The following is a 56,670-nucleotide window of genomic DNA, read 5'->3' as shown; positions in this document are numbered from 1 at the left end:
GCAATCGCTTTTGCAGAAACCACCCCTGCATCTGGTTTGCTGAAATCAATGTCTTTCATCGCATCATCCATTAATCCAGCCGTCCGGTAGACCATACTTTCAAGGAGATACGTTTTAACATTCATCTCTGCTAACTTTTTTCCTACAAGTGGAAAGGAGGAGATTGGACGTCCAAACTGAGTCCGCTCGTTGGCATAGTTAGCTGATAACTCAATAGTCTCCTTTGCCGCCCCTACACTACCAGCAGCCAATTTGAATCGACCAATATTTAAGATGTTAAACGCAATTAAATGACCTTTACCCACCTCCCATAATAAGTTTTCAGCTGGTACTTTGACTTCTTCTAGAATCAACGGGCATGTGGAAGAGCCCTTAATTCCCATTTTCTTTTCTTCAGGTCCGATGCTCACACCGTCCATCGTTCGTTCTACAATAAACGTACTGAAATGCTCTCCATCTACTTTTGCATAAACGATAAACACATCTGCAAATGCTGCATTCGTAATAAACTGCTTCGTACCTGACAGTGTGTAATAGGATTTGTCTTCAGAAAGAACCGCATTTGCTTTTGCTCCTTGAGCATCAGAACCGGAAGATGGCTCCGTTAAACAATATGCTGCAATTTTTTGACCTGAGGCAAGCTCGGGAAGATAGCGTTTCTTCTGCTCCTCCGTACCAAAATACACAATCGGTAACGTACCAATTCCAACATGCGCTCCGACAGATAAGGCGAAAGAGGACGCTTTTGATAACCGTTCGTTAATTAACGTCGAACTGACTTTATCAAGCTCCAGACCCCCGTACATTTCCGGAACATCCGCTCCGAGTAATCCAAGGTCGCCTGCCTTACGAATTAAATCAACGGTCAGATCATAATCTAATGTCTCAAGTTGCTCATCATGAGGCGTGACTTCACCCTCAACAAAATCTCGTGTGGTATCAGCAATCATCCGTTGCTCATCCGTTAGCTGATCCGGCGTTACGACCGTTGGATAATCCACATCCTCAATAATAAAGCTCCCACCAGTTACTGATTTTAACATTCTAAACAGCCTCCTAACGTTTAGTAGCCTTCATTAAGCATGAACTTCAAGTACACCTGCAGCTCCCATTCCACCACCGATACACATTGACACAACCCCATAACCGCCTCCGCGTCGCTTCAACTCGTGAATAAGGGTTGCGGTAAGTTTTGCCCCCGTACACCCAAGCGGATGGCCAAGCGCGATTCCTCCTCCGTTCACATTCACTTTGTCCTCATCAATCTCCAATTCACGAATAATCTGCAGACACTGAGAAGCAAACGCCTCATTGATTTCAAATAAATCTACGTCCTTTTGACTAATACCTGCCATCTTTAAGGCTTTAGGAATTGCTTTGATTGGCCCAACTCCCATTATTTCCGGCTCAACACCCGCTACAGCAAAAGACTTGAATGTAGCAAGGGGTTCTAGTCCTAATTCTTCCGCTTTCTCTCTACTCATCACCACACAAGCAGACGCCCCATCACTCATTTGTGATGAATTTCCTGCTGTAACCGATCCATCTCGTTTAAATGCTGGCTTTAATCCTGCTAAAATTTCACTCGTTGTATCCCCTCGAATTCCCTCATCCTCATCAAATACATAGGACTCTTCCCATCGTTTTCCCTCTTCTGTCACACCACTTTTTGACGTATGAACGGGGACAATTTCCTCTTTAAAATATCCTTTTTTTGCAGCTTCATAGGCTTTACGATGACTTTTTGCTGCGAAGGCATCCTGGTCTTCACGTGACACATCAAACCGGCTTGCTACCTCTTCAGCAGTAAAGCCCATACCCATATAGGCTTCGGGCATCTCTTCTGCAATTTTTGAATGCGGAGAGAACTTAAACCCTGTCATCGGCACATGACTCATACTCTCTACACCACCTGCTATCACAACATCGGCGTGACCAAGCATCACTCGTTCAGCCGCAAAGGCAATGGACTGAAGTCCCGATGAACAGAATCGATTGATGGTTAACGCGGGAGTTGTTACAGGAAAACCAGCATATAACGAAATGATCCGAGCAACATTTAACCCTTGTTCTCCTTCAGGCATTGCGCAGCCTAGAATGACATCCTCCACGTCTTCCTTCTTTAGACCTGGCGCACGTTCCATTACTGCTTCAAGAACAGCTCTACCTAGATCCTCCACTCTCGTTTCGGCCAAACTCCCTTTTTTCGCTCTACCTGCCGCGGTCCTTGCGGTTGAAACAATTACTGCTTCTTTCATGTGGTTTCACCTCTCCTCTTAATTACGTAGTGGCTTTCCTTTACTGAGCATATGCTGCATGCGCTGCTGGGTTTTTAATTCACCGCACAAGCTGAGAAATGCTTCCCGTTCCAAATCAAGCAAGTACTGTTCACTAACTAAGGTTCCTTGAGGTACATCTCCACCTGCTAATACGTGAGCCAGCTTACCGGCTATTAAGACATCATGGTCACTTGCATACCCAGCCATCTGCATCTGCCTGGCACCAAGCTTCATCATTGCTTTTCCTTCTCTGCCTGTAACGCGAATTCTCTCAGCAGCTTTGGGTGCATAATGTTGTGCATGTTTTAATGCTGCTTGTTTTGCCTCATAAATTAAATGCCCTTCGTTCATGACCAGTCGATCGGATTCACTCATATAGCCTAGCTTCTTCGCATGGGCAGCACTTGTTGAAACCTTTGCTGTAGCAATCGTTTCAAATACACGGTTAATTTCAGACTGCACATCACGATCTGCTGGAGTCGATTCTGGACTGACACGCAGCATGTATTCCTTACATCCACCACCTGCGGGAATTAAACCAACACCAACCTCTACTAATCCATAATACGTTTCTGCTGAAGCCACCACTTGATCTGCCGGAAGACATACTTCTACTCCTCCGCCAAGTGCCATTCGGTGTGGTGCAGCAATGACCGGTTTCTCAAAATGCTTGAGATCATACATGGTGTTTTGAAACATCCGAATGATTTGATCAACCTCATCCCACTCCTCGTCCTGTGCCTCCATAAGAAGAATCATGATATTGGCTCCGACACAGAAGTTTCGACCTTGGTTGGCGATAACAAGCCCTTCAAAGTTTTGCCTCACTTCCTCTGTTGACTGCTGAATCATCGTGAGGATATCTGAACCAATTGCATTATTGGGCGAGTGAAATTCTAGACAGGCGATGCCATCGCCAAGATCAATGAGGCTCGCTCCGCTGTTAGAGAGTACAACTTTGTTTTGCTCTTTTAATGATGACAAGTGAATTTCTTCCGGTGCATATTCCAGTTCATTTAACGATCCATTCGCATAATAAAAAGTTGTACCTGCTTTTTGACTATAAAAGGTTTGATTGCCCTCTTCTATCCAAGCCTTCACCCAGCTAGGTACTGTGAGTCCTTCTGATTCCATGCGCTTGACCGATCGTTCCAGTCCAATCGCATCCCACGTTTCAAATGGACCAAGCTCCCAGTTAAAGCCCCACTTCATCGCTTCATCAATCTCCACAATTGAATCCGCAATCTCACCTACTTTTTCAGCTGAATAAATCAACATATGCTTTAATACATTCCAGGCTAATTCAGAGTATTTGTCGCCACCTCCAAGTAGCGCTTTTAGCTTTTTCTGTGTACCCTTCGCAAGCTTTGCCGCTTCAAGTGATGCTCCCTTTGGTCTTGTGGATGGCGCGTATTCATACGTAGTGAGATTTAATGAAAGAATTTGTTTCCCTTTATCTGTTTTTACCTTTTTATAAAATCCTTGGCCTGCTTTCTCGCCTATCCAACCTTTCGAAACGATGTCCTCAAGCAGCTGTGGCACCTTAAATATTTCCTTTTCTGATGTGTTGGTGAGTTTTTCATGTACATTATTGGAGACAAAATAAAAGGTATCAATTCCGACCAGATCTAATGTGCGAAATGTTGCACTTTTTGGCCTGCCCATCGCCGGACCAGTGACCGCATCTACTTCTTCAATCGTAAAATCACCCTCAATCATCTCGTTTAATGTCACGAGCATGCCTTGAGTTCCAATTCGATTGGCAATAAAGTTTGGCGTATCTTTGGCGCGAACTACTTTTTTTCCTAACTCTCGTTCGCAGAACTGTTTCATTTCATTGATGATTTCTTGCTTTGTATATTGACCGGGGATAATCTCAAGAAGCTTCATATATCTTGGTGGATTGAAAAAGTGAGTGCCTAAAAAGTGTTCTTGAAACTCCTGACTACAATGAGCAGCCATTTCATTTATCGAGATCCCAGATGTATTGGAGCTGACAATGATGCCTTTCTCCCATACCTGCTCTAACTTTTTATAGAGTTCTTGTTTAATAGAAAGATTCTCAACAACTACTTCAATGACCCAATCAACTTCTTTTATTCGGCTTAGATCATCTTCTATATTTCCCGGTGTAATGAGAGAAGCCGCCTGTGGATTAAAAAAAGGAGCCGGATTCACCTTCTGTAGCTTTTTAATGGCAGAAGCAGCTAATTGATTTCGATAAGAAGCAGTATTGATATCAACTCCCGTTTGTTCGTTTGGTACGATATCTAAAAGTAACGTCGGAATTCCTGCATTAGCAAGGTGTGCGGCTATACTTACCCCCATCACACCTGATCCGATGACCGCTGCTTGCTTAATGGTTTTTCCCATACAACGTAACCTCCTATGAATGAATAGCCGAGTCTTCTTTTGCTTCACCAAACACTGCAAGATCTAGAATCTCGGCAATATCCTTGGTTTTTACTTCTTCCACTTCTGTTGATTTTGTGCCATCTGCAAGCATCGTAAGACAGAATGGACACGCGCTGCTGATAACAGTCGGATTCACTGCCAGCGCCTGCTCTGTGCGAGCTATGTTGACTCTCTTGCCTGCGGTTTCTTCCATCCACATCATTCCACCTCCAGCTCCACAGCACATTCCGTTCTCTCGATTACGATTCATTTCAATCACATCAACACCTTGAATAGCTCGGAGAATATCACGAGGCTGATCATAGATATTGTTGTATCTTCCGAGGTAGCAGGAATCATGATAGGTAATACGTTCATTTAGCTCGTATTTAGGTACTAACCGTTTTTCTTTAATTAATTGATCAAGTAACTCTGTGTGATGCAAAACTTCCACATCAACCAAACCAAAGTCTGGATACTCATTTTTGAATGTGTTGTAGGTATGTGGACAAGCTGTGACTATCTTTTTCACGTTATACTTTTCAAAGATTGAGATATTCTCCGCGCAAAGCTCTTGAAAAAGCAGCTCATTGCCCATCCGCCTTGGCGTATCACCAGAGTTCTTTTCTTCATTTCCAAGGATCGCAAAATTAACTTGAGCTTTATTCATCAGCTTGGTAAGTGATTGCGATACCTTAATACTGCGATTGTCAAAGGACCCCATGGAGCCAACAAAATAGAGAATCTCAAAGGTTGGATTTTCTTTCACAGTTGGAACATCGTTTAGATCTGTTTCCTCTGTCCAATCCGCTCGACTATTTCGATTAATACCCCACGGATTACTTTGGCGTTCGATATTCTGCATCGCACGCTGTCCATCAGTCGGGACACTGCCTTCCATTAATACTAGGTGACGTCTAAGGTCAATAATTTTATCCACATGTTCATTTCCAACTGGACACTGATCCTCACAGTTTCGACAGGTCGTGCAAGCCCAAATTTCGTCCTCTGTCATAACATCACCAATGAGATTCAGCTCCCGGACATCCTTACCTTCTTGCGTCCACATTTGCTTTTGCATCTGAAGCGTCGGTTCAATATTCGTATTTGCACCCTGACTCCAATCATAGGTTGTTGCATGTGAATCTGATAATTGCACACTATGAGTGGCTGGCTGTGGAAAAGCAAAAGCAGGTGTCCATGGTGTTTTTGACGTAACGGCTCCTTTTTCAGTTAGATGATCGCGAAGCTTGACGATTAGATGCATAGGAGACAGGAGCTTTCCGGTACTCGAAGCCGGACAAACATCCGTGCAACGTCCGCACTCTACACAGGCATAATAATCAAGCATTTGTTTCTTAGTAAAATCCTCAATCTTACCGACTCCAAACGATTCAGCTTCCTCATCCTCAAGATCAAGCTTCTGTAGTCTTCCTACTGGATCTGTTCTTCCAAGCATGATATTGATTGGTGCAGTAATGAGATGAAAATGTTTTGACTGCGGTACATAGATCAAGAAGGTCAAGAGAATCACTAGATGAACCCACCAAAAGAAGTAGAACAATATTGCCCCGACTGTTGTTCCTGCCTCACTAAATGGGGCCGCTATCATGGATGAAAGTGGTGCGTACCAGGACGCCTCCATTCCGTGGTACACTCGTTCAAATCCGAGTGTTCCTAAAACTGACAACATAAGAGAAAGAATCAGAAATACGACGATACTTGGCTTCCAGCCTTTTTTAAGTCTAGGTAGCTTTTCTCCGTAACGACGATAAGCTGCGTAACCAACGGCAAGAAAAATCAAAAATACGGTCACTTCCTGCGTAAGAACAAACACGTCATACCCTGGGATCGGCAGCCCCTCACTTCCAAATCCTTTGACGATGATGTCTAATGCACCAAATTGAAGAATGATGAATCCATAAAAAACAATAAGATGCATCAAGCCACTTTTTGGATCTTTCATTAGCTTGGTTTGACCAAACACTTGAACTGCAAAAACTTTTAAGCGTTTGCCAACATTCTTTTCTACCTTCACCGATTTCCCCAACTTCACATTGAGGTAGCGGCTATACATCACCACAGCAAACAAATACAAACTGAAAACGCTTACAAATAGAAATGCAAATAACTGAGTCCATTGCCAAACCATAAGAATCAGTCCTTTCATGGAGGAATAGACAGCTCCATCCAAGATTTCACGATTTTCACCTTATCATCAGGATATTACCTCCTATTCGCAAAAAGACTACAAAAATCGCGTTTCGCTTTCATTGACATACTCTTGAATTTCGAATAAGATAGTAAAAAATGAATGACTATTCATTCATTGATTAGTTGAATCTTACCATCGAGGTGTAACCATGACAAGTAGAAAAAAAGAAAAATATCACCAAATCCTTGACGCAGCTGTAAAAGTTTTTGCAGAGAATGGCTATCACAAATCTCAAGTTTCAAAGATTGCTAAGGTTGCCGGTGTGGCAGATGGGACCATTTATCTTTACTTTAAAAACAAAGACGACATTCTCATTTCCTTGTTTCAAGAGAAGCTTGGCGAACTCGTGGAGAAATTTCATACTAGCCTAGAGCATATATCTAATGCAGAAGAAGCGATTCGAACCATCTGCCATATTCATTACACGGAACTTGAAGGCAACATCGACTTTGCGTATGTGACTCAGATTGAGCTTCGCCAAAGCAATATGGAAATGCGTGTGGCCATTGGGCAAGCTGTAAAACCTTATATTCAACTTCTCGAGAGCGTTGTTAATCAAGGCATTAAATCAGGACAGTTCCGAGCTGATCTAGACGTAAAGCTGACTCGCTTACTTTTATTTGGTGCAATGGATGAAGTGGTTACAACATGGTTAATCTCAGGTCAAAAGTATTCTCTATCTGAACAAGTGGATAAGTCCGTTGAATTCTTTCTAAAAGGCTTAAAAGCAACCTAGTACATGTAGATTCTGAAAGGAGACTGACAGATGAATATCATTGTGTTGTTAAAGCAGACGTTTGATACCGAAGAAAAAATTACAATTGAGGATGGCGCCATCTCAGAGGATGGTGTCCAGTTTGTCATAAATCCCTATGATGAATATGCCGTTGAAGAAGCCATCCAGCTTAAGGATCAAACAAATGGAAGCGTTTACGTGGTTTCGATAGGGCCAGATCGTTGTGCAGAAGCCTTGCTAACAGCTTTAGCCATGGGAGCAGATGAGGCGATCTTAATTAACGATGATCGCATTGAAACAGATGAAACTGGCCTTTCTAAAGTATTAGCTGCCTATCTGAAAACACAATCCTACGATGTCATTTTAGGAGGATATTTCTCAGTTGATAATGGCGCTGGTCAGGTCAGTATTCGTTTAGCCCATCTCTTAGACATTCCTCATGTAGGCTCGATCACCGAGCTAAGTATTGAGTCAGATAAGGCATTCGTTAAGCGTGATGCAGAGGGTGATACAGAAGAAGTTGAAGTCTCTCTTCCCGCCTTATTCACGGCCCAACAAGGACTTAATGAGCCTCGTTATCCAAGTCTACCAGGTATTATGAAGGCTAAGAAAAAGCCATTTACAACCCTTACGCTTGACGATCTTAACCTCTCAGAGGATGAGCTTACTCCCAAAACAACACGATTTGATCTAGCACTGCCAGAGAAACGGCAGGCAGGACAGCAACTAAAAGGTGACCCGTCCGAACAAGTTAAACAGCTGGTTGAACAACTGAAAAGCAAATCAACAATCTTTTAATCGCCACTATTAAAAGGAGGTCTTTCATATGACATCAAGTATTCTTGTTGTTGCCGAACACCAGAACGGAAGCGTAAAGCAAGTGACGTATGAAGCCATCTATGCAGCCAACCAATCGACAACCGAAGAACATACGATTCATCTCGCTATAATTGGCTATGAGGTTGGTTCTTTAATAGACGAACTAAAGAATAGCGGCGTAGAAACCATTTATTCAATCGATCATGAAGAATGCCAGCATTACAATCCTGAAGTCTATAGCCGAGCCCTTATGCAAATCATTGAACAATCTCAATGTGAAGGTGTGATTTTTGGGCATACAACCATCGGACGGGACCTCTCTCCAATCATCTCAGCCAATCTTGACGCTGGCCAAATATCTGATGTCACAGCGATTCATCAAACGGGAGATCAAATTCTCTTTACCCGTCCCATCTATGCTGGAAAAGCATTCGAACAAAAAGCATTCACACGTACACCATGGGTTCTCACCATCAGACCAAATAATATCCAAGCAGTAGAGGATACCGAAACAACTGCTGAGAACCAGGTAATTGAGTACAACCGACCTGACTCTCTCCGAACAGTGATTAAAAATGTTGTTCAGAAATCAACCGGAAAAATTGACCTCGCTGAAGCAAAAGTCGTCATAGCCGGTGGGCGAGGTGTGAAAAGCACAGACGGATTCAAACCTCTTGAAGACTTAGCGCATGTACTCGGTGGAGCAGTTGGAGCCTCCCGCGGAGCATGCGATGCCGATTACTGTGATTATGCCCTGCAGATTGGTCAAACCGGCAAAGTAGTCACACCCGAAGTCTACATTGCCTGTGGAATTAGTGGCGCCATTCAACACGTAGCTGGCATGAGCCAATCCCGGTTAATCATCGCCATTAATAAAGATCCCGAAGCACCAATCTTTAAGCTTGCTGACTATGGTATTATTGGTGACTTATTTGAAGTCGTACCCCTCTTAACAGAGGAATTTAGAAACGCCTTATCTAGTAAGGTTTAACGCTGAAAAGCCCCCTTTGGAAAGATGGGGGCTTTTTTCGATTCTTTATTTTTTGGGGTCGGTTATTCTCGATGTATTTTCTTCTGTTACCGATGTATCTGGGGGCTTCCTGATGTATTTCTTCTCTTTTACGGTGTATCGGAGGTCTTCACGATGTATTTTCCCCTTTTCCCGATGTATCTGGGGGGCACCTGATGTATTTCTTCTCTTTCACGATGTATCGGGGATTTTCCTGATGTATTTTCTCCGTTTCCCGATGTATCTGAGGGCTTCCTGATGTATTTCTTCTCTTTTACGATGTATCGGAGGTCTTCACGATGTATTTTCCCCTTTTCCCGATGTATCTGAGGGCTTCCTGATGTATTTCTTCTCTTTCACGATGTATCGGGGGGCTTCCTGATGTATTTCTTCTCTTTCACGATGTATCGGGGGGCTTCCTGATGTATTTCTTCTCTTTCACGATGTATCGGGGGGCTTCCTGATGTATTTTCTCCGTTTCACGATGTATCTAGGTTCTACTCGAAGTATTTTCCTCTGTTCTCGATGTATCCGGGCTCGCCTCAATGCGCCCGCTCTTTTCCCATAGATTTCATTCCAACAAATAAAAGATGCTTGTTTTATATTTTTAAAAATAGGGGATGCAATTTATACGTTTAATTCAAATGAAGGAGCAGTTAGTATGTATAAGATCACGGTCTATTCCCCTCTTAAACCGTTACTTTTCAAACAAAAAGTAACAACAAATACAGACCTCAAAGGATATTTCAAGGCGAATCTACTTCACCAACTTAGCGGAAAAAAATCTTATAAAGCATCTATAGAAAGCTCTACATTAGAACTTCATGAACAAAAAACAGAAAAGAAAAAAAGAACGTGGCACTTATTCACTTCTAAGCAAAGTCAAAGTAAGCTACTAGGTACATTAATCATGGACTCTACTGCAAAAGATACACTAAACGAAGGTCACACATCCTTCACCTTCACTTTCGAAAATGAAGTATTTACGATAAAAAAAGAATTAATGGACTATAAAAGCAAATGCAGTTTAGTAAACTCGAGTAATCAAGTGGTTGCTTCGCACTATCCCTCTGGCCTTTCTCAAAGAAAAATAGAGCTGAATCAAAAAATGACACATCAACAAAGCTGTGCCATTCTTCTTGTACTATCTCTTATTGTATTTGTTGCATAACGTTGCTAGGACATTTCTTTCAGCCATTCATCTATCGATTTCACATCAGCAAATTCACCATGTAACGTCGCCAAAGAAATGGAATGAATGGTCTCAGCATCGTATGTGATCCCTTTATGATCCGTTAATTCAAAGGCAGCTGTCGCATCAGCTATCACCGTCGTTTTAAAGCCTAGATTTGCACTCATTCTTATCGTTGTGGAAACACAGTGCGGGGTTGTTAGACCTACTATGACTACGTCACGAATCTGTTTCTCATGTAGAATCTTTTCTAAATCAGTTCCTATAAAAGCACTGTTCACCTGTTTTTGAATGACTATTTCATCGCCTAAAGGTTGAACAATCTCTTTAAAATGAGCTGTATCATGTTCAAAGAAGAATAGAGATTTTGGGTTTGTTGAAATGTGTTGAATATGAATAATCGTTTCATTCCATTTCCGCCAATAATCTATTAGTCGTTTTATATGTTCTTCAGCGTTTTGGTTATTTCTTTTCCCCCAAGACGGATGCTCAAATGCCTTCTGAACATCAATAACAATGAGTGCTTTGCTCATATTTGTATCATCCCTTTATAATGAATTCATTGAACAGTATCCTATAGGCTTCTTTGGTCTTGGGACCAACTCTCCTCCGCAATTTGGACAATTTCTATTCATCTGATTTGCACATTGCTGACAAAAAGTACACTCGTGAATACAAATAAAGGCTAGGTCATGTTGGTTTAACTTTTGATTACACTTTTCACAACTAGTTTTTAAAATCAATGCCATTCGCTTACCTCCATAAATTATTTATTCTAGATAACATTAGTATAAATAGGTCTGTGTCTAAAATTAATATAGAAATAAATATAAAAAAGGCTAAATACCTAAGAATTCATGTTAATATCGCACTATTACATTCATATTTTAGGAGGCTGAAGCAATGGATGAAATCGACAAAACCATCCTTACCTTTTTACAAGAGGATGGACGTCTTTCAATAACAGAATTAGCAAAAAAAATTGGCCTATCCAGTCCGGCCACAAATGAACGAGTTAAAAAGTTGGAGGATAAGCAGATCATTATTGGGTATAGAGCTGTGGTCAACCCAGAAAAAATAGGAAGACCTATTACTGCTCACATTCTTTATAACACAACAAGGTGCAAGCCTTTTGTTCATTTTTGCAAAGAACAACCGGATATTGTTGAGTGTACACGTCTAGCTGGACAGTATGATTATTTGATAAAGGTTGTGACGACTTCAGTTCACTCCTTGGAAACAATCATCGATGCTTCGATGGAGTATGGGAAGCCGTCATCCCTCATCAACCTATCTACACCTATTTCTCACAAATCACTCTTCTAAAATGAACAAATGGCCATTCTTCGCCTAAAGCATTTTGGTAGGTATCCTCACTAATGCCGATCTTTTCAAAACCATTTTTCTCCAATACTTTCTGCGATGAGAGGTGATTGGTTGTCGTTTTGGCTTCAATGATTCGGATATGAGGGTGACCTTTTACCTCTTGCAACAGCAGTCTAATTGCCTGAGTAGCAACGCCTTGGCCAATAAACCTTTTGCCTACTCGATAGCCAATTGATCCAACGCCTTGTTCGTTAAGGTCAACTACATTTATTCGTCCAACTATTTCAGCGAGGTCATTTTTAATAAGATAAAAGTAAGACTTGTTTTCTTCCTGTTCGTTTAATAACGCGAGATGATTCTTCTTAAACTGATTAAGATCGTAATAATCATCTCCTCGTCCAGGAATCATTTCTTCAAAATAAGCTCGGTTTTCCTTTTCAAAGTGATAAAGCAGTTCTTCATCTTCTGCTTTTAGCATTTTTATGGATAGATTCATACTTACCCTTCTTTCAATTCAAATGATGCAATCACTTCGTTGAGGAATGTATCAAGAATTTCGTTAGGAGCATCTTCTGCAATGTTAAAGTTAACGGAAAAAGTATATCCATCTACTTCAGTTATAAACCAATACACGTCATATCCTTCAAATAATACTTTCTTTGCGGTTGTAAAAATACCTGTATCAACGGTTTCATCCTGAATTAAATCAATGACTTCATATGCAAATTTGTTATCATGACCCATGTATTCTTCTGGCTGTTGATGCTGGATTTGTTCTTCACTAAACGTTTCATCCTCTACTCTTGCAGCTCGAATTTCTAATTCCTTGGTTGGCATTTCAACATTTGTCTCATATGTGCCATAGAAGGTAAAACGATATCCTGCAAATCCACCAAAGTTACTAAACAAGAAATAATCATCCGTTATTGGCGCATCAAAGGAATATCCAATCTCCGGATAATACTCATCATGGTTTTTTGGTGGTTCATATGTATAGGTAGTTGGTTTCGTAATCTCTGTAAATTCGCTTTTAAATTGATCTTGATGATTGGTTACTGATTGAACACTTTCTAGCATTTGATCGTAGAGCTCATCTTTTCGACCTTCTGGAATCGTCATATCTGCACTGATGTAATCGTCTTGACTCCTTCCAATTAAACGGAATTCATGATATCCCTCTTCAGCGATAGACTCCACCATAAATGTAAACATTCCCAAATCTTCTTCCTCATTTGTTATGATCACAGGTTCTGAGGTAGCTGCCTCTACATATTCCTCTTTAAATTCTTCTAATCCATAATTCTCATTTTCTTCTACTTCTTCTCTAATCTTCTGTTCAATCTCTTCCTGTTCCTCTTCCGTGCGCTCATTCTCTAAATCGTAAAACTCCGTAGAGCTCATAAGTCCATTTTCAATAGCGTTAAATCTTAAAAACGAAAGAGTAGCCACTTCTTTATTAAGCTCACCTCTAGCTGAATCCAATTCGAATCTATAATTCTCTAAATCTGGTCCGTATAGAAACTCCATATTATTTTCGGTTGCGTGTTCATGGTCACTAAATACTTCAAAGTCTTGATCGACTATGACTTGAAATGGTAGAGAAGTATTCTGATGATCAATGGGTTCATATTGGTAGACTATGCCTGTTCCGTTATCGCTTTCTTCCTGTATCTCTACCTCTTGTTCCTCTACTTCTGGTTCTTCCACCTCTTCTTCATCAGAGGCTGCCGATGAGCAACCACCTAATACAACCAATAAGAGGACTCCCCATGTTAAAGTCATTTTCACTTAAACCACACATCCAATACTAAGTATATTTGTCGCAGTCTTACTTCTTAGTTGCCAAAATGATCAAAAACATCGGCCGTCGGAGTTCATCTCGCATCTCCGCTGATTGCTCGAGAGCTTCATCTGTTGGTTTCGGTTCTTTAATAGTTTGAACGGAAAATCCAGCATCAACCAATTCATTTAGATACGTTGAAATGGTTCGATGATATTTCACGACATCCGCCGTTAGAAAGCTGGTCTCTCTTATTCCTTCATCTTGATATTGATCGACGGGCCAATGTAGCTTCTCTTCTTTTTCGTTTACATACCAGTCTTGCTCAGAGCGTGACGTAAAGATTGGATGCTCAACAGAAAATAAGAACGATCCGCCTGGACTTAATTGATGATATACATGTTTAACAACGTCACGGTAGTCTTTCACATAGTGAAGAGCTAATGAACTTATAACAAAATCAAACGATTGCTCCGGAAAATCAATGTCCTCTATGGCTCTATTTATATAAGAGACCGTATCAAAAGCATTGACTTCCTCAGCTTTTTCTAGCATTTTTTTTGATATATCGACGCCGATAACAGAATCCGCCCCATTAGTGGCTGCGTATTCGCAGTGCCAGCCATATCCGCAGCCCAAATCTAATACGCGTTTTTTATTCAAATTGGGGATTAGTTTCTTTAAAACATGCCATTCTCCCGCTGCTTTCAGTCCATGAGTAGACCGAGGCATCTTTTCATATGCATCAAAAAAACCTTGGTCATCATACTTATTTTGCTTCATGCAGTTCACTCCTTCTTTAAGAAAAACATTTAACTAACTCAATTTCGTCATGCAACGGAATTTCATAATTACCTACTAATGGAATTTCAGGTTTTAGCTTCCTTGCATCCGTTACAGCATCTTTTATAATCCGAGAAAGGCGATACTCTCGCTTTTGATAAAAACTCAACGCCTTTATATTATCATTTGTTGTGACTAATTTAATCAAAGTACACCCTTTCATCTGAGACATTTCCTCTACAGCTGAAAGAAGCCCTGTCCCTATCCCTTTTCCCTCCTTTAAGCTATCTAAAGAGATAATTTCGCACTCTTCCTGCCTGAGAACATATGTAATTAGACCAACAATATCTCCTGAAGAATCTCTACTAACAAACCCTTTTAATTCACTGCAGTTATAAATCCCACTTGAAAGAACCATTTGATTAGTTCCCCAGTTACTCTCAAAAAATTGACTAACTTGCTCTCTTATTTGATTACTTATTTTAATGATATCCATCTATCCATTCTAACTTAATATGGGTATATATGGTATAATGAAAGAAAAATAGGATAGGAGAACGACTTCATGTTTGAGCTAGATACTTTTTGGATTGCAGTTGGAATGATTGGAACAGCTTATTTTATTGGAGATGGGTTAAAGAACTTTAAAAATCCAAACTCTAAATCATTTAGCAGTAGCTTTAGTCTCAACGAAGATGACGATGATATATGGGGAACCCCAAAATTAATAAATGAGAGTAAAGTTCACGAATACATAGGGATTTCAAAAGAAGATGCAAAGTCACTTGTGAAAGATTACCCTTCTGTTCCTCATATTAGAGTAAATGGACACGTATATTTTCCTGTAAAGAAGCTTAAAGCTTGGGCTCAGGATATCTCTAATGAACAATGATTGATTTCGCCTTCTCCGTTATGGAGAAGGCCTTTGCTTTGTCTACTCTTAACCTGTGGGCTAGAGCTTTTCCCGCTTTTAAGATACACTACATGTACATTTACTTCTAGCGAAGGAGAAACAACAATGAGTCCTTCCCCTACTTCACGAAAGAAAAACAATCTCTATGTATCTACTATCCGGATGAATCAGTACAGGACAAAACCAAATGAACAACTTAAGAATCGAACCCTTAAGAGCTATTCCCTATGTAAAGTAACTAAAGGTAAAGGCATCCTTTCGATAAATGGTACTGTCTTTCATTGCGAGAAGGACGATCTGTTTCTTCTTACACCAAATATGGAGGTTAAAGGAGAATCTAATTCCTTCCTTCCTATTGAGTACTCCGTTGTCTTATTTACTTGTATAGAAATATCAAAAAAAGAAGGTCAGTGGCTAACTCACTCGCATCTGTTTCCTCAAACAGGTAAGCTAATTCTTCACTCTCAAGACCATGTTCGACCATTACTAAGTAACCTATTTAATCATTCTACTTATGATAAAGAGGTGATTAAACAATCATTAGTTCTTTTCTTACAGAAAGTGAGACAGGGAGAAGACAATCATAAAAACGTAGTTCCTTTAGAAGAAACGATAGATTATATGAGCAACCATTTCATGGACAATTTAAAAATCTCGACATTAGCAAGCTCATCTGGGCTCAGTTTAAACCATTTTACTAAGCGGTTTAAACAAATCATGAATACTACCCCATCAGAGTATTTAATAGAGAAACGAATCCATCGAGCTAAAGAGCTTTTATTTTCCACACAAAAAACAAAACAAATTGCTTATCAGTTAGGCTTCCAAGACGAACATTACTTTAGTCGAGTTTTTAAGAAACGTGAGGGGATAGCTCCTACATTTTTCATTAAAAATAAGTGCCAACGAATAGCTAGTATGTATTACGGTCTTGATGACCATCTCTTAACTCTCGGCCTAGAGTCTGTTTCGTCTTTGTCTTATAGCAGCAGAGTAAGGGGTACACTTATCCCACATCATCAGTTTGGTCTGCCTATTGATAGTATGGAACCTAATTATGAGGAATTGCAGCGCATGCAACCCGATTACATTTTAACAAGCGACCGCTACCAGCCTTCCTTTGAACTGACTCATATTGCACCTGTAGCTGTGGTCCATCATACGAATCAATTTCAAGATGTGCTTCATCATCTAGCTGATATTTTTGGCAGGGAACATCAAGCTAATCAATGGGAAATGGTTTTTCAGGAACGAAAAGAAGCACTCAAGAATTTGTTAAAAAAATCGCTTGGAGAACAATCTGTTTGTTTTATTAGAGTTGGTCCTAAAGGGTATCGCGTGTACGGGAAATCCAGTCAAGTTGGTCATCTGCTATATCATGATCTAGGCCTTACTTCATCCTTACCTGATAAACAAGATACCATCGACTTACTTATAGACGAGCTCTATTCTTTTGTAGCTGATTATGTTTTTATCATGGTTGATCCAAATGTAGAATCTAACCAAAAGATGCTTGAATTGATGCAAACTGAGACTTGGAATGAGCTTGAAGCGGTTCAAAAAAAGCGCATTTTTGAAGCACACGACTTGCTTTTTCAGCCTTTAGGTCCAAAAGGATACTTACATTCAATGGAGTTTGTAGCTGAAAAATTGATGGGATCTGAAAGGAAAAAGAATTTGTCCATTAAAATCAAATGAATAAATCCATTGTTAAAATAGCTGGTCTGCTTCATTATAATTGATAATGAGAATTGTTATCATCATCATGAGGGGGATCATTCACTATGTTCACAAATAATAAGATACTATGTCTTACATCACTCACACTCGTCACACTGCTTACTGCCTGTGGTAGTTCCAATACTGATGAAAATGCCGAGGCCGCACCACCTGAAAAAGAAACTCGGGTCATTTCCCATTTGAAAGGTGAATCAGAAGTTCCTGTCGAGATTGATAAAATTGTTGTTCTTTCAGCTGCTTATATTGATCATCTATTAACCATTGAAGAACTACCATACGGAGTAAATATTGAAGCACGTTACGGTGGAGATTATCCTACTTATCTAGAAGATCAATTAGAGGGAGTTCATCTAGTTGGCTCTGCTGACGAGCCTAATTTAGAAGCCATTACAGAGTTAAATCCTGATGCCATTCTTGTCGAGAGTAGAACACCTGATGATACATATGATTTGTTAGAGCAAATAGCTCCTACGATTGTTCTCGGTACTGAATGGCTTGAGTATGAAGAAGATCCTGATTTTTGGACGAATGATTTATTAAAAATTGCTGAACTGTACGATAAAGTTGAGTTAGCCGAAGAAAAAATTGAAGAATTACATGTAAAAACAGCAGATGCAAAACAGATTGTTGAGAGTCTAGACAACCGCAAGCTTGCTTATCTGAGGATTAGAGAAGATATGATCCAAATTTATGCAGAGGGTGGACATCCAATGAATACGTTACTATATGAAGACTTGGGCTTCTTACCTACGGATCTAACACCCAAAGAGCAAAGAGAAGACATTTCTCTAGAAGCCATTCCAGGTATTAATGCTGATTATATTATGCTTGAAGTGGACCCAAGTGCTTCTAATACTATTGAAGAGATGAACGAAAGCGAGTTGTGGAAACAGATTCCTGCGGTTCATAATAACCAGACGTATGAAACTGATTCTTTCTGGTTATTCAAAGGTTGGGGAGCCATTGGACGAGGTCAAATCATTGATGAAATCATTGAGGTTATAGAATGATTTTAGAGGATTCATTAAGCAATGAATAAACTTTCAAGTAATCTAGAATTATTTTTAGAACAACAATACTGTGTGTCTCTCAGTCGTAATCAAGTGAGTTCGTATCCGTTTGTTTTCTCAGATCTTTTAAATGAATCAAAACAGGATCAAATCTTAACCAATCATGCTACTGAGTTGGATCATCCACCTCTCGCTATTGTAGGTTCGTTATTTGCTAAGCGTTTTTCTGTTTACTGCATGGCTGCTTTAAGCTCAGTTAGCTTATTTGATAAACAACTACCTGTTTCACCTGACAAGATTCATTTCAGTATTATACAGCAGGCACAAATGGTTTATCAAATTGATCGTCATGACATCGTTAGTGTTGATTATTCAACCTCTTCCAACAGAAAAAAGTCGGTCAATCGTTATATTAATCAGCTCTATGAGTTACTAACAACAATCATTAAATCGGTCTCGTCCTATACAGGCATACACCCGAATACGATGTGGTCTCTAATCTCTCACAATTTGCATAATCTCTATTTACGGTTAAAAGAAAGATGTGTAGATACTGTTTTTGATAAGAGGTTACCTTATATCTTAGAAGATAGAGCACTACTTAACGAGCAAAATCCAGATAATTTTACGTACTATTGTCATCCAGAACAAACTGAACAGTATTTTTACTTACGAAAACACTGTTGCTTAGCTTTCAAGCTAAACAGCAATCACGGTTACTGTTTGACCTGTCCAAGAATAAGTAATTCTGTAAGAGACGCAACCATTACCAAAAAAACTCAGAGATAAAAAAATGACCAACCCTTTTCTAAAAGAGTTGGTCATTTTTCATTAGCTGAATTAAGCTGCTTTTCTAGCATTGGTAGCATTAAGTTGTCCACAATTCCTTCGATATAAGGACGATCAAACGGTTTTTGAACGATAAACATCCGATAGATCATTAAGGCCGGTCCAACATCTGCGAATAGTTCCAATTCACTTGAGCTCAATGGACGATCTCGTCTCAAAAAAGGCTGCATAGTCGCTGATAGTGCTGATCGAAGCTTTTGATAGAAATCATTATGTAGACCACGTTCTAACTCCTTGTTATGAGGAAGAGCTGAGCCAATTGCTGTCATAACTTGATGGTATACCTCATGCTCTTGGTGGAAACAAAAGCATAATAAGTTTATAAACTGGTCTCTCAAGTTTTGGTTAAGATTAATTTTATCTCTCATTGATTCAAATGGGCTGATGGAAGACACTGCTTCAATAACTAGTTCTTCCTTAGATGACCACCGCCGATAGATCGTTGCTTTTCCTACTTTTGCGTTATGGGCAATTGCATCAATTGTAAGAGCATCATAGCCAACTTGGGCAAGGAGTTCTAGGGTGGTGTCTATAATGACTTCATTGCGTGATAAATCCATCGGTCTCCCACGTTTTATTTCTTCATCCTGATTCTGAGCAGAATCACACATGCTTGCCCTCCTCCCCTTCTTACCAAGAACTGATTTAATCTATTCCATCATACCAGTTTTTATCATTCCAAACAAAATACGAAACGATTGCGTTTCATTAATGGCGGTGGTACTATACTTTAAGGAACGATAGCGTTTCGTAAATGTATATGTGTAGGGGGAAACAATATGGATGTAAGTCAACCAGAACAAATGAATGTAAAAAAAGACATGCCTGAGATCAAAGTTGTGCCACTTTTGGCCGTTTTGCTTTCTGGTGCATTTGTTGCTATTTTAAATGAAACAATCTTGAATGTTGCTTTAAATGCAATAATGAGTGATTTTAATGTTGCTTCTAGTACGGTTCAATGGCTAGTGACAGGGTACATGCTAATCATCGGAACACTCATTCCAATCTCTGCTTATTTTATGCAGCGATTTACGACACGCCAGCTATTCATTACGGCGATGTCATTATTTACACTAGGTACTCTTATTGCCGGACTTAGTCCTACCTTCTCTATATTATTAGTAGGTCGATTAACCCAAGCTGTTGCAACAGCGATTATGATTCCTCTTTTGACTAACGTCATCTTATCCGTTATTCCGATAGAGCGTCGAGGTGCGGCTATGGGAATGGTTGGTCTAGTTATTATGTTTGCACCTGCAATAGGACCAACTGTTTCAGGACTTATTGTTGAGAATCTATCATGGCGCTGGTTATTTTATGTTGTCATTCCAATCTCTATTTTCTCTTTACTATTTGGAATTAAAATTTTAAAAAATGTAACCGAAGTGTCTAAACCAAAACTAGATATCCTCTCTTTTATCCTTTCCACACTTGGATTTGGAGGAATTGTTTATGGATTTAGTGCAGCTGGTAAAGGAGATGCTAGCTTTACCGATCCAGTTGTTTTCACTTGTTTAATCGTTGGATTTGTTTCACTTGGATTATTTAGCTGGAGACAGCTCAAAATGGATAAACCAATGTTGGATATACGCGTATTTAAGTATCCGATGTTCTTAGTTGGGTTACTCCTCATTATGCTTGTTATGATGACGATGTTTGCCATGATGCTTGTCTTGCCAATGTATATGCAAGGAGCTTTAGCCTTCACTGCCATCGCAACAGGACTAGTGATGTTACCTGGAGGATTAATTAATGGAGCGATGTCTCCAATTATGGGGCGAATCTTTGATAAAGTTGGTCCACGTCCGATCATCATTCCAGGAACCATTCTTTTAGCGGTGACTGTGTTTACCTATCGCTTCTCAACGCCAGGAGTTCCAATGTGGGTCATTATTATTCAGCATGCACTTCTCATGATTTCTGTTGCGATGATTATGATGCCTTCACAAACAAACGGCTTGAATCAGTTACCAACAAAATTGTATCCACATGGAACAGCAATAGCTAGTACACTTATGCAGGTTTCAGGAGCAATTGGGGCTGCTTTGTTTATTGCAATTATGGAAAATGGACAGCAAAACTACTTAGATGGAATTAGCTCTCCTACAGCAGAGCAAACAAGAGAAGCTCTAACAGTAGGTTCACAACAAAGTTTCTCCACTGGATTTTACTTCGCTTGTGCGGCCGTAATCTTAGCTCTTTTGGTTCGTCGCAGTAAACAAGAGAAGCTAAAGTAATTTCGTAAATTCTGTTTAAGCTGTTGACAGATTAGGTGATAGAACCTATCATTTTACACGTAACAGAATAATGATCGTTAGGTGAGGCTCCTGTGTTGGAGATATGCTGCTGCCCAGAAACGTCCAAAGACGCCAACGGGTCAACAGGAACCATCGAAATAAGGTGGTTTTTAATGTAGCTGGAATGTCCTATGCCACACAGTGCTAAAGCTCTACGAATGAAGTTTTAATTACGTTGATTGGTTGTTTTTGTTTTTTGATGATTTTTCAAACGTTCTTTTCTGAGGGTATCTTCATTCGTTGAAGATACCCTTTTTCTGTTTAGTACCCCTCCCTCAGTTAGTGATGAAAGTAGGAGGAAAAGCGAATGAATCTCTTCAGTCCACAAAAAGTTAAAAACCAACCTAAAAAGATAATTGATTTGTTGAATCATGATGAACAAACGTTTCGAGATACCTTTTTGCGTCTGCATCCTACAGATCAATTAGACACGTTTTATACACTTACCTCCCACCAACGCAAGAGCGTATATTCCATTCTTTCAGCGGAAGAATTTGCTGATCTATTTGAATATATGCATGAAACAGATCGAATAACGTTTGTAACAGAAGAGGATTTAACCTATGTTTTAGACGTCTTACAACATATGCAGACGGATGATGTTGCTGATGTTCTTAGAGACTTAGATAAAACGTGGCAATCTAGCATTTTATCGAAAATGGACCCTCTCACTAAAGAAGTCATATCTAAATTATTGACCTATCCCAAAGATTCAGCTGGTTCTTTAATGACTACTGAGTTTATCGCGATTCAAAGCAGCTTTTCTGTAGAAGATGTGATGCAGCTATTAAAAGAGAAAAGTCCAGATGCAGAAACCATTTACTATTTATATGTGATGAATGAACAAGAAAAATTGGTAGGTGTTCTTTCATTACGAGAGCTGATTATATCTGATAACCATGTCCTAGTAGATGAAATTATGAGCCATACGATCGCTTCCATTGATGTATTAGAAGATCAAGAAGTGGTTGCATCAGCTATAAAAAAATACAACTTGTTAGCTATTCCGGTTACAAATGAGGACGCTCAATTAGTAGGTATTATCACGGTTGATGATGTAATGGATGTAATAGAAGAAGAGACCACGGAGGATATTGGGGAGTTAGCAGCGGTTAGAGGAGCAACCGATTTAAATCTGTCTCCTGTTGCTGCTGCACGCAAAAGAGCCCCATGGTTAATTCTATTAATGCTGTTAGGACTACTAACGGGTGGGGTCATTAATCACTTTGAGCAAACACTGGAGTCAGTCGTCATCTTAGCGATGTTTATTCCGATGATTATGGGATCAGCGGGTAACATCGGAACACAATCCTTAGCTGTTGTGGTAAGAGGATTAGCAACAGGATCCATTGATCGAGGCAGTGTGTTCCAACTTATGAGGAAGCAGTTAGGCACTGGAGTGATTACTGGTCTAATCTGTGGACTCGTTATTGCACTCATCATCACGACTCTTCCTTTTATTAATGGGTCTTGGTTGCTTGGATTCATTGTCGGAACATCTATTTGTTTATCACTATCTGTTACATGTGTAGTGGGAGCTGTTATGCCGCTTATCATTAACAAGTGCAAACTTGATCCCGCATTAGCTTCGGGACCATTTGTAACAGCTATAGGTGATATTCTAAGCTTGTTTATTTATTTCTACATCGCAACATCTCTTTTAGAGTATTTGTAGTAAGAGCTTTGCTTTTAGCCATTTATATCGTTTTCTTTTTTCTCGAAACACAGATTCACTGTTCGTTGTTTGGATCTGGTTCGATGCATAACACCTGATGGAATTGTGAACATGTCTCCTGGCTTAAGGCTGACTGTTTCTTTTCCTTCAAGGTCAATAAATAATTCACCCTCTAAAACATAGAACATCTCATCACAATCTTCATGTTTGTGCCAATGGAAGTCTCCATCTATGACAGCAATTCGTAAAACGTGATCATTTATTTCGCTCGCAATAAAGTTTGTATACGCTTCTTGGTTTGCAACTAATTCTAATAGATTAATTTTCTCCAATTGTCCTTTAGCCATACAACACTTTCCATATTTTTCTATTATTCTACCATATCTTGATATAAATAAAATAAGAAGCCTCGTCATGTTCGAGGCTTCTTAACCTATTCGTTTACTTTATACTCATAAAACACAGTATCGTATTTTCCCACCATGCTTCTGCCCTTTTTCTTAAAACCGTGCTTCTCATAGAAAAAGCATAATTTTGGTCGATCAGCCGCACAATCAAGTCTTAAGAAGCTCTTATTCTCATGAATAGCTTTCTCCTTCGCCCAATTCAAACAGCCTGATGAAACACCCAGTCCAGCAAATTTTCTACGGACAGCAAGCTTATGAATATAGAAAGCATCGTTTTTCGTTTCATTTGGCCAAAATAATAGGTCCTCCGTTTGAAGAATAATGGTTCCAACAGCCTCACCATTACTAAATGCCATAAACAACTCGTTAATTTTATAATTTATTAAGATAGATTCAATAGTAAGTCCTTGTAGCTCCCACATCTTTTTATCCTCATCCGACAACCACTCAGCCGCTTCTATTAAAATGGATGAAAATAATTCTAGTTCATGATCTGAAACTGGCTTTATTGTGAGTTCCATTCTACTATCTCCTCCTTCTTTCAAAAAAAGCACAGTGAGAGGATTTGCTCTCTACTGTGCTCATAAACTTTACTTAATGATGATCGACTTATCCTCTAAAGCCTTGCGCAGACTAGAATAGACTTTTCCTTCAACTCTAATTCCCAGGTTCACCATGGTTTGTGCTACTTCTGGCCGTACACCACTAAGAACGGCTTCAATGCCAATGAGTTTTAAGGAATCAATGACCTTAAAAATTTGTCCTGCAACCATTGTATCCACTATGCTTACGCCAGATAGATCAAGAATTAATCGACTTAACTCCATCTCTGCCCCTTGCTCCAAGGAATTTAACATTAGATAGCGCGCTCGATTCGTATCAATCTCTCCAATGATCGGAATCACACCTGTATCTTTTGTAAGTTGAACAACTGGTACAGATAACTCATCAATCGCGTACTTAGCTGTTTCAATACTCCGATGGAATTCTTCCATGTATGAGCGACTAACAATTTGAATCGCGTGATCTACAACCGTATCAAATTCTGAAACAATCGAGTAAAACTCTGTTAATGTCATCTCTTGACGAATAGCCTCATCCCGAACTATTTCACCAATACTGTTTCGATAGTATGAGATCTCATTTAGCCCTACGTCTAGTGGGAACTGCAAGTTGACCAATAATCCAGAAACTTCAGTGCCCCATTCTTCAATAGAAGCTTTAGAACCCTCTGGACTTGTTGTCATCGAATTTGCATAAACCTCTATCAATTTCTTTCTCCATGGAGATAACTGCATTGTTAATGTATTATCACTAACAACAGAATGTCTTGGAGGCATTATAATCAGATCATCTTTTCTTTTTAAAATTTCATTCTTTATCGCTTGAAAATTCTCTCTTGATTCGGGCATATCTAAAAACTCCCATATACTTCAGTTTTCGAACCTTCTTTTACTAACTCTAACACGTTCAAATTGAATAGCAATGAATAAGGGAGGAAACGCAGGTATTTAAGAATATAGTCATATCATAAGAATTGAATCTTTTACAAATAGTTACCAAGAAAGATTCTTTTAATACCAAGCCCGAAAGAGATTTACCAAAAGAGCAGCGACGTCACTAAGAGAAATCAATTTGTTATTAAGACGGTTCAAATTTCACAAAGAGCCGAAGGACGTTATCAAGAGTTAAGCTGATCTTATCAAGACGAAAGCCTACATTAACAAGAAACTCATTTATTTTAGCTACCTAAAGGAATGGTCATCTATCTTTTTAAGGCGTTGCACAACTGAAAGCAATGCAAACGCAAAGATAATAATGGAGATGACCCAGTAATAAGCCATCGCTGTGTTTCCTGATTCAACAGCTATATAAATACTTGTTGGGATGGTTTGGGTTGTGCCTGCAATGCTGCCAGCAAACATCAGGGTTGCTCCAAACTCACCAAGAGCTCTTGCAAAACCAAGCATATAACCAGATACAAGAGAACGCCACGTTATAGGCAGCGTAACATAGAAGAAGACCTGCCACTCACTTGCGCCCATTTGCCTGGCTGCTGCTTCAAGGTCATCATCTACTGATTCAAATCCATTAACAAGCATTTGATAGATTAAAGGAAAGGCTACAACCGTTGCAGCTATCACTGCAGCCAAATAGGAAAACACAATCGTTTGGTTAAACAACAGCTCAAACCATTGTCCAACAAAACTTCTTCTCCCAAAAATCACTAGCAGTCCAAAACCAATAACAGTTGGTGGCAGGACTAAAGGAAGCATGAGAAAGGTTTCTACAAACACCTTACCACGAAAGCTTTTTTTCTTTAGTAACCATGCGGCGTACACAGCTAAAATAAAGGCAAGCACACTTGCTAGGGCTACAACTCGTAATGAAACGAGAATAGGTGTCCAAAACTCCATTCCCATCATTAGGTACCTTGCTCAAAGCCATAGGTTTCAAACATGTGAATAGGCTCTTCTGTTTGCAAATATTGATAAAATTCTACCGCCGCGTCTTTATCAGAAGCCGACTCTAATAAACCAATCGGATAATGAATTGGGTCATGTGAGCCTTCTGGAGCGGAAGCGATCATTTCAACCTTATCAGAAGAAAGGGCATCCGTTTGGTACACAATTCCCACATCAGTGTTTCCTGTTTCTACATATGTAAGGACCTGACGTACATCAGAACCATAAATAACATTGTCTTTTAGATCATCCCACATCTCCAAGGATTCAAAAGCTTGAAGCGAATATCTTCCTGCTGGCACACTTTCCGGCTGCCCCATAGCAATACCCTGAATCTCTTTATCCAGTAAATCATCCCACTCACTTAGCGAATCAGCCACTTCAGGTGTTGAGATAAAAACAAGCTGATTCATCAATAAGTTAACCGATTCACTGACATCTCCCTCTTCTTCTAAAACTTCCATATCAGAGATCGACGCAGAGAGAAATAGGTCCGCAGGTGCGCCTTGAGTAATCTGCTCTCTTAGCTTGCCAGATGATCCATAATTAATGATCAGCTTTACATTCTCCTCTTCCTCATAAAGGCTTTGAATCTCTCCTAATGCATCCGTTAGACTTGCAGCAGCCATCACGTGAATTTCTTCTGGTTCATCTCCAGAAGATCCGCAGCCAGTAAGTGCAGTGGATAAAAGAATAAGTCCAACCCATTTCTTCATTACAACCACACCTCTAGAAATTTGTTTATTTCTTTTTAGTATAAATTGCATCGAAAAATAAGTACATATATCAAAGAATAATTAAGATCTAAATACAAATCAAAATACAATATGATTGACAGGCGCACATAAAAGGAATATTATTTGATACGTCAATGATTGACCCATCAAATAAATTGGAGGTGTATATATTTGACTGTTCAAGATTCTAATAAAGCTCGTGCTCTGCTTCGTTTGCATGAGATCAATAAACGCCTCATGCCTAAATTTGAACGATGTACGGGTATTAGCCAATCCCGTCTTGAAGTCATCCAAGCTATATATAAAGTTGAGGAAATAAGTCAAAAAGAACTACAACAAATAGTCAACATCGATCACGCTGCTGTAACACGTCATTTAAAACAGTTAGAGGAACAGGGTATGGTCACAAGGCGTAAGTCACCTGAAGACAATCGAGTCACGTTTGTCAAAATGACAGAGCAAGGACGTACACGTGTCTTAACTTACTGCGAAGAAAGAAAGTATTTCACAGATCAATTATTCAGTGGACTAACAGAAGAGGAATGTCTTCAGCTAGACAACACGCTTCAACATATCCAACAAAACATAGAGAGTATTCAAAAAAGGGAGATTTAATGATGACACAAACAAATGATTTTCATGAAATTATGACAGGCCGCCGCTCCATTCGTAACTATGATCCGAATGTCACGATCAGTAGAGAAGAAATGAAGGAAATCCTAACAAAAGCAGCCTCAGCTCCTTCTTCAGTTAACTTACAGCCATGGCGCTTTCTTGTGATAGATACACCTGAAGGAAAAGAAACACTGACACCACTCGCAAAATTTAATAAAACACAAGTAGAGACTGCCTCAGCAGTCATTGCTGTTTTTGCTGATATGCAAAGTACAGAATACCTAGATGAAATTTTAACAAACGCAGTTGAAAAAGGATTTATGCCTGCAGAGGTTAAAGATAGACAGGTTCAAACCATCTCTGGCTTACTATCTGGCATGAGCCATGAGCAGTTAAAAGAAATGAATGTGATTGATGCGAGCCTTATCTCCATGCAGTTAATGCTACTTGCTCGTGCCTATGGCTATGATACGAATCCAATGGGTGGGTATGAAAAGGATCAAATTGCAGAAGCTTTTGGTATGGATAAGGAACGCTATTACCCAGTCATGTTGCTTTCAATTGGTAAAGCAGTTGATGAAGGATACACATCTGTCCGTCTTGACACGGATCAAATTGTAGAATGGAGATAACGAATATGATTATTACACACGTACGTTTTCAAATTAAACCAGAGCAAGAACAGGCATTTCTTGATGAAATGAAGGATCTAATTAAAGAGACACGAAAAGAAACAGGAAACATCTCGTATGAACTCATGAAAAATATTGAGGAAGATTACACATACACGATGGTTGAAACGTGGGAAGATGAAAAAGCGACTAAGCTTCATAACGAAAGCAGTCACTTCACCGCCTTCGCAAAAAAAGCTCCTGACTTTTTAGCAGGTCCTATTCAAGCAAACGGGTATAGTGGAGAAGCTATTTCATTCTAATGAAACATAAAAAAGAGATGCACAATTGTGCATCTCTTTTTTCGTTAAGAGCAATAATATTTTATGAGCTAAATATTATTTACTTAACATCAAGCCCCATCATTCGAGCAAAAGCAATGGCCTGCCATTCTGATACAATACACCCTTTTAGATCCTCCAAAGAAACAACAAGCGATTCAAATTGAGAAGTACTAATATCAATACCTTTTAATTTGGTTGTATCAAAGCTTACGCCATCAAGGTCGCATTGGCTATATACTGTTTTCTTCAAGATACAATTAAAAAAATCTGCATTCTTAAGATTAGATTCCTTCATTAGTACCTTCTCCAACTTTGAATCTCCAAAGTTACAAAGTGTCAGCAAGCAATGTTCAAATAGAATGTCTCCGAATCGTCCATCTGAGAAATCAACCCCCATCAACTTACAGTTACTAAAAACCACTCGATGAATACTCGCCTGACTTAAGTCTGCATTTGAGAAATCACAGTTTTCAAAATGTACATCTGTGATATCAATGTTTTTGAATTCAGTACTTTGAAAGGTGGAGTTTGATATTTTCATATTTGATAGATGAACTCGGTCTAGCACCTCATGATCGAATTCTGAGCCATGTATCTCTAGATTGCTTAGATGAGGGTCTTCCTCATACAATATTTGCTGAAAGTTTCCGGAAGATAATCCTTGAGGGATTTTTGGTTGTTTTATGTTCATCTTAAACACCTGCTTTATTGAATTATATTAAATGACGTATACATGTTATTGTAACATCTCTCTGTCAATAGTTTATGGTTCTTCATTTAGGACATTATGTATTTTGTAATAATCTCTTGTATTCTTTCCTTCCATGTTATAGAGTTTCGATATCGGTATTAATAATCAGAAAGTGGGTTGTTCGTTGGAAAAGAAAATTTTACGTAAACTATTTCTTGGATTTATCCAAATACATATCTTACATCACGCGAAAGAACACCCTATCTATGGGGTGTGGATGGTAGAAGAGTTAAAAGAACACGGATATGATATCAGCAGTGGTACCTTATATCCAATTCTCCACAGCATGGAATCAGATGGATTATTAACAAAAGAAGAACGGAATGTCGAAGGAAAAATAAGAAAATACTACTCGATCACATCTAATGGCGAGCAAGTATTAGATGAAGCAAGGAATAAAGCGTATGAGCTTTTTAAAGAAATAAAAGACTAGAAAAGAGGTGTACACTTATTCTTTATTTTAGAAAACTCATCGAAATCTTTATGATTTCAACGAAACTAGGTCTTACTTCATTTGGAGGGCCAATCGCCCATCTAGGATATTTTCGAGATGAATATGTTCTAAGAAGAAAGTGGATAGATGATAAAAACTACGGTGATCTAGTCGCCTTGTGTCAGTTTTTACCTGGACCAGCTAGTAGTCAGGTCGGTATTGGAATCGGTACAATTAGAGCCGGAACACTAGGCGGCCTCATTTCTTTTATAGGATTTACACTCCCTTCTGTCGTTTTCTTAATCCTATTCGTATTGGTTACACAACAATATAACATGATGGAATCTGGATTCATTCAAGGGTTAAAAATTGTAGCTGTAGCTGTAGTTGCTCATGCCATACTAGGCATGGCGAAAAATCTAGCATCAGATATGAAACGAAAAGTAATTGTTCTTTTTTCTTTACTTACTACGTTACTAATCCCACATGTCCTTACTCAAGTGAGTGTGATTTTAATAGCTGGACTATTAGGCTGGGTTTTATTTAGGTCCATTCAGCATGACGAAAAGACAAGCTTACAAATCCCTCTCTCAAAAACATTTGGGACAATTTGTTTAACTCTTTTTTTCGCACTGTTGTTAGGTCTTCCATTCTTAAATAATATTACTTCAGCAACTTGGATTAGTGTGTTCGATAGCTTCTATCGTGCTGGCTCTTTAGTATTTGGAGGAGGTCATGTGGTTCTTCCATTATTGGAGCGTGAATTTGTTCCTACTGGATTAATTAGTGAAGAATCATTTCTAGCCGGGTATGGAGCGGCTCAAGCAGTTCCTGGTCCCTTGTTTACGTTTGCTGCCTATATTGGTGCCGACATCGGCGGCTGGCTAGGTGGCGTTTGGGCAACACTCGCTATCTTTCTACCAGCCATTCTTCTTATTTTTGGAACCTTACCTTTTTGGTCCGCACTACGTAAAAATAACAAGGTCAAAGCAGCTCTGTTAGGAGTAAATGCAGCGGTTGTTGGGATTCTAATCTCTGCTTTTTACCATCCGATTTGGACAAGTGCCATTATCACTCCCATTGATTTTTCCTTAGCTGCTCTGTTATTCTTCATGCTTGTTTATTGGAAGCTCCCGCCTTGGGTGATTGTTCTGACAGGTGCTGTAGTTGGGCAATTGATTCATTCACTTTAAACATCAAAAAAGCTGACACAAAAAAGTGTCAGCTTTTTACCTGTTTATCTATATGGATTTGGATTATGCGGTTGAATTGGTGAATGATGAGGATATTGAACATAACCTTGTTGGTATGGGTGACTAGGATACTGCCTTGGATGTTGATGCCTTGCCTGAGGCTGAGTATATTGCCATTGCCTCGGTTGATTACAATCATCTGATGGGCCAATAACCGTTGTAGACTGGATAGGAGCAAGAGCCTCTTCCACTTTTCCCTCATCCAAACAATACGTATGAGCCAACACATTGTTTGGAGTCAGCCTTAGGATATCAGATCCAAAAATAGCCTGTGGATAAGGCGCATCAAAGATCGCTAATAAATGTGTATTGTCTTCCTGCGCAATCTCGTAATGCCACCATCCTTGAGGGACATTCGCCACTTGTCCCGGTGCCAACGTGATCTCACTCAATTCTGTAGTAAACGGATTAATCAGTGAAACCAACACACTGCCTGTAATACAATACACAAGCTCGGATGCATTTTGATGATAGTGAGGCTCCACCACTTTCTCTCTGCTTAAGAAGATATCCAAAAGCGAAACATTCCCCAGTGAATTCAAGTTATTTCTGCCTAAAGCGTTAATGAAATTATTCGCATCCAAGGTGAAAAAATTGTTGTCCTTCAGGTCTGAGAAATATTGAACATCAGGAGAAGTGAAATCAATATCTAAAATAGCCATCTTGCCAACTCCTTTTCTACTACATATAATCATTAGCCTATGCAGCCAGAAGGAATTGGTTCAATGTCCTCTTCTCCTATCATCTAGAGTACGTTCTCAAGAACTACTTTGGATTTGTTTCTTTTAACAATCGAACTTCATTTTCAAGAGCTTTGAGCTGCTTTTTCATATTGATAAATTCTTCGTTCTGCGATTGGCTCTGCTGAGCATTATTCACATCATCCAACTGACTTTGCTCTAAATCAATGGCCACTCCAACAGTCGCAAGACCATCTCCAATCGTCGCAAGAATTCCACCTAATAAGCCAAGATACGTACCAAAATTAGGAGGATATCGGCCTTTTTTATTAATCCCTGAATGTCTATTCATCCAATAACTCCCCTTAGCATTTGTCCCTTCCCTTATCCTATGCATTCTCAAATGAAGGGGACTTTTACATCCTGGAATTAGGCGGAAAGCTAAAACAAACTAAGAACAGATCAACACGATACGTTCTCAGCTTGTTACTCTTATCTTATAAATTGCTCATAGCCTACATAATGACCAAATACAGCCCCAAGAACTCCCCAAACAACAATGCTAATCGTATGCCAAATAATGACTTTCTTTTTACTTACTCCAGCGGCAAGCGATGTAAAAGCCGCAATATGACCTGATGCGACTAATGGAGTAAGGAGGGCAAGACCTGCTACACCATACTTGTCAAACGTATTTTTAGCCTTATTTGCTCGCTTTTGGATAAATCCATTCTCGCCTTCAACTTCTTTTTCTTTTCGGCGATTCCGAATCATCGTTAATAACGCGCCAAAAGGAAGAATAATGAACATAACGGATATCCAGTTCCCAATCATACTACTAAGGGCGGCTGAAACAATCGGAACCCCCAGAAATGTACCTGCAGTTGCCCCAAAAAAAGCTTCAAAAAATGGAATTGCCCCAATTGCCGCTATCCCTAAATGTTGTAAATACGTGTTGACCTCCATTAATTGATAGAGAAAATCTTGTACCATGTAAACCTCTCCTTTTTTTATCCAAATCACTGTTTGGTGTATCTTTCTTAATGTAAGTTTAGAAGAATTAGTAGTCTTACGCGATCATAAGTCGACGAACGGAGGGAAAAAAGGGTTGAATGGTGGAAATCACCTGTTCGACAAATAGATACATTATTTCCGAGGCAATAAATTAAAAGACCATTTGTGCAATCCCTCTAGATTCCATGTCACTTTGAATGGCAATCGGATTGCCTCGCTCAACTATAAGCTAGGCATGAGACATTCAGACTGGAAGTTGCGCCTATTTCACTTACACTAACTCTAGAATCCATCTTTCCTCTATCATTTCTTTGTTTGAGTGAAGCCCCGACCATTCTTCTATTAGTTTAAATCCTTGCTTTTTATAAATAACTCTCGCTCCTCTTAACTCTTGATTTGTGACTAGCATGATTCTTTTATAGTTCGTTCTTTCACAAAAATGGATCGCTGTTTCAATTAACCTTTGACCATATCCCTCTCCTCGTAGTTTAGGGTCAACCAAAAACAGTCCTAATTGTGCTGTTTCACTATCTACCTTATTAATGGAAATTGAGCCTTTTCTCGCTCCATGAATGTCTATAACCCAGATATTTTCTTCTTGACTGTCTCTGCTGACAAACCCATTAACACGTTCTTGAATAAATTCCTTAAACGTTAAGTCATAATGAAATTCTTGATGATATAACTCATAGTGAGAGTCTACTATATAATCAACATCATCCACTGTGTATGGTCGTATCATTTAATCTCTCCTCTACTGTTACGAAACTAACTTAAAATAAATGTTCTTCTTGATTAGATAAATCAAGAAGGGCTGGATAGATCGAAAATATTAGTATGATTACTCCAATCCCAACGCCTATAACTGTGAATAATGGAGCGCTCGAAAAGTTAAGTGCGGCAAACGTAAACGGAGCCACAAATGGTAGGATTGCACATGTTCTTTTTGATTTTTTCGTTTGATATTGCTTCTTCTCACAAAAGGGACATTGAAAACTAGGTTCTAATGTAAACGATCCTTTGAAGGTTTGTTTCCAACTCCATTTTTCCCCACAACTCTTACAAGTAGGCATCTTTTCACACTCCTTGTCATGTCTTCAATCTAACTCAGGTTCTCTAGCTACTTCTTCACATAGTCTGCGAGTACCTGTTCTTTATCAACATTGTCAATAAATGCAGGAAAAATATACTTCATATGTACCGCTAAATAATAAATAGGTATAAGTAAACATTCATGGATTAATTCATCCATTGATATGGATGGGTAATTGAAGCATTATACCAGTCATAGAGATAACAGTCTTTTCCCAATATGTTCGTGACGATAGACATGATACGCTTATTTCGAACCAAAATATGGGAGGTTATTTAACATGAAAATCATTCGTTTATCTTGCTCTTGGACTCTAGCACTATTGTTAACGCTCGGTATCTTGCTACCAACTGAAGCTGGTGCAGAAGAAGCATCAGTTGGTGCTGCATCTCAAAAACCTGTTGTGCTTGTCCACGGAATTGGGGGCGCGGGCTATAACTTCGCTAGTATTGAACGAAAACTGAGAGGCAGCGGATACGCCAGCTCGGATCTATATGCGATTGATTTTCGAGACAGATCTGGGAACAACGGTCGTAATTCTAGTCAGCTGCAAGGTTTTATCGATGATGTTCTAAGTGAAACAGGTGCAGACCAAGTTGATATTATTGCTCATAGCATGGGTGGCTCAAACACTCTATACTATCTCACTCGTCTTGGTGGTGTAGACAATGTTGATAAGGTTATTACGCTAGGTGGAGCCAATCGTCTTGGTGCAACGTCCGTTCCAAATGGTATTGACTTCACTTCGATTTATAGTAGTTCTGATTTAATCGTTTCTAATAGTTTGTCACGTATTAATGGCGCTAACAATATCCATGTTACAGGTGTAACGCATCTTGCTCTCCTAACCAACTCAAGAGTTCAAGATCTAATTGTTGAGAACTTACAATAGGTAGGTCCTAAACCATATACTTTAATTCGACAACACCTCAGGTTGAGGTGTTGTTTTGTTATGAATCTATTTCTATTAAAAGCTAATTATCAGGTTGTAAAGAGTAAACTAAGTGTTCTTTTCCCAATCGTTTCATCAGCAAAAACTAATGAGTAAAGCACCAAAGCTATATCAGAGCTTTGGTGCTTACTAACATTCAAATGACTTAACTGAATCTACCAAAGATGCTCATGGTTTGATCATTCAATGAGAAGTGGAATGAGCCTCTATTCATCCTTCTTAAAATAGAAACCAACGCCTTCTTTCATCTGATAAAAACCTTCTACAAAAGGTGAGTTCTCTATCCAGTTTTGTGTATCTGCTGAAATGACTATTGAATGCTCTGCTTGATTCTTTGGTGATTTTACGGTGATCGATAGTTCTTTTTCCTGCAATTGATTAAGTAACGTAATGGATAAGGCAAGTATTCCGATACCACTAACGATAAACAGTGATTTTCTTTTCAACAATAACACTCCTTTAATTCCTTTATGTTCCTTTTTATACAATACCATAATTATCCGATTCATGATTCTATTATCTTAATAATCTAGAAAAGATTGAGTGATGACAAAAAAAGCACCAAGATTTTACTCTTGGTGCTTAGCTTCATATCTGAAGAAGCAAGGACAGATCTGTTTTATATAAACCGAATCATAATAAGAGAGTAGCCTACCGCTCCGGACATACACTCCGCTTTCCGTGGGCGGCTGGTGAGCCTCCTTGTGCTGACGCACTGCGGAAGTCTCACCCAGGCCTTTACTCCCACAGGAGTCTTCGTGTATGTCCTACGCTGGTTTGAGCTGATCGGCAGTCATTTAATATACAGGCCAGTGTTACTATTATGCGTTTCAATCAAAATTGATAATGCCTCAAACTCTTCTTTTGAAACACACTGACCTACGATTAGAGTTTTTCATAGTGCTGGTCAGCTACTGGTTCTAACCATTCTGTTGTACCAACAGTCATGGCTAAGTGAACAAACCAATAGTCTTTTGTTGCACCGTGCCAGTGTTTCACTCCGGCTGGAATGTTCATTACATCCCCAGTTTTTAAGTGCTGTGCTGCTTTTCCCTCTTCTTGATACCAGCCTTCACCACCTGTAACCAACAGAACTTGTCCTACATCGTGTGTATGCCAACTATTCCTCGCACCAGGTGCAAATGTAACATTCCCAATTGGAGCATTAAGTGGTTCAGAATCTGTATAAACCATTGAAAGATAAGCATCACCAATAAAGTGCTCGTTCAGCTTTTGACCTAAAGGAAAGATTGTACTATTTTTCAATTCTTCGTTCTTCATTTGGCAGTCACCTCTTTTGTTTTAATTCGGGTTTGGAAGAGCACCCACAACCGGATGGGGAATATAGAGCTCTTCTAAATAATTCATCTCATCTTGAGTCAACTGAATGTCGAGTGCACCTACAGCACTTTCAAGATGTTTTTCTTTTTGTGCACCGATAATTGGCGAAACGACTTGATCCTTATTTAATATCCACGCTAACGCAATTTTATCTCGAGTGGTTCCATGATTAGTTGCTAGTTCCGCTACCCTCTCTACAATTCCCCGGTCGACTTCCTTCATCGCGCTATATTTTGAGTGTTGAACTTGATCCGTTTCAGAACGGAACGTTGTTTCAGACCAATCACGTGTCAAAATACCAGAAGCGAGTGGACTGTATGGTGTAAGCGCAATTTTTTCGTCCTTACAGAAAGGAATCATTTCTCGCTCTTCTTCACGATAAATCATATTATAGTGATTTTGCATGGATACAAATTTTGTCCATCCATGACTCTTTGCTACATTTTGTGCTTTTTGAAACTGCCATGCGTACATGGCACTCGCACCGATGTAACGAGCCTTACCAGACTTGACGACTTCATGAAGAGCTTCCATTGTTTCTTCAATCGGGGTATTGTAATCCCAACGGTGAATAATATACAAATCAACATAGTCTGTACCTAACCGTTCCAAGCTCTGATCAATTTCATTCATAATTTCTTTGCGAGACAAGCCGCCACTATTAGGTCGACCTGGCCGCATCGTCTGATGGACTTTTGTTGCAAGGACAATATCATCGCGCTTAGCATAATCCTTTAAAGCACGCCCTAATATTTTCTCGCTTTCACCCATTGAGTAGATGTTTGCAGTATCGAAAAAATTAATGCCTAAATCTAGTGCTTTTTTGATGACCGGTCGACTATTTTCTTCATCTAGCACCCATTTGTGAGTCCATTTCTCCGCATCGCCAAAACCCATTGCACCTAAACAAATTCGAGAAACATCCATACCCGTATGACCAAATTTTACATACTCCATAATAAAAGTCTCCTTTTAGAATCATTTAATAGAAAGATGGCTTGTCCCAATTGGTATCAGGTTCGCTGACCCCTAAACTTCCAGATATTGATTTTGTTTGTTCAGTTAGTAAATCCATAACTAGCCTTGCTACAGCCTGACGTGTAACCTGAGCACCTACAAACGGTTCCCCTTTTTCTGTGAGTGCGTACTTTTCATTGCCTTCTTGGTTATATAGCCAGGTTAACCGCAATAGTGTGTAATTTAGATCAGATTCCTCCACTACCTTTGCGGCTGCTTTAAATAAAGGCGCACTGGATCCAACCATTGCTTCGTTCCAATGGCCAAATGCTCCTGCTACTTCATCATAAATGCCTAAAACGGTTGCTCCAATCAGTCTCTTTACACCTGCTTCGTTCATGGCAGAAATGATAGTCTCAGTGGCTTGAGCACTTTGCATATCATTTAAATACACCACATCAACATCAGACATCACGTCAACTAACTTTGTCTTTTCTTTAAAGTCTCCATTAATGATGATGACCCGATCATGTGTTACCTGTAATCGAGATTGAGCACCTCTTGCGTATAAAACAACTTCAGCATCTGTTTCATTAAGTAAACGCTCAGTTAACATACGGGACACTTGACCAGCTGCTCCTAAAATTAATACTTTCACGTAACCTTCACCTCGTCTCCTAGAAAGTACATCCTTTTACTTATCATCAAAGTCACGAAGTCCTTTTTCCCTCGGAACCATATGACTTTCGTAATTATTAATCTTATATTTCAGGCGTTCGAGAGCACTTTGCATCGTATTCATACGTTTTTGTAGCTCTTCATGTTCATTAGTTAAGATATCTACTCGAGCAGGAATCGTGCTATCGTCACTATCTTTGAATAACGAAATATATTCAATTAATGCTTCAATCGATAAGCCCGCGTTACGCATTTGACGAGAAAATTCAATCCATCGAATATCCTCCTCATCAAACACACGTACTCCATTCTTATTTCTTTTTACAGCGGGTATTAAGCCAATTCGCTCGTAATAACGAATTGTATCCGCTGAAACACCCGTGTTTTCACTGACCGTTTTTATGTTCACCTATATCGCCATCCCTTTAAAACCCTTAATAGTCTTCTCCTCCCATTGTTACCGTTCTAGTTTATTTGAACCTAATGCCTTTACCATTGCTGGATCTCTATGTGAAAAGAAACTACTCGTATTTGTATCAAGTGCAGATATTATTTTCATATCCTGTTTGTCTAATTCAAAATTCCAAATGTCGAAGTTCTCAGCTATCCTATTTGGGTTTACAGATTTGGCAAGAGCAGATACACAACGTTGAGTTAACCAGCGTAAGACGACTTGGGCAACCGATTTGTTGTGCTTTTTACCGATCTCTTCTAGTTTTTCATTTGTGAATAACCCATTCCTTCCTTCTGCAAAGGGTGCCCAAGCTTGAACCACAACATCATATTCTTTGTGAATTGTCATTGCTTCTTCTTGTTGTAAGAACGGATTTACTTCAATTTGGTTTACATGAGGTGTCACTTCATTGTGTAGAATGAAGTCAACTAAGCGATCTGTGTAAAAGTTACTTACACCGATGGATCGAGTTTTACCCTCTTTATATAATTCTTCTAGTGCACGCCAGGATCCATAAATGTCTCCATACGGTTGATGAAGTAAGTACAAATCGAGATAATCCACTTGCAAAAGTTCCAACGTTTTTGCAAATGCGGCTTTTGTCGTTTCATAACCAGTGTCGCTCACCCAAAGCTTGGATGTTATAAATAATTCTTCACGAGCTACACCGCTCTTTTGAATTGCGTTCCCAACAGCTTTTTCGTTCTTATAGGCTGCAGCGGTATCAATCAAACGATATCCTGCTTTAATTGCTTCAATGACACTCTCTTCTGCTTCCTTTTGGTCTGTAATTTGATACACACCAAATCCATTTAGTGGCATCTTAACACCATTCGTTAATGTGACATTTTCCAAATGATCGCCCTCTCTCTGTGAACTGAGTTCAGTATAAACCTTGGAGTGAACTCTAAGGCAAGCGGAACATTATATCTTTCTTTGAAGTTTACTAAAAAAGCACCAAAGCCTCTAAGCCTCAGTACTTATTTGATCCCTTTTTTTATAATGCTTCTTCTATACGTTTATCTGGAAATAACTTTGCTTCTTCAATCTTAGGAAGCTTTCTTAAAATGGTACTACATAACCAAGTGACGCTAAAAATAATCATGGCTAATCCACAAAGAAATACAGGTACAACCGGTGTAAGTGTTGATCCAATAATTCCGCCGGCTAATGCTCCAAATGGCGCACCAATGGATGCAGCACTTGTTAATACAGTAACAACACGCCCTACGAATGACGTTTCCACTTGTTGTTGGATAGCTGAAAAGATAAGGATATTAATAATACCTATCGATATAGATCCTAAACAAAAGAAAACAATGGAAGGAACAACAGGAAGAAGTGAGGATCCCATCCATAGCATTCCCGTTATGCTAAAGCTAATGATTATTAATCGTCCAAACCTCACTTCTTTTACTTTTGACGTGACAAGTGCTCCAATGAGAATCCCAAATGACATGGCAGCCAGATAGAATCCATATACAGCTTCATTGCCTCCACCTTTTATGAGTGCAAAAGCTGGTAGGTTAGGAATCATGATACCCATTGCCAGGTTTATGAATGCAATCGATACAATCATCTTAGGAATTAAGGAATTACGCATATAATCAATACCTGCTTTTAAATCAATTTTGTATACGGCTAGTAAATCGCTAATGGATTCTTTCTTTTTAGAAATAGTGGGCTGCTGGAAATTATAAAATGTATAAGAAAGCGACGACAAGAGGTGACAAATAGCTGTAATGAATATGGCTTGAACCGGTCCGATAACAGCAACAAGAATCCCTGCACCAGCTACAAATGCAATATCCAATCCTTCCCGTATCGTGTGTAGATAAGAATTGGCTTTTACGATATTATCTCGACCAACTATTATCGGCATAATCGTTGATTCAATTGGATAGGTGAATTGAGCGAGCAAAGCAACTGCAAATAATAATACAAGAACGTAATAGACATTTAGTCCAACCGTTAGATAGAACAACGGAATTGAAAACAAAAGAGCAGACTTTAGGATCTCACAGACAATAAGACCTTTTTTGTATGTGACATAGTTTGCAAAAGGAGCAATTAGAAAAGCCATTGCACTTGCTAGAGTCACACCAAAAAATGCAAAGCCCGAATAGAGAACGCTTCCACTTAAATGCAGAACAAGGAGCATTCCGGATACTGCGTACACTCCGCCCCCAACCCCATTTATGAATACTCCGGATAATAGAATGAAGAAATTACGTTCGGTTACTAAAGTTCTCACTCTTATTCCTCCTCTTTATCCTCATATTTTGTCACTTGAAAATCTACTACATATGGCTTCTGTTCACTCGTCCCCCCCGTGCCTTCTTTGAAAGACAAGTTACCATATTTGTAAAGGAGTTCTCTCACTTCGTTGTTTAACTCGGAGAGTAATTCTTCAGAAAGCAAGACATGCGCCCTGCTTGCCTCTACATGATTAGGGACACCTTCTTGATCTTCTGGACCTCTGAACAGCACAGCCTTTGACCGGTAATACTTTTCCACGACCCCTTTATTTGTCTCGATGTGGTCAATTTCCAAAATATCGTGCTTAAAAAGCTGCTGAATATGATAATAAATCGTTCCAGCATTTTTTCCTAACTGCTCGGATGTTTGCTTTGGTGTCATTGGTTTTTCATGAAGCATAGCAATAATTCGTGAACGTAATGGATCAGAGATTACTTTCTGTTGTTTTAAGGAGATCTCCATCATTTCTCGTTTATCCATAATCAAATCACCTTCCTACTATCTATTTGTATTTATAAACCGATTTAATTTGTTAAATCACTAACTTAACCTCAGTATACGATTTAAAAATCTAAATCGCAACATATTTCTGATAATTCTTACGTATTTAAAAGAAAGAGAGGCTGGGAAAAAGTAGATAGACAGACCAAAATGACGAACATTCCTAAAATAGGAACACTCGTCATTTGTTTTTTTTATTTGATTTTACCCATCACATATCTTCCTCAACCATTCTAAATGTATCAATTGAAAATTGCTTGTGGTTCTCATAATCCAGCTTATAAATACATGAATAAATGGTGTTTAGCACATATTCAAATGAGATTTGAGAAGCAAATGTACCAATCTTCGAGAACTTGTCCTCTTCGTTCGGTACTAAAATGGTATAAGTGCTTTGCTTTGTCAGCTCGTTCGTAGAGGATGCTGTGATTGTAACAATCGGTACACCCTTACTCGATAAATAGTTGGCTGTTTTTATAAAATCATCTGTCTTTACATGGTATGACAAAAAAATAGCACAATCCTTCTCAGTAAGATTTATCGAATGATAGGACCATTCTGATAGCTCCGTTGCGATCACCACATATTTATTAAGCTTAAGCATTTTATTCTGAAAGCTTTTTGCTCTTATTTGCGAATCCCCTAACGCATAAACAAAGATTCGTTCCGCTCTGTTAATCAATTGAGACGTTTGATCTAATAGGTGATCCTCCATAAACGTGTAGGTTCGCTCAATCGTGTGCCTCATCAGATCAGATAGTTCTTTCGCAATCTCAAGCGGCTGTTCAGCTTGAGTGAAGGGATAATTAGGATCTACATGATTTTGTCGTTTATGTTCATCCCGAATTTCTTGTGCAAGTTTAATCGTAAACTCTTTATAACCTGCCATCCCTATTTTGTGAATAAGTCGGATGATAGCAGAATGAGATGTGTAGGTGTGCTTGGCAAGTTCTTGAATGGTCAGGTACAGCATCTTTTCTTTTTGAGAAAGAATAAATGTGGCAATACTTTTTTCATTAGGTGTAAACCGATCTCTTTCTAAAAGCTGATCTAGAATTCTCATGAAGTCACTCCAGTTCATTACGTCATTAAACTGAACAAAATGTTTAATAATCTATCCATATAGTAGCAAACATTCGATGCTTTATACCAAAATCAGAACAAAACGGTTTTGAGCAACCTTTTCTATCTATAATAAAAAGAAAACATGAAGGAGCCACTTACATGCTAACTATTGGATATATCGGAAACGGTAAAAGTACGAATCGTTATCACCTACCATTTTCACTTAACAGAGACAACATCACGGTTAAAACCATCTATGCACGCGACCTAACAAAAAAGGATTGGGACCGAGTTTCTTCGATCCATTATACCGATGACCTCTCTACGTTATTAAATGATAAAGAAATTCAGGTAGTTGTTATCTGTACACACCTTGAATCTCATTTTGAATTTGCAAAACTAGCTCTTGATCACGGTAAACATGTTCTCGTTGAAAAACCATTCACGCAAACAAAAGAAGAAGCAGCTACACTCTTTCAATATGCAAAAGAGAAAAACCTTCATATCCAATGCTACCAAAACAGACGATATGATTCGGATTTTCTCACTACAAAAGAAGTAATAGAATCTGGAAAGCTTGGAGATTTGCTCGAAGTTGAGATGCATTATGATTACTTCAGACCAGAAATCCCCTTGAATACTCACGTCTACTCACCATTTAATAGCTTCTTATATGGTCATGGTGTTCATACGATTGACCAGGTCATTTCTTACTTTGGCAAACCTCAAACCATTCGCTACGATGTCCGTCAACTACTCGGACATGGAAGAATGAATGATTATTTTGATGTAGATTTTTATTATCCTTCACTAAAAGTGTCTGTAAAATCGAGCTTCTTTAGGATTAAATCACGACCACGATTTGTTGTCCATGGCACAAGAGGTATGTTTATCAAGGAAACAGAGGACAGGCAGGAGGAACATCTAAAGGTATTTTATTTACCTAAAGGTCATCCGGATTTTGGAATCGATCTACCTCAGCACTATGGAACATTAACCTATTTGGACTCTGAAGATCGTTATCACGAAGAAAAAGTAGTTTCCGAAAAAGGAGATTATGCAAACATCTATGATGATTTTTACGAGGTAGTTGTAAATGGAAAAGAGAAAGCCATTAAAGATGAAGAAACACTTCTTACAATGGAGATTCTTGAGACAGGAATTAAGGGGTGTCATGAATGAAGGTAGGTATTGTTGGCTCGGGAATGATTGTGAAGGACTTATTAAGCTTTATTCATACCATTCCCTCCATTACGCTGGAAGGTATCTATGCACGCTCCTTGGATAAAGCCCAAGCTCTTCAAAAAGAACATACTATTCAACACTGTTATACGGAATATGACAAGATGCTTGAGAGTAGTAAAATTGACACAGTATACATTGGTTTACCTAATCATCTGCATTATTCCTATGCAAAACAGGCCTTGCTAAAAGGAAAACATGTGATTTGTGAGAAACCATTTACACCTACATTAAAAGAATTTAACGAGTTGGCCGAGATTGCTCAATCACACCAAGTCATGTTACTTGAAGCCATTTCGAACCAATACCAGAAGTCTTACTTAGCACTACATGACTACGTTCCTAAACTTGGTGAGATAAGGATCATTGAATGTAACTATTCTCAGTACTCTTCAAGATATACAGACTTTAAACATGGAGTCATTCATCCTGTATTTAATCCAGAGATGTCTGGAGGTGCCTTAATGGATATTAACATCTACAATATCCATTTTGTTATCGGTTTAGTTGGGCAACCCAACGATGTTCAATACTTCCCTAATATTGAGAGTAACATTGATACATCAGGTATTTTGATATTGGATTATGGATCATTTAAAAGTGTTTGTATTGGTTCAAAGGATAGTAAAGCCCCTCATTCCATTCAAATTCAAGGGGATAGAGGAACCATTCACATCACAAACCCCACCAATGATATTAAGTCTTTTCATTATATGCCGCATGAGCATGCAGAGTATGAGGTTACTTCTTCTAGTCATCATCATCGCATGTACGATGAGTTCGTTGAATTTGCTCTGATGATTCAAGATCATGACTATACGCAAGCGAATGAAAGGCTAAAGCACAGTAAGAGAGTTATGCAGGTTTTGGAATCAGCAAAATTATCTGTTACACGCTAACATAAATAAGGTGGGCATGAATCCGTGTCCACTTAAACTTTACTCCCACCACATTAATCATTTAACCCCTTCCCATTAAGAATAGGTTGCACATATTTTTGTACTCTCGCTTCTCGAGTTTTAGCTTGTTTGGCTTGGGAGATATGAAGAATATAGGCTCGTTGTCGTCCAGGTGTTAGAGCTTTAAATGCCTCTTCTAAGCCCGACACCTCACCAAATTTATGTTGGAGCTCTTCTGGGATCGAGGATTCGATCATCTTCTTACTCTCAACTTTCAAACCAGCTTTTTCAACTTCGATGGCTTCCTGAATATAGGCTTTGATGCTACTTTGAATTTTTTTGATCTCTTGAACGTTGGTAAAACGGATTTGCCGAGCGGCCTGAACATTCTCTGTTTGTTGAATCAGTATTTTATCTATATCTTTTAACAATGCACCTTTCGGAAACAACAGAGCACAATACTCTTTAAAACCATGCATCAGTACAATATTTTTAGACTGAGATGTGTAACAAGGCACACCCCACTTTAGCTCCTCATCTAACTCACAAGTCAGAGCGATGTCTCTCAATGTCTCAAATTCCTCCCGCCAGCTATTCGATCTACTTAAAAAGGCATCTACCTTTGGATTCATTCTACTTTCGCTCATCAAGATCATCCCTTTAACGGATAATATGTTCAACTACATAACTTATAAAACATATAGATTGTAACTGTGATATCAACCTTGCTGTTAAGAAGGTGAGCTTTTTTTATAGGTGTCTAATCTATCTTGTAAGGTACCCGTATGTAACTCAAATAAATTATGATCATAATCATAAAAGTAAATAGAAGATCCTTCTCCACTAATCCGTTTACGAGGCTCTTTTAAGTCTAGATTAAGGTGTTGTATCTTATTCAGATAATAGTCAAAATCGGTTTCAGCTATTTTAAAGGCTATGTGGTGATACGTTTTATTAAGAATCGTTTCATCTTCCATTACGGCAATCCACTGTCCACCTATAATAAAAAAACGTTCTCTTGATAATGAAAATTGCTCGTCTCCACTGTGGTAAACCTCTTTGGCATCAAAAAGTTCTACAAACAGTGATGTTGTCCGATCCAAATCCTTTACTACAAATGTAATATGGCTGACACTTTCAATCATGCACTCACCACCATTCAGATATTGAACACCACAATAAATTCCATTTTATTGATAGCATATAATTATGTCAAATAATTCTAACTTTTTAAGCGTAATACACAACTAAGGTATTAACTTAATCACGCTAAAGAAGAAGCAAGCCCTCTTATAGGACTTGCTTTAATAAAAAGTATTCCTACAAAATCGGTGAAAGCAGTCGAGAAATTCCTTCTTTGAACTTAATTTTAAGCGATCGTTCCTTATACTTTTCGATCGTGAGCTCCGTACTGACATGGCTATCTTTATGGAACATTTCTTGAAGTGGCATGGCAACTTTTTCGTCATACACAATGGCATTCACTTCAAAATTTAATTTAAAGCTACGAGGATCAATGTTCATCGTCCCCACAGAGGTTACTTCTCCATCAACCACAATTGTTTTTGCATGTAAGAAGCCATTCTCATATAACAGTACTTTTGCGCCGTATTCCAATAATTCGCCTGCATGCGCCCATGTCGCCCAATAGACAAAAGGGTGATCTGGTTTATTTGGGATCATAATACGTACATCCACCCCTGAAAGCAGCGCAATTTTGCAAGCGTCCATAAAGCTAGCATCCGGAATAAAGTAAGGCGTTTGGATATAGACACTTTGTTTAGCTGATAAAATAAGCTTTATGTACATATTTTTAAGATGTTCTGTTTCAGAGTTAGGCCCGCTTGATACAATTTGTACAGGGCTTGTACCATGGTGTTTTGTAGCTTGATACGAAAACTCCTCAAATTGACCGATTTTACCTTTTCCAGTCTGGTGCCAATCCAAAATAAAACGACCTTGAATCTGGTTCACTGAAGCCCCTTTTATTTTAAAGTGGGTATCTCGCCAATAGCCAAATTTCTTATTCAAGCCAAGATATTCATCCCCAACATTGAAGCCACCAATATAAGCCACTTCTCCATCAATAATACATAGCTTTCGATGGTTTCTGTTATTAATGCGGAAATTAATCAATTTGAAAAACGATGGAAAAAAGACTTCGACTTCTCCACCTGCTTGACGTAACTCGTTAAAAAACTTAGGTGAAATTTTCTTAGAACCGACCTCGTCATAGAGTAGCCTGACCTTTACTCCCTCTTTAGCTTTTAACGTTAATTCATCCCTGAGTTTTCTTCCAAGTGCATCGGGCTGAATAATGTAATACTGTACATTAATTTCTTGTTTAGCTGATCTAATTCCCTCAAATAACGAATCAAATTTTTCGTTCCCATCGTTATGTATAACTACTTCGTTATCGTTTGACCATAGAGAATGGGATGATCTTAGGTTCAGCTCAATTAAATCTGCATATTTCGTTAACAACGGAGATGATTGGATCTCTTCATCCTCCGAGACAGGTAATTGTTTATCTACTTCCGCTTGAAGATACTCCCTTTCTTCAGTCGAAAGATTATAGAAATTTTTCTGTTTAAGATTACGCCCTAAAAACAGATAAATAATAAAACCCAAAATTGGTATGAAATATAAAACCATTAGCCATGCCCACGTATACCCAATATCTCTTCTTTCAAAAAATAAAAAACCAGCAGCTAGTAAAATGTTAATAATAACGATGATGGTTGGAATCAATGTCATAAGGTTGCTAAAGTCCATGCCATATTGCCTTCCTTTCTTGTCCTCAGATAGCTTTTTAAAACGCATTTGCTTTACTACTTATTCTAATACAGATGAAGGTATAATTCATTGAAGTTCACTAAGAAAGAGCAACTACACCTGTTTCACTTTGTTTAGTGAAATTTACACGTTCACCTTGAAATTGGAAGCGTAATAATGATGTTGATGGGTACAATAAACACTATCGTTATACACATTGTACCTTTAATGATCCTACATAACGAAAAGAAGTGTCCAAGATGGATACTTCTTTTTGCGTTAGCTGCTTCCACACGACTACATCGGAAGATTTTCTAGAACTTGGGGTCATCTACTATGATGATTTAAGGAGCACATATTATGAACATACACTCTTTACTGAACAATATAGACGTCGATGCCTCTTCCCTCGATATCACGATTACTGGAATCTCAAATAATTCTGAGAAAGTGGAACCCGGCAACCTTTTTGTAGCCATTAGCGGGTATGCTTCAGATGGCCACAAGTATATTCTTTCAGCGATAGAAGCTGGAGCAAAAGCCATCATTGGCGAACAGGATGTACAGGCATTGTCTGTTCCATATTTTAAAGTAGCTAACAGTCGTATTGCTCTCGCACAATTAGCTAAAACTTTTTACAATTCTCAAAGCAGGCCAAAAACAATAATCGGGATCACAGGTACAAACGGAAAAACAACGACATCCTTTATGATCAAACACATTTTAGAGAAATCTGGTCGAAGCTGTGCTCTTTTTGGATCTGTTCATAATATCGTTAATGGAATAATGATCTCGGGTACTACTAAAAATACAACAATCGATGCACTGGAACTACAGAAACAATTAGCTAAAAGTAAAGACGAGTTTGTGATTATAGAAGTGACCTCCCATGCCCTTACTCAACATCGAGTAGGAGGGATCGATTTTGATATTTGTTTGTTTACTAATTTAAGTCAAGACCATTTGGACTATCACAAAACGATGGAATCCTATTTCTCTGCAAAAGAAACGTTATTTGATCAGCTTTCTAAAAATGGAATAGCCATCATCAATACATTCAATAAGTGGGGAGCAAAATTAGAAGCTAGATTAAAAAAGAGAAAGCTACACACCATTTATACAATGGGTGACTCATCGACCTCTTTTTCTATAAAAGACATTCAGTACAAGGACAAAATGAGCCTTATCGTGCAAGATCAAAATCATCACTATCAATTAACGTTGAGCTTTCTTGGTGAGCATAATATTTATAATGCTGTAATGGCCTTTTTAACAGCGAAAGCCATCAACATAACGCCAGAAGATGCGCTACAAGCGCTCGAAACATTTAGTGGTGTACCAGGTCGATTTGAAGTCGTACAACATCCAATAGGTGCAAAATTCATTATAGATTATGCCCATACTGAAGATGCATTCCTCCACTGCTTCCATACAGCCAACGCAATGGGAGCAAAGCGTATCATTCATATCTTTGGGTTTAGAGGCGGTCGTGATATAGGTAAGAGACAAGCCATGATTGATGTATCCAAGTCATTTAGTGACGTTATTATCCTGACCTTCGATGATCTAAATAATCTATCCTATGATGAGATGCTTCAGACTCTTTATTCGTTTGATATAGGTGAACAAGGACTCGTGATTCCTGATCGAACGGAAGCGATTGGACATGCATGGAACATGATTGAAAAGGGAGATTGGGTCTTCATTACGGGTAAGGGCCATGAACGCTATACCCAATCATTTCATTCAGATACGTTTTCGGATAAGGACACAGTGGAGCAGCTACTGCATAATCCACTTTCCTATACCAAAGAGCACATCTCCATAGAGCTACCTTTTAGTTAGATTGGTGGACATAAGAGTAAATGAGGGCGGGGTAGAACTCTTTTACTTATCATAAAAACCCGAATTAATCCGCTAGTTAACCAGCGGATTAATTCGGGTTTTTGTCCAAAAATATAATAGAGCAGAGCTACCGCTTCGGACATACACTCCGCTAGTTTAGGCTGATTAGTAAACAGGTCAAGGAATCTGCGGCTCCCTATATTCATTATTTCATTTTCATACTCATAATCATCTGTTCCCCAATAGGTCCGATTTTTCTTTTTTGGGTATCTTGAAAGCCTACTGTGGTGTAGAGTTTCTGTGCAGGAATGTTCAATTGATTCACAGCTAGAATAATTTCATCGATATGAGGAAACTCAGTCGTAACAAACTCACTAAGTAAGGACATTGCGTGTTTAGCGTATCCCTTGCCCTGATCAGTATAATTAATAGATAATGCTGACAGCAACAGGGCATTAGGGTTGCTTGAGTATTCCTTCACTCGATCTGTTGATTGCAATTGAAAGAAACCTACAGGCGTATTCTCACTTAAAATAACAACCTTCTCTGCCCCTTCTGAATCCTCTATTAGTTTATCCGGTAAGGTCGTGAATTTTTCCTGTTCTTGAGGAAGTTTAAACGCTTTTAAGAACTGAACGTGCTCTTCTTTCAGAAAAACCAATTGAATGTTATCTGTTTTCACTCTACTCATTCTCCTTCAACCGTCGCTTTATCGATCATGACATATGACAGTTCACTGAAAGAATGTTATCTCTCTTTTTCAGAAAACAACTTGATTCGATCGCCTATTTCATCTCTGACTCTTTGGAAAAATGCCCATTTCTCCATTTCAGTCCCATTTGCTTTCGCTGGGTCATCAAATCCCCAATGTTCTCGTTTAACATGAGCGGGTGTCATTGGACATTTATCGGCGGCGTCCCCACATAAGGTAACAACTAAATCAACCTTTTGTAATCGTTCATGATCAATCATATCAGAAGTCTGATTCGAGATATCAATGCCTACTTTATTCATCGCTTTCACGGCACTTGGGTTTACGCCATGTGCTTCAATACCTGCGCTATACACGTCCCACTCATTTGAAAGATAATGCTTCGCCCAGCCTTCTGCCATTTGGCTTCTGCATGAATTACCTGTACAAAGAAAATAGATCTTTTTTTTAGTCATCTTCAAAACTCCCTTTTAATTAATCAGTAGCAACCACAGATATAAGCCTAATAAAGTAATAAACAACACAGGAATGGTTATGATCACACCTGTTTTAAAGTACATTCCCCAAGAAATCTTAACTCCTTTTTTGCTGAGAACATGAAGCCATAACAAGGTTGCCAATGAACCAATTGGTGTAATTTTCGGCCCCAAATCAGCTCCAATTACATTCGCATAAATCAGTGCCTCTCTTGTTAATCCAGTTGTATCTGTTCCTGCTATGGCGATGGCATCAATTAAAACCGTTGGCATGTTGTTCATTATTGATGATAGGAACGCTGCAATAAAGCCCATACCCATCGTTGCCATGAATAATCCGCCATCTGCTGTTACCTGAATCACATCGGTTAAGACATCCGTTAACCCTACATTTCGTAAGCCATAAACCACGACATACATACCTATCGAGAAAAAGACAATATTCCACGGAGCACTTTTCATCACAGTACCTGTTTGAACTGCCGGACTTTTACGTGCCATTACTAAGAAAATAATTGCGATTATACCTGCAATAAATGAGACGGGAATATGTAGAAATTCACTAACCAAATAGCCAACGAATAATACGCCTAATATCACCCATGATAAACGAAATAACCTTTGATCCTTTATGGCCTCCACAGGTTTTTGAAGCTCATTGTATTCGTACCGCTTTGGAATTTGCTTTCTAAAATACAAATAGAGAACAAGTATACTAGCAACTAAAGCAAAGAAGTTCGGCACAATCATTCGAGATGCATATTCAATAAAACCAATACCAAAGTAATCTGCTGAAACAATATTCACCAAATTACTTACAACCAAAGGAAGCGAAGTCGCATCCGCGATAAATCCACTAGCCATGATAAAGGGGAACACCATTTTTTCATTGAATTTAAGTGAACGTACCATCGATAAAACAATTGGTGTTAAAATCAATGCAGCTCCATCATTGGCAAAAAAAGCAGCAACGACTGAACCTAATAAACAAACATAAACAAACATGAGGACAGCATTTCCCTTGGCTAATCTAGCCATATGTAATGCGGACCATTCAAAAAATCCAATCTCATCAAGAATTAATGAAATGATAATAATAGCAATAAACGTCAACGTTGCGTTCCATACAATACCTGTTACATCAAGCACATCCGAGAATGTTACAACACCTAAAAGCAACGCTACTATGGCTCCCCCACATGCTGACCAGCCGATATTTAAATTCCTAGGCTGCCAAATGACTAGCACAAGCGTTCCAATAAAAATAATGGACGCTAACAAAATTGAGATCAACAGATGTTCCTCCTTCTTCCCCTACTTACTCTACATCTACTTTCGTATAAAAATATTCCCACTCAATTCCATTCGGGTCGGTCACCCAAAATTTATCCTGAATAGCATAACAACAATTCGTATCCATCTCTTCTCTAGCAAAAAATCCAGCCTCTTCTAACCTATGTTTATGCTGCAAGACCTCTTCTTTTGATTGCACCTGCACTCCTAAATGATTTATTTGATTCCCTTTGGCCTCATCAACTTCTTTTAACGTAAGATTTAAAGCAGGTTCATTTGACAAGAACTTTACATAGTTCTCTTTTTCCTTAACAGGTTTCACTCCTAAGAACCGTTCATAAAATTGTTTGCTTTCTTTTAAATCCTCTACATTTAAACCGATGTGTACATAGACCAAGCTGAACCTCTCCTTTAATCAATTTTTTTTGATTTATTGAATGAGATGGAATAATTATTTTGACGGTTTTAACACACAACATAATTGTTCTGATAAAAGTCCGTCCATAACCTGTTCATTTACACGATAATAACTCCAGGTGCCTTTTGTTTCTTTATGAAGCAATTCTGCATTCATCAAGATTTTTAAGTGGTAGGAGAGCTTTGATTGGGGCATATTCATTTCGTCCACTAAATCACACACGCACGTTTGCCCTTTGGTACTTAGTAAGTGGATTAACTGTAATCGTTTATTATCTGCCAATGCTTTAAATTGACGTTCAAGAACATCAAAATCTTTAGTCTGACTCCCTCCACATTGAACGTTCATTATTTCACTACTCATACTTCACCTACTTAATCAATTTTTTTTGATTAATATGAGTGTATCCTACGCTTTCTAATAAATCAAGATAATTTGATATACATGTAGGAGAAAGGAAAGTGACAACCACCCAAACTTAGTGTATAATCCACTATCATATAAGCGTACAACAATTGTATACGAATGATTTTAGGAGGAGCCTGTCACCAAGGGACTATTATGTCTATTTGGAGACAGGCTTTTTTTATAGGGGAGATACAGTGATGATTAAGATCCAACACATACCATTTGTGAATAATAGTGTTCACCCATTAAAAAATCTAATAAACCATTTAACGTACTTAGAAAAAAGTCATCCTGATCAAAAGCCATTTTTTAATAAAGATGCAGACAATCTAACTAAGACTTGCTTTACTCGTGCTTTAAATAAACAAAAGGTTAAGGGAAATGAATCAGGATATAAGCTGCTCATTACATCAGATCTGAATCAAATGAAACAGTCATCCATATCACTAATAGATATCATTCGAAATGGAATCATTTCATTTGAGCATAGTCAGCAGATCCATTTAGATTGGTTAGCTTTGAATCATGCTTCAGATCACATGCCCCATACCCATCTTGTCATCAGAGGTTTTGATGTTAACCAAAATAAAGTCAACCTATCCCCATCTCATTGGAAGATTATGCAGCACTGTATTACAAAACAATTAGACGATCTTACGACACATTCGTAGAAGAGATTCGTCCTACAATTATGATATAATTGGAAAAACGATCAATACAAAATTACAGATGGGAGTAAATCATCTATGAAAAATGAAACAAGATTTATCCTGCATCTCGTTATTATTGCCTTCTCCATTATCATTATTTCTATGACACAGTTACATATCATCCCCATTGAAAAAGCTCAGAATGTAGCTCTAGTTGGTTTGTTACTTGGAACAATCTCATCACATAAGATCTACAAATCATTCAAAAAAGAACAAAAGCGTTCTAGTTCTGACTAGTACGCTTTTTTTATATGTATTCATTTCTACAATAAAGAGGCTTTGATTTGCATAATAAATTTATGTGTGATATTTTATAGTGACCGTTCTATCTAGAGGTGGTGAGTACATGAGTGCAAAAAGACAACAAATTTTAGACACAGCTGAAACTTTATTTTATGAAAATGGATTCCATCATATTGGACTTAAACAAATCGTCAAAGAATCTAATGTTGCTTTAATGACCCTTTATAATCATTTTGATTCTAAGGAAGAGCTTATACAAGAAATCCTTAGAGATCGAGAGACAAGGTACCTCTCTCTCTTAAGCACGAATGAGCATGAAAGTATGCACAAAAAGGCTAAATCAATAGCAAACATTCATATTCATTGGCTTAGTTTCAACCGACATGGATGTATGCTGTTACGAGCTAAAGAAGAATTCTTTAATGTGAATGAATCTATCGTTCATTTCGTGTTAGAGCATAAAATGAAAGTCATTCAAACGTTTCTTTCCCTTGGGTTTACCCAAACGCAGTCATACCAATTAACGCTACTGCTTGAAGGTGCAACGTCGTTATCAGAGGTGCTCGACCCAAAAGAAGTCGGATCTGAATTAGAACAGCTGGTTGATCAATTGTTTGATAAGTAAGCTTCTATGCTTACTTACTTTTTTTCTCACTAAATAGAGTTATCGTTCTATCTAATATATTGGAGTGATGAAAGATGTGGAAATTTGTCTTACCTGGTATTGCTATGATTGGCGTCACGTACGCGTTTGCTCGTTTTAGTTTTGGGTTGTTCTTACCTAACATCTCAGAGTCACTTAATCTCACTGAAAGTGATGCTGGTTTAGTTAGTTCATCCGCTTATCTTGCCTATACATTGGCTTTACTAACGTCAGCGTATCTAATTCAGAAATTTGGTCAGTTACGAGTCATTCAATATGCGGGTATAAGTGCTGTAATCGGATTGTTAGGAATTTCACTTTCCCCTAACTTTTATCTTCTACTAGGATCAACGTTTATTGCCGGGCTAGGGAGCGGTTGGGGCTCTCCTGCCTTTGCCCAAGTAGCAAGCCAAAACATTGTCAGTAAAGATAGAGATAAAGGAAACACCTGGATTAATAGTGGAACAAGCTTTGGAATAATCATATCAGGGCCGGTTGCCCTCTTATTTACTGAGCATTGGAGACTTTCCTTTTTATTTTTTGCAAGTGTAACGTTAGCCGTTTTACTTTGGAACAGCTATTCTATTCCCAATCACATTCCTACACCGAAATCCAACGAAAAAAAATCGACCTTATGGGATTGGTTCAACTCATTAAAGAAAGCAAAATATCTACTTATGGCTTCCTTAATTATAGGTATAAGCTCGTCTATTTTTTGGACATTTTCTAGAAGCTTATTAAGTGTTGTTCATAGTATGAGTAACTTTGAAAGTGTGATTTTTTGGATTGTTATGGGGGTTTCTGGAGTTATAGGTGGAGTTACTGGAGGGACTATTAATAAGTTGGGGCTTCCACTGTCTTATCGACTAACTCTTGTCCTTATGATGATTTCAATATCGATCATTACACTATCTTATGATTTAGCCATCTATACTTCCGCCATCTTATTCGGAATAACGTATATATTCATGACAGGAATTTTAATTGTTTGGGCTACACGAATCTATATTAAGTTGCCATCATTAGGCGTCAGCATGTCCTTTTTATTTTTAGGAATTGGTCAATCCATCGGTTCATTTGTAGCTGGTCAATCAATTGATGCCTTGTCTTATCCAATAACGTTTGTCATCTTTTCTCTAATTGGCCTGATTGGATTATTCGTACCTGTACTAAACAAAAATCAAGGTGGAAACTAATTGAAATTCACAAAAGCCTCTCAGAAATCCATTTTAGGCTTCTGAGAGGCTTTTGATACCTATTTTCTTTTGAAAAACTTAAACAATATTAAAATCCCTGCGGTTATCAAATAAATATCAACTAAAAGGGAATAATTAATCCACCAAAGAATAATATAGACTCCATATAGCTGATGCCTCCTATAATTATGTGATTTTATTTTTATTAAGGGAATGGTATAACTGTAACCACATTACTATAAAGGAGGGGCTACCAATCGAAACTTTTTTATTTTTCGGTGTAATGATAGTAACGCCTGTTATATTAATGGGTGGCGGTTTAGCTGCAACTATCTACGGTATTAAAAAAATCCGTGAGAATTTAAAGTAAAAGACCAGACACTATGCCTGGTCTTACTTTGAATTCCCTTTATATTCTTCCCTAAGAATAGACATAAGAATGGTGTGATAGAATTGACCGTCAATATATTCTCCTTGTCTAAGCTCCCCTTCTTTTACAAATCCACACTTTTCAAAGAAACGAACGGCTCTTTTATTTCCACTCCATGTATCGATCTGAACTCGATTTAGATTAAGAGTATTAAATAGATAATGAAGTAAAGTAGCGACTGTGTCTTCGCTATGCCCCGTTCCCCAATAGTTGGGTTCACCTATCATAATACCAAGTGTAGCTGATCGTACGATCCAGTTTATGTCCCGATAATCGCATTTCCCGATATGTATATTGTCTTTAGTATAGATCGAGAAAAATTGTCCATCTTCTACTAAATTATTATCGATCGTATTTTTTTCTAAATAATGCTCCAGTCCAACCATTGAGTTGTTTATCTGAAAAGCCTTGTCACTTCCTGAGGATAAAGTGACGATTTCCTCATTGTTAATCCACTTGAAAACATTCTTTAAGTCCTGTTCAATGACTGGTCGTAACTCGACTACCTTACCCACTAACATATCAAAGCATCCCCTTTTAACTAGAAGTTACTGATAAACCATCATATGTTTTATAATAGTGTAGAACCAAAATGAAGTATATAAGAGCGTATTTGTAGATTGGTCCAGCTATCAAAAATTGAGTGGTTTCTATCTCTTCCACTTACCCGAAACAGCAGATAACATTAACCATGGCTCTATTATTATATTAATCAAAACGTGGGCTACTATGGGAGCAAATGTACTTCGATCTGTAAAAATATAAAGCGCTGCTAATAAACACCCTAAAACACTGGTTGATAATACAACAGGGAGAATCACTTTAAGCTCACCACGTAGAAGTCCCCATGCCCCATGAACAAGTCCAAACACTAAGCCTGAAATGATAATTTGGGCAAAGCTGGATAGATCGATTGAGAATAAGTAATCCATTAAAACGTGTCTAAACAGGACCTCTTCTACAATTCCAGTTACAATAGCGGCCCATATTCCTATTAGTTTCAACCAGGAGAAAGTAAACAGATGAGCTTTAACAAATGGTATAGCAAAAACAGTATAGATGCTATATCCAATAACAATGAGTAATGTAAAGATCCATACAGACAGATCAGTCAATAATTCGAGATCAAATCCAATTCTAGTAGTGACAAATCGTTGTGGGTTACCAATATACCAATAAATTAAACTTAACGTTAATGCGCTTGATATACTTACTAAAATCCAACCAGTTTTTATTCTTTCAGCTTCTGTCGTTAAATAACTCATAGCCCGACCCCTTCGCAATGAATATAGTCACAAGAAAATAATGTACTACATTCAAATTACATTATTTACAAGTTATATTCTATTCACTCAGGTCACAAAGTAAGATATTTTTTATTACTTTAGTCATTACAAATGGAGGAGTCTGGTTCAGTAGCAACACTCGTACAAATGACCATGCCTCTCGGAATTATTGCTGGTGGTTTGTGGGCAGAGTTTTTTAACATTCGTATTTTATTTGTCATAAACATTGTATTATCCGCTATTATCTTGATTGCTTTATTACGAACGACTTTTCACCAAACTGTAAAATAACGTTATTCGAAGGCTAATCGTGTTGAGCTCTCGATTGATTTATGGTTTATTTCTAAGTGAAATTGGGTATAAATAACCTGTACTTATAGAGGGAGTGTTTATATTCATGTTAACTAGAAAGAACGTACTATCTGGTATTTTGCTTACGACAGCTATTTCACTAACTGCCTGTGGCG

At 38.5% G+C, this 56,670-nt stretch carries 67 protein-coding genes and 1 riboswitch (2 of these 68 cut by a window edge); of the genes, 26 read left to right on the top strand and 41 right to left on the bottom strand.

Annotation, left to right across the window (positions count from 1 at the left end; translation table 11 throughout):
• The 4 genes in view from J2S05_RS17420 to J2S05_RS17405 are tightly spaced (at most 33 nt apart) and all read right to left on the bottom strand, a layout consistent with a single transcriptional unit that may run on beyond the window.
• Positions 1–1,043 carry the 5' portion of an acyl-CoA dehydrogenase family protein gene (locus tag J2S05_RS17420; RefSeq protein WP_306985053.1) on the bottom strand. It extends 730 nt beyond the left edge of the window, so 1,043 of the gene's 1,773 nt are visible here — the first part of the coding sequence; the start codon lies at positions 1,041–1,043; its stop codon lies off the left edge, out of view.
• Positions 1,044–1,076: 33 nt separating this feature from the next.
• Entirely contained in the window at positions 1,077–2,258 is a 1,182-nt protein-coding gene (locus tag J2S05_RS17415) for an acetyl-CoA C-acyltransferase (RefSeq protein WP_306985050.1), read from the bottom strand.
• A gap of 18 nt (positions 2,259–2,276) precedes the next feature.
• On the bottom strand, positions 2,277–4,652 hold the full coding sequence (locus J2S05_RS17410; RefSeq protein ID WP_306985049.1) for a 3-hydroxyacyl-CoA dehydrogenase/enoyl-CoA hydratase family protein: 2,376 nt from the start codon (positions 4,650–4,652) through the stop codon (positions 2,277–2,279).
• 13 nt (positions 4,653–4,665) lie between these two features.
• On the bottom strand, positions 4,666–6,825 hold the full coding sequence (locus tag J2S05_RS17405; RefSeq protein ID WP_306985223.1) for a heterodisulfide reductase-related iron-sulfur binding cluster: 2,160 nt from the start codon (positions 6,823–6,825) through the stop codon (positions 4,666–4,668).
• 211 nt (positions 6,826–7,036) lie between these two features.
• Between J2S05_RS17405 and J2S05_RS17400 the strand changes: the two genes are divergently transcribed.
• The 4 genes from J2S05_RS17400 (at position 7,037) to J2S05_RS17385 (ending at position 10,623) form a co-directional block, all read left to right on the top strand.
• Positions 7,037–7,624 carry a TetR/AcrR family transcriptional regulator gene (locus J2S05_RS17400; protein WP_306985047.1) on the top strand — a complete coding sequence of 196 codons (588 nt, stop codon included), beginning with the start codon at positions 7,037–7,039 and terminating at the stop codon, positions 7,622–7,624.
• Positions 7,625–7,654: 30 nt separating this feature from the next.
• Positions 7,655–8,422, top strand: coding sequence for an electron transfer flavoprotein subunit beta/FixA family protein (locus J2S05_RS17395; protein WP_306985046.1), 768 nt, complete (start codon positions 7,655–7,657; stop codon positions 8,420–8,422).
• A gap of 28 nt (positions 8,423–8,450) precedes the next feature.
• A complete protein-coding gene (locus J2S05_RS17390; RefSeq protein ID WP_306985044.1) occupies positions 8,451–9,434 on the top strand; it encodes an electron transfer flavoprotein subunit alpha/FixB family protein in 984 nt (327 codons plus the stop codon).
• A gap of 679 nt (positions 9,435–10,113) precedes the next feature.
• Entirely contained in the window at positions 10,114–10,623 is a 510-nt protein-coding gene (locus J2S05_RS17385; RefSeq protein ID WP_306985042.1) for a tubby C-terminal domain-like protein, read from the top strand.
• A 5-nt stretch (positions 10,624–10,628) separates the two neighbouring features.
• On the opposite strand, the gene J2S05_RS17380 is transcribed toward J2S05_RS17385, so the two are convergent.
• Complete coding sequence (locus J2S05_RS17380) at positions 10,629–11,177, bottom strand: cysteine hydrolase family protein (RefSeq protein ID WP_306985041.1); 549 nt, start codon at positions 11,175–11,177, stop codon at positions 10,629–10,631.
• A gap of 15 nt (positions 11,178–11,192) precedes the next feature.
• Positions 11,193–11,393: a DUF1272 domain-containing protein gene (locus J2S05_RS17375; protein WP_306985039.1), complete on the bottom strand. Its 201-nt coding sequence runs from the start codon at positions 11,391–11,393 to the stop codon at positions 11,193–11,195.
• A gap of 154 nt (positions 11,394–11,547) precedes the next feature.
• On the opposite strand from J2S05_RS17375, the gene J2S05_RS17370 reads away from it, so the two are divergent.
• Complete coding sequence (locus tag J2S05_RS17370) at positions 11,548–11,970, top strand: Lrp/AsnC family transcriptional regulator (protein ID WP_306985036.1); 423 nt, start codon at positions 11,548–11,550, stop codon at positions 11,968–11,970.
• On the opposite strand, the gene J2S05_RS17365 is transcribed toward J2S05_RS17370, so the two are convergent.
• The 4 genes from J2S05_RS17365 to J2S05_RS17350 all read right to left on the bottom strand — a co-directional run bounded on the left by J2S05_RS17365 (position 11,945) and on the right by J2S05_RS17350 (position 15,029).
• Positions 11,945–12,466 carry a GNAT family N-acetyltransferase gene (locus tag J2S05_RS17365; RefSeq protein WP_306985034.1) on the bottom strand — a complete coding sequence of 174 codons (522 nt, stop codon included), beginning with the start codon at positions 12,464–12,466 and terminating at the stop codon, positions 11,945–11,947. The genes J2S05_RS17370 and J2S05_RS17365 overlap by 26 nt on opposite strands.
• A 2-nt stretch (positions 12,467–12,468) precedes the next feature.
• Positions 12,469–13,725: a hypothetical protein gene (locus J2S05_RS17360; RefSeq protein WP_306985033.1), complete on the bottom strand. Its 1,257-nt coding sequence runs from the start codon at positions 13,723–13,725 to the stop codon at positions 12,469–12,471.
• Positions 13,726–13,798: 73 nt separating this feature from the next.
• Positions 13,799–14,533, bottom strand: coding sequence for a class I SAM-dependent methyltransferase (locus J2S05_RS17355; protein WP_306985031.1), 735 nt, complete (start codon positions 14,531–14,533; stop codon positions 13,799–13,801).
• Between the two features lie 16 nt (positions 14,534–14,549).
• A complete protein-coding gene (locus tag J2S05_RS17350; RefSeq protein ID WP_306985030.1) occupies positions 14,550–15,029 on the bottom strand; it encodes a GNAT family N-acetyltransferase in 480 nt (159 codons plus the stop codon).
• A gap of 69 nt (positions 15,030–15,098) precedes the next feature.
• Here J2S05_RS17350 and J2S05_RS17345 point away from each other — a divergent pair, with 69 nt between their 5' ends.
• From J2S05_RS17345 to J2S05_RS17330, 4 genes are all read left to right on the top strand, one after another.
• Positions 15,099–15,425, top strand: coding sequence for a DNA-binding protein (locus J2S05_RS17345; RefSeq protein WP_306985028.1), 327 nt, complete (start codon positions 15,099–15,101; stop codon positions 15,423–15,425).
• A 126-nt stretch (positions 15,426–15,551) separates the two neighbouring features.
• Complete coding sequence (locus J2S05_RS17340; protein ID WP_306985027.1) at positions 15,552–17,144, top strand: AraC family transcriptional regulator; 1,593 nt, start codon at positions 15,552–15,554, stop codon at positions 17,142–17,144.
• 86 nt (positions 17,145–17,230) lie between these two features.
• Positions 17,231–18,196 carry an ABC transporter substrate-binding protein gene (locus tag J2S05_RS17335; RefSeq protein ID WP_306985025.1) on the top strand — a complete coding sequence of 322 codons (966 nt, stop codon included), beginning with the start codon at positions 17,231–17,233 and terminating at the stop codon, positions 18,194–18,196.
• Positions 18,197–18,217: 21 nt separating this feature from the next.
• The gene (locus tag J2S05_RS17330) at positions 18,218–18,985 is read left to right on the top strand and encodes a (2Fe-2S)-binding protein (RefSeq protein WP_306985022.1); all 768 of its coding nucleotides are present in this window, start codon (positions 18,218–18,220) and stop codon (positions 18,983–18,985) included.
• 32 nt (positions 18,986–19,017) lie between these two features.
• Here J2S05_RS17330 and J2S05_RS17325 read toward each other — a convergent pair whose 3' ends face one another.
• Positions 19,018–19,656, bottom strand: a complete 639-nt coding sequence (locus tag J2S05_RS17325; protein ID WP_306985020.1) for a TetR/AcrR family transcriptional regulator — start codon at positions 19,654–19,656, stop codon at positions 19,018–19,020.
• A gap of 168 nt (positions 19,657–19,824) precedes the next feature.
• Here J2S05_RS17325 and J2S05_RS17320 point away from each other — a divergent pair, with 168 nt between their 5' ends.
• Both J2S05_RS17320 and mgtE read left to right on the top strand, forming a co-directional pair.
• Positions 19,825–21,282, top strand: a complete 1,458-nt coding sequence (locus J2S05_RS17320; protein ID WP_306985017.1) for an MDR family MFS transporter — start codon at positions 19,825–19,827, stop codon at positions 21,280–21,282.
• Positions 21,283–21,348: 66 nt separating this feature from the next.
• Positions 21,349–21,512: riboswitch (M-box (ykoK) riboswitch) on the top strand.
• Between the two features lie 137 nt (positions 21,513–21,649).
• On the top strand, positions 21,650–23,017 hold the full coding sequence (gene mgtE / locus J2S05_RS17315) for a magnesium transporter (RefSeq protein ID WP_306985015.1): 1,368 nt from the start codon (positions 21,650–21,652) through the stop codon (positions 23,015–23,017).
• A 14-nt stretch (positions 23,018–23,031) separates the two neighbouring features.
• Here mgtE and J2S05_RS17310 read toward each other — a convergent pair whose 3' ends face one another.
• From J2S05_RS17310 to modA, 5 genes are all read right to left on the bottom strand, one after another.
• Positions 23,032–23,349, bottom strand: a complete 318-nt coding sequence (locus J2S05_RS17310) for a cupin domain-containing protein (RefSeq protein ID WP_306985221.1) — start codon at positions 23,347–23,349, stop codon at positions 23,032–23,034.
• 101 nt (positions 23,350–23,450) lie between these two features.
• Positions 23,451–23,945 (bottom strand): GNAT family N-acetyltransferase, encoded by a 495-nt coding sequence (locus J2S05_RS17305; RefSeq protein WP_306985012.1) that lies wholly within the window; start codon positions 23,943–23,945, stop codon positions 23,451–23,453.
• 69 nt (positions 23,946–24,014) lie between these two features.
• Positions 24,015–24,836, bottom strand: a complete 822-nt coding sequence (locus tag J2S05_RS17300; RefSeq protein WP_306985011.1) for an STAS domain-containing protein — start codon at positions 24,834–24,836, stop codon at positions 24,015–24,017.
• Positions 24,837–25,169: 333 nt separating this feature from the next.
• Positions 25,170–25,850, bottom strand: a complete 681-nt coding sequence (modB, locus tag J2S05_RS17295) for a molybdate ABC transporter permease subunit (protein WP_306985009.1) — start codon at positions 25,848–25,850, stop codon at positions 25,170–25,172.
• Positions 25,850–26,605, bottom strand: coding sequence for a molybdate ABC transporter substrate-binding protein (modA, locus tag J2S05_RS17290; RefSeq protein WP_306985007.1), 756 nt, complete (start codon positions 26,603–26,605; stop codon positions 25,850–25,852). Before modA ends, modB begins: the two co-directional genes overlap by 1 nt.
• A 192-nt stretch (positions 26,606–26,797) precedes the next feature.
• Here modA and J2S05_RS17285 point away from each other — a divergent pair, with 192 nt between their 5' ends.
• From J2S05_RS17285 to J2S05_RS17275, 3 genes are read left to right on the top strand one after another with little or no spacing between them, the layout of a single operon-like run.
• Entirely contained in the window at positions 26,798–27,241 is a 444-nt protein-coding gene (locus J2S05_RS17285; protein WP_306985005.1) for a MarR family winged helix-turn-helix transcriptional regulator, read from the top strand.
• A gap of 2 nt (positions 27,242–27,243) precedes the next feature.
• Positions 27,244–27,873, top strand: a complete 630-nt coding sequence (locus tag J2S05_RS17280; RefSeq protein ID WP_306985004.1) for a nitroreductase family protein — start codon at positions 27,244–27,246, stop codon at positions 27,871–27,873.
• A gap of 5 nt (positions 27,874–27,878) precedes the next feature.
• A complete protein-coding gene (locus J2S05_RS17275; protein ID WP_306985002.1) occupies positions 27,879–28,175 on the top strand; it encodes a putative quinol monooxygenase in 297 nt (98 codons plus the stop codon).
• 79 nt (positions 28,176–28,254) lie between these two features.
• Here the strand turns inward: J2S05_RS17275 and J2S05_RS17270 are convergent, their stop codons facing one another.
• Entirely contained in the window at positions 28,255–28,887 is a 633-nt protein-coding gene (locus J2S05_RS17270; protein WP_306985000.1) for a pentapeptide repeat-containing protein, read from the bottom strand.
• A 184-nt stretch (positions 28,888–29,071) separates the two neighbouring features.
• Here J2S05_RS17270 and J2S05_RS17265 point away from each other — a divergent pair, with 184 nt between their 5' ends.
• Both J2S05_RS17265 and chrA read left to right on the top strand, forming a co-directional pair.
• Positions 29,072–29,380, top strand: coding sequence for a PadR family transcriptional regulator (locus tag J2S05_RS17265; protein WP_306984998.1), 309 nt, complete (start codon positions 29,072–29,074; stop codon positions 29,378–29,380).
• A gap of 50 nt (positions 29,381–29,430) precedes the next feature.
• Entirely contained in the window at positions 29,431–30,573 is a 1,143-nt protein-coding gene (gene chrA, locus J2S05_RS17260; RefSeq protein ID WP_306984995.1) for a chromate efflux transporter, read from the top strand.
• 44 nt (positions 30,574–30,617) lie between these two features.
• Here the strand turns inward: chrA and J2S05_RS17255 are convergent, their stop codons facing one another.
• The 5 genes from J2S05_RS17255 to J2S05_RS17235 form a co-directional block, all read right to left on the bottom strand.
• The gene (locus J2S05_RS17255) at positions 30,618–31,295 is read right to left on the bottom strand and encodes a cupin domain-containing protein (RefSeq protein WP_306984993.1); all 678 of its coding nucleotides are present in this window, start codon (positions 31,293–31,295) and stop codon (positions 30,618–30,620) included.
• Between the two features lie 103 nt (positions 31,296–31,398).
• On the bottom strand, positions 31,399–31,665 hold the full coding sequence (locus J2S05_RS17250; RefSeq protein ID WP_306984992.1) for a hypothetical protein: 267 nt from the start codon (positions 31,663–31,665) through the stop codon (positions 31,399–31,401).
• 140 nt (positions 31,666–31,805) lie between these two features.
• A complete protein-coding gene (locus J2S05_RS17245; protein WP_306984990.1) occupies positions 31,806–32,306 on the bottom strand; it encodes a small multi-drug export protein in 501 nt (166 codons plus the stop codon).
• Between the two features lie 292 nt (positions 32,307–32,598).
• On the bottom strand, positions 32,599–33,069 hold the full coding sequence (locus J2S05_RS17240; RefSeq protein WP_306984987.1) for a GNAT family N-acetyltransferase: 471 nt from the start codon (positions 33,067–33,069) through the stop codon (positions 32,599–32,601).
• 31 nt (positions 33,070–33,100) lie between these two features.
• Positions 33,101–33,400, bottom strand: a complete 300-nt coding sequence (locus J2S05_RS17235) for a TIGR04104 family putative zinc finger protein (RefSeq protein WP_306984985.1) — start codon at positions 33,398–33,400, stop codon at positions 33,101–33,103.
• A gap of 300 nt (positions 33,401–33,700) precedes the next feature.
• Between J2S05_RS17235 and J2S05_RS17230 the strand changes: the two genes are divergently transcribed.
• Positions 33,701–34,312 (top strand): alpha/beta fold hydrolase, encoded by a 612-nt coding sequence (locus tag J2S05_RS17230; RefSeq protein WP_306984983.1) that lies wholly within the window; start codon positions 33,701–33,703, stop codon positions 34,310–34,312.
• Positions 34,313–34,578: 266 nt separating this feature from the next.
• Here J2S05_RS17230 and J2S05_RS17225 read toward each other — a convergent pair whose 3' ends face one another.
• The 9 genes from J2S05_RS17225 to J2S05_RS17185 all read right to left on the bottom strand — a co-directional run bounded on the left by J2S05_RS17225 (position 34,579) and on the right by J2S05_RS17185 (position 41,625).
• Positions 34,579–34,818 (bottom strand): hypothetical protein, encoded by a 240-nt coding sequence (locus J2S05_RS17225; protein ID WP_306984981.1) that lies wholly within the window; start codon positions 34,816–34,818, stop codon positions 34,579–34,581.
• Positions 34,819–35,257: 439 nt separating this feature from the next.
• Complete coding sequence (locus J2S05_RS17220; RefSeq protein ID WP_306984979.1) at positions 35,258–35,653, bottom strand: cupin domain-containing protein; 396 nt, start codon at positions 35,651–35,653, stop codon at positions 35,258–35,260.
• Positions 35,654–35,674: 21 nt separating this feature from the next.
• Positions 35,675–36,670 (bottom strand): aldo/keto reductase, encoded by a 996-nt coding sequence (locus J2S05_RS17215; protein ID WP_306984976.1) that lies wholly within the window; start codon positions 36,668–36,670, stop codon positions 35,675–35,677.
• 25 nt (positions 36,671–36,695) lie between these two features.
• Positions 36,696–37,328 (bottom strand): NAD(P)H-binding protein, encoded by a 633-nt coding sequence (locus J2S05_RS17210; RefSeq protein WP_306984975.1) that lies wholly within the window; start codon positions 37,326–37,328, stop codon positions 36,696–36,698.
• A gap of 36 nt (positions 37,329–37,364) precedes the next feature.
• Positions 37,365–37,757, bottom strand: a complete 393-nt coding sequence (locus J2S05_RS17205; protein ID WP_306984971.1) for a MerR family transcriptional regulator — start codon at positions 37,755–37,757, stop codon at positions 37,365–37,367.
• A gap of 48 nt (positions 37,758–37,805) precedes the next feature.
• Positions 37,806–38,657 (bottom strand): aldo/keto reductase, encoded by an 852-nt coding sequence (locus tag J2S05_RS17200; RefSeq protein ID WP_306984969.1) that lies wholly within the window; start codon positions 38,655–38,657, stop codon positions 37,806–37,808.
• Between the two features lie 142 nt (positions 38,658–38,799).
• Positions 38,800–40,056, bottom strand: a complete 1,257-nt coding sequence (locus tag J2S05_RS17195; RefSeq protein WP_306984967.1) for an MFS transporter — start codon at positions 40,054–40,056, stop codon at positions 38,800–38,802.
• A 2-nt stretch (positions 40,057–40,058) separates the two neighbouring features.
• A complete protein-coding gene (locus tag J2S05_RS17190) occupies positions 40,059–40,541 on the bottom strand; it encodes an ArsR/SmtB family transcription factor (RefSeq protein WP_306984965.1) in 483 nt (160 codons plus the stop codon).
• A gap of 232 nt (positions 40,542–40,773) precedes the next feature.
• Positions 40,774–41,625, bottom strand: a complete 852-nt coding sequence (locus J2S05_RS17185; RefSeq protein ID WP_306984963.1) for a MurR/RpiR family transcriptional regulator — start codon at positions 41,623–41,625, stop codon at positions 40,774–40,776.
• A gap of 161 nt (positions 41,626–41,786) precedes the next feature.
• Here J2S05_RS17185 and J2S05_RS17180 point away from each other — a divergent pair, with 161 nt between their 5' ends.
• Complete coding sequence (locus tag J2S05_RS17180) at positions 41,787–42,809, top strand: Gfo/Idh/MocA family oxidoreductase (protein WP_306984961.1); 1,023 nt, start codon at positions 41,787–41,789, stop codon at positions 42,807–42,809.
• Positions 42,806–43,768 (top strand): Gfo/Idh/MocA family protein, encoded by a 963-nt coding sequence (locus J2S05_RS17175; RefSeq protein ID WP_306984959.1) that lies wholly within the window; start codon positions 42,806–42,808, stop codon positions 43,766–43,768. Before J2S05_RS17180 ends, J2S05_RS17175 begins: the two co-directional genes overlap by 4 nt.
• Positions 43,769–43,821: 53 nt before the next feature.
• On the opposite strand, the gene J2S05_RS17170 is transcribed toward J2S05_RS17175, so the two are convergent.
• From J2S05_RS17170 to cls, 3 genes are all read right to left on the bottom strand, one after another.
• Entirely contained in the window at positions 43,822–44,415 is a 594-nt protein-coding gene (locus J2S05_RS17170; RefSeq protein ID WP_306984957.1) for a YdeI/OmpD-associated family protein, read from the bottom strand.
• A gap of 84 nt (positions 44,416–44,499) precedes the next feature.
• Positions 44,500–44,913, bottom strand: coding sequence for a FosX/FosE/FosI family fosfomycin resistance hydrolase (fosX, locus tag J2S05_RS17165; protein ID WP_306984955.1), 414 nt, complete (start codon positions 44,911–44,913; stop codon positions 44,500–44,502).
• A gap of 175 nt (positions 44,914–45,088) precedes the next feature.
• A complete protein-coding gene (gene cls, locus J2S05_RS17160) occupies positions 45,089–46,543 on the bottom strand; it encodes a cardiolipin synthase (RefSeq protein ID WP_306984952.1) in 1,455 nt (484 codons plus the stop codon).
• Positions 46,544–46,903: 360 nt separating this feature from the next.
• Here cls and J2S05_RS17155 point away from each other — a divergent pair, with 360 nt between their 5' ends.
• The gene (locus tag J2S05_RS17155; RefSeq protein WP_306984950.1) at positions 46,904–48,388 is read left to right on the top strand and encodes a UDP-N-acetylmuramoyl-L-alanyl-D-glutamate--2,6-diaminopimelate ligase; all 1,485 of its coding nucleotides are present in this window, start codon (positions 46,904–46,906) and stop codon (positions 48,386–48,388) included.
• A 205-nt stretch (positions 48,389–48,593) separates the two neighbouring features.
• Here J2S05_RS17155 and J2S05_RS17150 read toward each other — a convergent pair whose 3' ends face one another.
• The 5 genes from J2S05_RS17150 to J2S05_RS17130 all read right to left on the bottom strand — a co-directional run bounded on the left by J2S05_RS17150 (position 48,594) and on the right by J2S05_RS17130 (position 51,650).
• The gene (locus tag J2S05_RS17150; protein ID WP_370873657.1) at positions 48,594–49,070 is read right to left on the bottom strand and encodes a GNAT family N-acetyltransferase; all 477 of its coding nucleotides are present in this window, start codon (positions 49,068–49,070) and stop codon (positions 48,594–48,596) included.
• Between the two features lie 65 nt (positions 49,071–49,135).
• Complete coding sequence (arsC, locus tag J2S05_RS17145) at positions 49,136–49,555, bottom strand: arsenate reductase (thioredoxin) (protein ID WP_306984946.1); 420 nt, start codon at positions 49,553–49,555, stop codon at positions 49,136–49,138.
• A gap of 15 nt (positions 49,556–49,570) precedes the next feature.
• Positions 49,571–50,869, bottom strand: coding sequence for an arsenic transporter (locus tag J2S05_RS17140; RefSeq protein ID WP_306984944.1), 1,299 nt, complete (start codon positions 50,867–50,869; stop codon positions 49,571–49,573).
• Positions 50,870–50,894: 25 nt separating this feature from the next.
• On the bottom strand, positions 50,895–51,266 hold the full coding sequence (locus J2S05_RS17135) for an ArsI/CadI family heavy metal resistance metalloenzyme (protein ID WP_306984942.1): 372 nt from the start codon (positions 51,264–51,266) through the stop codon (positions 50,895–50,897).
• 54 nt (positions 51,267–51,320) lie between these two features.
• On the bottom strand, positions 51,321–51,650 hold the full coding sequence (locus J2S05_RS17130; protein ID WP_306984940.1) for an ArsR/SmtB family transcription factor: 330 nt from the start codon (positions 51,648–51,650) through the stop codon (positions 51,321–51,323).
• 242 nt (positions 51,651–51,892) lie between these two features.
• On the opposite strand from J2S05_RS17130, the gene J2S05_RS17125 reads away from it, so the two are divergent.
• The 4 genes from J2S05_RS17125 to J2S05_RS17110 all read left to right on the top strand — a co-directional run bounded on the left by J2S05_RS17125 (position 51,893) and on the right by J2S05_RS17110 (position 54,487).
• Positions 51,893–52,366, top strand: a complete 474-nt coding sequence (locus J2S05_RS17125; RefSeq protein WP_306984938.1) for a hypothetical protein — start codon at positions 51,893–51,895, stop codon at positions 52,364–52,366.
• Positions 52,367–52,441: 75 nt separating this feature from the next.
• The gene (locus J2S05_RS17120; protein ID WP_306984936.1) at positions 52,442–52,642 is read left to right on the top strand and encodes a hypothetical protein; all 201 of its coding nucleotides are present in this window, start codon (positions 52,442–52,444) and stop codon (positions 52,640–52,642) included.
• A 109-nt stretch (positions 52,643–52,751) separates the two neighbouring features.
• Positions 52,752–53,273, top strand: coding sequence for a TetR/AcrR family transcriptional regulator (locus J2S05_RS17115; RefSeq protein ID WP_306984935.1), 522 nt, complete (start codon positions 52,752–52,754; stop codon positions 53,271–53,273).
• Between the two features lie 74 nt (positions 53,274–53,347).
• On the top strand, positions 53,348–54,487 hold the full coding sequence (locus tag J2S05_RS17110) for an MFS transporter (protein WP_306984934.1): 1,140 nt from the start codon (positions 53,348–53,350) through the stop codon (positions 54,485–54,487).
• Positions 54,488–54,880: 393 nt separating this feature from the next.
• On the opposite strand, the gene J2S05_RS17105 is transcribed toward J2S05_RS17110, so the two are convergent.
• Both J2S05_RS17105 and J2S05_RS17100 read right to left on the bottom strand, forming a co-directional pair.
• A complete protein-coding gene (locus J2S05_RS17105; protein ID WP_306984932.1) occupies positions 54,881–55,438 on the bottom strand; it encodes a GNAT family N-acetyltransferase in 558 nt (185 codons plus the stop codon).
• 129 nt (positions 55,439–55,567) lie between these two features.
• The gene (locus J2S05_RS17100; protein ID WP_306984930.1) at positions 55,568–56,182 is read right to left on the bottom strand and encodes a CPBP family intramembrane glutamic endopeptidase; all 615 of its coding nucleotides are present in this window, start codon (positions 56,180–56,182) and stop codon (positions 55,568–55,570) included.
• Positions 56,183–56,314: 132 nt separating this feature from the next.
• On the opposite strand from J2S05_RS17100, the gene J2S05_RS17095 reads away from it, so the two are divergent.
• A complete protein-coding gene (locus J2S05_RS17095) occupies positions 56,315–56,494 on the top strand; it encodes a hypothetical protein (RefSeq protein WP_306984929.1) in 180 nt (59 codons plus the stop codon).
• A 106-nt stretch (positions 56,495–56,600) separates the two neighbouring features.
• A protein-coding gene (locus tag J2S05_RS17090; RefSeq protein WP_306984927.1) for a glycine betaine ABC transporter substrate-binding protein crosses the window boundary here: on the top strand, positions 56,601–56,670 show its start. 800 nt of this gene lie beyond the right edge of the window; only the first 70 of its 870 coding nucleotides appear in the window; it begins with the start codon at positions 56,601–56,603; its stop codon lies off the right edge, out of view.

Source organism: Alkalicoccobacillus murimartini, assembly GCF_030813245.1.
GTDB lineage: Bacteria > Bacillota > Bacilli > Bacillales > Bacillaceae_D > Alkalicoccobacillus > Alkalicoccobacillus murimartini.
This window is presented reverse-complemented; position numbering and strand designations above follow the sequence as displayed.

Coding starts and splice junctions, on each gene's coding strand:
- J2S05_RS17415 (WP_306985050.1), bottom strand. CDS start 2,258: ATGAAAGAAGCAGTAATTGTTTCAACCGCAAGGACCGCGGCAGGTAGA.
- J2S05_RS17410 (WP_306985049.1), bottom strand. CDS start 4,652: ATGGGAAAAACCATTAAGCAAGCAGCGGTCATCGGATCAGGTGTGATG.
- J2S05_RS17405 (WP_306985223.1), bottom strand. CDS start 6,825: ATGGTTTGGCAATGGACTCAGTTATTTGCATTTCTATTTGTAAGCGTT.
- J2S05_RS17400 (WP_306985047.1), top strand. CDS start 7,037: ATGACAAGTAGAAAAAAAGAAAAATATCACCAAATCCTTGACGCAGCT.
- J2S05_RS17395 (WP_306985046.1), top strand. CDS start 7,655: ATGAATATCATTGTGTTGTTAAAGCAGACGTTTGATACCGAAGAAAAA.
- J2S05_RS17390 (WP_306985044.1), top strand. CDS start 8,451: ATGACATCAAGTATTCTTGTTGTTGCCGAACACCAGAACGGAAGCGTA.
- J2S05_RS17385 (WP_306985042.1), top strand. CDS start 10,114: ATGTATAAGATCACGGTCTATTCCCCTCTTAAACCGTTACTTTTCAAA.
- J2S05_RS17380 (WP_306985041.1), bottom strand. CDS start 11,177: ATGAGCAAAGCACTCATTGTTATTGATGTTCAGAAGGCATTTGAGCAT.
- J2S05_RS17375 (WP_306985039.1), bottom strand. CDS start 11,393: ATGGCATTGATTTTAAAAACTAGTTGTGAAAAGTGTAATCAAAAGTTA.
- J2S05_RS17370 (WP_306985036.1), top strand. CDS start 11,548: ATGGATGAAATCGACAAAACCATCCTTACCTTTTTACAAGAGGATGGA.
- J2S05_RS17365 (WP_306985034.1), bottom strand. CDS start 12,466: ATGAATCTATCCATAAAAATGCTAAAAGCAGAAGATGAAGAACTGCTT.
- J2S05_RS17355 (WP_306985031.1), bottom strand. CDS start 14,533: ATGAAGCAAAATAAGTATGATGACCAAGGTTTTTTTGATGCATATGAA.
- J2S05_RS17350 (WP_306985030.1), bottom strand. CDS start 15,029: ATGGATATCATTAAAATAAGTAATCAAATAAGAGAGCAAGTTAGTCAA.
- J2S05_RS17345 (WP_306985028.1), top strand. CDS start 15,099: ATGTTTGAGCTAGATACTTTTTGGATTGCAGTTGGAATGATTGGAACA.
- J2S05_RS17340 (WP_306985027.1), top strand. CDS start 15,552: ATGAGTCCTTCCCCTACTTCACGAAAGAAAAACAATCTCTATGTATCT.
- J2S05_RS17335 (WP_306985025.1), top strand. CDS start 17,231: ATGTTCACAAATAATAAGATACTATGTCTTACATCACTCACACTCGTC.
- J2S05_RS17330 (WP_306985022.1), top strand. CDS start 18,218: ATGAATAAACTTTCAAGTAATCTAGAATTATTTTTAGAACAACAATAC.
- J2S05_RS17325 (WP_306985020.1), bottom strand. CDS start 19,656: ATGTGTGATTCTGCTCAGAATCAGGATGAAGAAATAAAACGTGGGAGA.
- J2S05_RS17320 (WP_306985017.1), top strand. CDS start 19,825: ATGGATGTAAGTCAACCAGAACAAATGAATGTAAAAAAAGACATGCCT.
- mgtE (WP_306985015.1), top strand. CDS start 21,650: ATGAATCTCTTCAGTCCACAAAAAGTTAAAAACCAACCTAAAAAGATA.
- J2S05_RS17305 (WP_306985012.1), bottom strand. CDS start 23,945: ATGGAACTCACAATAAAGCCAGTTTCAGATCATGAACTAGAATTATTT.
- J2S05_RS17300 (WP_306985011.1), bottom strand. CDS start 24,836: ATGCCCGAATCAAGAGAGAATTTTCAAGCGATAAAGAATGAAATTTTA.
- modB (WP_306985009.1), bottom strand. CDS start 25,850: ATGATGGGAATGGAGTTTTGGACACCTATTCTCGTTTCATTACGAGTT.
- modA (WP_306985007.1), bottom strand. CDS start 26,605: ATGAAGAAATGGGTTGGACTTATTCTTTTATCCACTGCACTTACTGGC.
- J2S05_RS17280 (WP_306985004.1), top strand. CDS start 27,244: ATGACACAAACAAATGATTTTCATGAAATTATGACAGGCCGCCGCTCC.
- J2S05_RS17275 (WP_306985002.1), top strand. CDS start 27,879: ATGATTATTACACACGTACGTTTTCAAATTAAACCAGAGCAAGAACAG.
- J2S05_RS17270 (WP_306985000.1), bottom strand. CDS start 28,887: ATGAACATAAAACAACCAAAAATCCCTCAAGGATTATCTTCCGGAAAC.
- chrA (WP_306984995.1), top strand. CDS start 29,431: ATGATTTCAACGAAACTAGGTCTTACTTCATTTGGAGGGCCAATCGCC.
- J2S05_RS17255 (WP_306984993.1), bottom strand. CDS start 31,295: ATGGCTATTTTAGATATTGATTTCACTTCTCCTGATGTTCAATATTTC.
- J2S05_RS17250 (WP_306984992.1), bottom strand. CDS start 31,665: ATGAATAGACATTCAGGGATTAATAAAAAAGGCCGATATCCTCCTAAT.
- J2S05_RS17245 (WP_306984990.1), bottom strand. CDS start 32,306: ATGGTACAAGATTTTCTCTATCAATTAATGGAGGTCAACACGTATTTA.
- J2S05_RS17240 (WP_306984987.1), bottom strand. CDS start 33,069: ATGATACGACCATACACAGTGGATGATGTTGATTATATAGTAGACTCT.
- J2S05_RS17235 (WP_306984985.1), bottom strand. CDS start 33,400: ATGCCTACTTGTAAGAGTTGTGGGGAAAAATGGAGTTGGAAACAAACC.
- J2S05_RS17230 (WP_306984983.1), top strand. CDS start 33,701: ATGAAAATCATTCGTTTATCTTGCTCTTGGACTCTAGCACTATTGTTA.
- J2S05_RS17220 (WP_306984979.1), bottom strand. CDS start 35,653: ATGAAGAACGAAGAATTGAAAAATAGTACAATCTTTCCTTTAGGTCAA.
- J2S05_RS17215 (WP_306984976.1), bottom strand. CDS start 36,670: ATGGAGTATGTAAAATTTGGTCATACGGGTATGGATGTTTCTCGAATT.
- J2S05_RS17190 (WP_306984965.1), bottom strand. CDS start 40,541: ATGGATAAACGAGAAATGATGGAGATCTCCTTAAAACAACAGAAAGTA.
- J2S05_RS17185 (WP_306984963.1), bottom strand. CDS start 41,625: ATGAGAATTCTAGATCAGCTTTTAGAAAGAGATCGGTTTACACCTAAT.
- J2S05_RS17180 (WP_306984961.1), top strand. CDS start 41,787: ATGCTAACTATTGGATATATCGGAAACGGTAAAAGTACGAATCGTTAT.
- J2S05_RS17175 (WP_306984959.1), top strand. CDS start 42,806: ATGAAGGTAGGTATTGTTGGCTCGGGAATGATTGTGAAGGACTTATTA.
- J2S05_RS17170 (WP_306984957.1), bottom strand. CDS start 44,415: ATGAGCGAAAGTAGAATGAATCCAAAGGTAGATGCCTTTTTAAGTAGA.
- fosX (WP_306984955.1), bottom strand. CDS start 44,913: ATGATTGAAAGTGTCAGCCATATTACATTTGTAGTAAAGGATTTGGAT.
- cls (WP_306984952.1), bottom strand. CDS start 46,543: ATGGACTTTAGCAACCTTATGACATTGATTCCAACCATCATCGTTATT.
- J2S05_RS17155 (WP_306984950.1), top strand. CDS start 46,904: ATGAACATACACTCTTTACTGAACAATATAGACGTCGATGCCTCTTCC.
- arsC (WP_306984946.1), bottom strand. CDS start 49,555: ATGACTAAAAAAAAGATCTATTTTCTTTGTACAGGTAATTCATGCAGA.
- J2S05_RS17130 (WP_306984940.1), bottom strand. CDS start 51,650: ATGAGTAGTGAAATAATGAACGTTCAATGTGGAGGGAGTCAGACTAAA.
- J2S05_RS17125 (WP_306984938.1), top strand. CDS start 51,893: ATGATTAAGATCCAACACATACCATTTGTGAATAATAGTGTTCACCCA.
- J2S05_RS17120 (WP_306984936.1), top strand. CDS start 52,442: ATGAAAAATGAAACAAGATTTATCCTGCATCTCGTTATTATTGCCTTC.
- J2S05_RS17115 (WP_306984935.1), top strand. CDS start 52,752: ATGAGTGCAAAAAGACAACAAATTTTAGACACAGCTGAAACTTTATTT.
- J2S05_RS17110 (WP_306984934.1), top strand. CDS start 53,348: ATGTGGAAATTTGTCTTACCTGGTATTGCTATGATTGGCGTCACGTAC.
- J2S05_RS17105 (WP_306984932.1), bottom strand. CDS start 55,438: ATGTTAGTGGGTAAGGTAGTCGAGTTACGACCAGTCATTGAACAGGAC.
- J2S05_RS17100 (WP_306984930.1), bottom strand. CDS start 56,182: ATGAGTTATTTAACGACAGAAGCTGAAAGAATAAAAACTGGTTGGATT.
- J2S05_RS17095 (WP_306984929.1), top strand. CDS start 56,315: ATGGAGGAGTCTGGTTCAGTAGCAACACTCGTACAAATGACCATGCCT.